The following is a 47,091-nucleotide window of genomic DNA, read 5'->3' on the forward strand; positions in this document are numbered from 1 at the left end:
GCTCGGCGGGCCGCAGCGAGCGGCGCCCCCAGCCCGGCGTGACCAGCAGCCGACCGGCGTCGGCGTCCGCGACCGCGATCCAGAGCCCCAGCCCGCCCCACAGCTCGTGGGGCCGGACCGCGACCCCGCAGGCGACGGCCGCACCTGGCCGCCGCAGCGCCGCCGCCAGCGCCTCGCGATCGAGCGCGCGCTCGTCGGGTGCCTCGAGCGCGACCGTGCCGTCGATCACGACCCGCGTGCGGCGCGCCGCCAGGCTGCCACGCAGCGGCATGAACGCGCAGTCGCTGATCGACCGGCTCTCGAGTCCGCCGTCGCCGTCGGCGACCAGGGCCACCGATCGCTGGACCGCCCGCAGCGCAAGCGGCAGCACCAGCCGTCCGCCCGGGGCCAGCTGCTCGCGCCAGGCGGGCGCGAGGTCGTCGGCCGCGACGGTCAGCTCGATCCGGTCGTAGGGCGCCCCGACCGCCCAGCCGTCGGCCCCGTCGCCGCGGACCACCTCGACCGGGCCGATCCCGGCCGCCGCCAGGTGATCGCGCGCGGCGCGGACCAGATCCTCGTCGATGTCGACCGTGGTCACCCGCCCCGCCGGGCCGGCCAGGATCGCCAGCAGGGCCGCGTTGTAGCCGGTGCCGGCACCGATCTCGAGCACCCGGTGGCCGGGATCGACCGCCAGCTGCTGGAGCATCAGCGCCATCATCCCCGGCTGCGACGAGGAGCTGATCGCCTGGCCGTCGGCGTCCCACTTGGTCGCGATCACCGCGTCGCGGTAGGCGGCGGCCGGGGCGCCCGGCACGAACAGGTGCCGCGGCACGCGAGCGATCGCCGCGGCGACGGCGTCGTCGGACAGGACCCCCTGGCTCCGCAGCCGCTCCACCAGGCCCCGCCGGAGCGTCGCGAGCTCGTCGCCCGCTGGGTGCATCGATCCAGTGTGCATACTGGATGGCCCCCGCGCGAGCCCCCTCGTCGCACCCCCGCGCCCCCGAAGCATTTGCCTGGCCCATGAAGTCATCTACTCGTCGCTCCTCGCCCAACGTCACCCTCGCCGTCCTGGTCCTGGCCGGGATCGTGTTCGCGCTCCTGCAGTCGCTGGTGGCGCCAGCCCTGCCGGACATCCAACGCGAGACCGGCGCGTCGGAGAGCACGGTCAGCTGGATGCTCACCGGCTACCTGCTCAGCGCCTCGGTGCTGACGCCGATCCTCGGGCGACTCGGCGACATCCACGGCAAGGAGCGGGTGCTGCTCGGCGTGCTGATCGCGTTCGGCGTCGGAGCCCTGATCTCGGCGGTCGCCAACTCGATCGGCCTGCTGATCGTCGGGCGGGTCGTCCAGGGGGCCGGCGGCGGGATCTTCCCGCTCGCGTTCGCGATCATCCGCGACGAGTTCCCGCGCCACAAGGTCGCCGCCAGCATCGGCCTGGTCTCCTCGCTGCTGGGCGTCGGCGGCGGGCTCGGCGTCGTGCTCGCCGGCGTGATCGTCGAGCACCTCTCCTACCACTGGCTGTTCTGGATCCCGCTGGTGATGATCGTCGTCGCCGCCTGGGCGACCTGGCGCTACGTCCCGGAGTCGCCCGTGACCGCCCCGGGCAAGATCAGCTGGGTCGGAGCCGGGCTGCTGTCCGCCGGCCTGGCGCTGGTGCTGGTGTCCGTCAGCCAGGCGTCCAGCTGGGGCTGGGGCTCGCCGCGGACGCTCGGGCTGATCGCGCTCGGCCTGGCGGCGCTCGGCCTCTGGATCCGCAGCGAGCTGCGCGTGCGCTATCCGCTCGTCGACATGCGGGTGATGCGGATCCGCGGCGTCTGGACGACCAACGTCGTCGCGCTGCTGGTCGGCGTCGGGATGTACTCCTCGTTCATCCTGATCCCGCAGCTGGTCCAGGAGCCGCGCAGCACCGGCTACGGCTTCGGCGCGTCGGTCACGGCGGCCGGCCTGTTCCTGCTGCCGGCGACGATGGCCCAGCTGGCGATCGGCCCGATGGCCGGCTGGATCGAGCGGCGGTTCGGGTCGAAGTCGGCGCTGCTGGCGGGCACGGTCTTCGGGACCGCCGCTTACCTGATGCTCTGGGTCGCCCACGCCGAGCAGTGGCAGATCTACGTCGCCAGCGGCCTGATGGGCGCCGGCATCGGGCTCGCCTTCGCCGCGATGGCGAACCTGATCGTGACCTCGGTGCCCCAGGACCAGACCGGGATCGCGACCGGCATGAACACGGTCACGCGGACGGTCGGCGGCGCGCTCGGGGCGCAGCTGGCCGGCACCTTCCTGGCCGGCCAGGTGGTCGCGACGACCGGCCTTCCCGCCGAGGACGGCTTCCGGCTCGGATTCGCGATGTGCACCGCCGCGCTGCTCGTGGCGATCGCGATCGGCTCGCTGATCCCGAGCCGGCGCCGCGACGGCGGCGACGCGACGACCGTCCCGGCCGCCGCCCTCGTCGAGACGCGGGCCTGAGCCCGGGCTCAGGCCCGGTCGCCGCCGGCGACCGGCGCCGAGACCTCGTCGAGCCGTCGCAGCTCGTCGTCGGCCAGCCGCAGGCGCGCGCCGTCCAGCAGCGCGTCGAGCTGCTCGACGGTGCGGGCGCTGGCGATCGGCGCGACCACCGTCGGCTGGGCGGCGAGCCAGGCGATCGAGACCGCGGTCACCGAGGTCGCGTGGTTCGCGGCCACCTCGTCGAGCGCGGCCAGCACCGCCCGCCCGCGGTCGTCCAGGTACTCCAGCGCCGACGCCGACCGCGGGCTCTCCCCCGGCGCCGCCGGATCGCGGTACTTGCCGGTCAGGAAGCCCTTGGCGAGCGCCCAGTACGGCAGCACGCCGAGCCCCTCCCGCTCGGCGATCTCGCGCTTGCCCTGCTCGAACTCGGCCCGCTCGACCAGGTTGTAGTGCGGCTGCAGGGCGACCCACTTCGCCAGCCCCTCCCGCTCCTGGATCGCCAGCGCCTCGGCCAGCCGCTCGGCGCTGTAGTTGGAGCCGGCGATGTAGCGCACCTTGCCCTCGCGGACCAGCTGGTCGAACGCCCGCAGCGTCTCCACCAGCGGCGCGGACTCGTCGTCGAAGTGGGCGTAGTAGAGGTCGATGTGGTCGGTGCCCAGCCGCCGCAGGGAGTCCTCGGCGGCCGCGAGCACGTTGTCGCGGCCGAGGCCCGGACGACCCGGGTGCTGCGAGACCTTGGTCGCGATCACGACCTCGTCCCGCGACCGCCCACGCAGCCAGCGGCCGATGATCGCCTCGGACTCGCCGCCCTCGTGCCCCGGCACCCAGGCCGAGTAGGAGTCGGCGGTGTCGACGAAGTTGCCGCCGGCCGCCGCGAAGGCGTCGAGGACCGCGTGCGACTGCCGTTCGTCGGCCGTCCATCCGAACACGTTGCCGCCCAGGTTGAGCGGGAAGACGTCGAGGTCGGTGGTCGCGATCCGGGGCATGCCCCGACGCTAGCAACGGGCTCCGGGGACCCCGTGGGGCCGGGGGCCGCGCCCGCTACCGTGCCCGGGCATGGCCCTCCCCCGCTGCTACGTCGCCAGCCCGCTGGGCTTCTCCGAGACCACCCGCGACTGGTACCGCGACGTGCTGCTGGCGTCGCTGGCCGAGGTGGTGACGCCGGTCGACCCGTGGTCGCTGAGCAGCGCCGACGAGTTCGCTGCCGCGGCCGCCGCCGGCCGGCAGCGCGCGTGGGCGCTCGAGGTCGGCCGCCGCAACGCGCAGGCGATCCGCTCGAGCGCGCTGCTGGTGGCGCACCTGGACGGGCAGGAGCCCGACAGCGGGACCGTCGCCGAGGTCGGCTTCGCCTGCGGGCTCGGGCTGCGCTGCTACGGGATCCGCAGCGACCTGCGGCAGGCCGGCGAGGAGGGCGTGCCACTGAACCTGCAGGTCGCGGCGTTCATCGACGGATCGGGTGGCACGATCGAGCCGTCGACCGCGACGCTGGTGCAGCGGCTGCGCGCCGATCTGGGCTGACCGGGGGCGGCGGGCCGGGGATCGCGCTCAGCGCGACCGCGACCGCGCGCCGCGGTCAGATCGCCGAGGTGGCGAGGTTGATCCCGTAGGCGAGGGTGACCAGGCCCAGAAGGACCCCGACGAAGAGCGACCAGTCGTCCATAGCGCGGAGGATCCTAGACCGCCGGGCGGTCGTGCGTCGGCCGGGCACCGAGATCGGCCCGCCGGACGATCGCCGCGGCCGTCTCCGGCGCCAGCTCGCCGAAGCTCGTGCGCCGCCCGCGACGGTCCTCCAGGACCACCTGCGCCCGTCGCCGCCACGGCCGCGGCCGGCGCACGGCGGCCTGGCGCAGCTCGCCGAAGCGCAGCTCGCGGACGCGGTGGACTGGCGCGTCGTCGAGCAGCCACAGCAGCCGTCGATCGGTCACCGCGAGGATCGTCTGCGGGCTCGCCCAGGTCGCCGCCGGCACCACCAGGCGGACCGCCTCGCCGGGCTCGAGCGCGCGCCGCAGCTCGTGCCCGAGGGCGCGGCGGACGGCGGGCGCGAGCCCCTCGCCGGCAGCGGGAGCGGTCGCGCCCCCGGGCCGCCCGCGCTCGTCCGACGGCGGCGGGCCCGGCACCCGCAGCGCGGCGTAGGCGGCGTTGATCAGGGCCATCCGATCGGCGGCGGCCCGGTCGCCGACGGTGTCGGGGTGCCACTGCTTGGCCAGTCGCCGGAAGGCCGCCGTGACCTCGTCGACGTCCGCCCCCGGGGCGACGCCGAGCACCTCTCGGGGATCGACGCCGGGTCGGCCGTCCACCCGGCAATCGTGGCAGGTCGCGCCCGATCGGTGACCGGACGAAGGGAACGCCGTACGCAGAGCGAAGAGGCGCCCGAGCGGGACGTGCCCGTGTCCGAGCCGTCGCGCCCCGTCGGGGCCGATCGCGGCGGGCGGGGCCGGCGGTCCGCTCGATCCTGCCTCCCACCCACACCCACACATCACATGCTCAAAGAGCTGAAGGACTTCCTGTTCAAGGGCAACCTCGTCGACATCGCGGTCGCCTTCATCCTCGCGACGGCCTTCGGGCTGGTCGTCAAGTCGCTGGTCGACGACATCCTGATGCCGATCATCGCGGCGATCGTCGGCAAGCCGAGCTTCAACGACATCGTCATCGACATCGGTGACGCCAAGATCATGATCGGGACGTTCATCACGCTGGTGATCAACTTCCTGATCATCGGCACGGTGCTGTTCTTCATCGTCAAGGCGATCACCAAGGTGATGAAGAAGGAGGAGGCCGAGGAGGGCCCGTCCGACGAGGTCGCGCTCCTGACCGAGATCCGCGACGCGCTGGCCCACCGCGGCTAGCGCGCTCCGGTCGGGCGATCCGCCGCGGATCGACCGACCGCGACGGCGCGCGGCCGGCGGACCACCGTCCGCCGGCCCGCGTCGCCGTCAGGCCGTCGTTTCGTCGTCCCCGAGCAGCTCGGCCTCGGCGTCGACGTCGTAGAGGTCGGGGTCGTCCCCGCCGCCGTCGGCGGCCGGCTGCTCGGCCTGCTCGCCCCCGGCGACCGCGCGCGGCTGGCGCACGTAGCGCTCCGGCGGCACGTCCCCGAGCAGCCGCAGCACCTGCGGCGTCCGCTCGTCCTCCAGCAGCAGCGCGCCGCCCGGCCAGTACGGCGCCTGGACGTCGGCCGGCGACACCAGCAGCGGCTCGTAGACCCAGCTGCCGCTGTTCCACAGCCACGGCCCGTCCGGGTCCGGGTGCCACGGGCCCAGCGCCTCCTCGGCCGTCAGCGGGCCGAGCCGGTGGACGTGGCCGAAGAGCACGTGGCGGGCCCGCGGCAGCACCCCGAGGTCGCCGCAGACCCGCCGCAGCGCCTCGAGCCCGCCGGCCTCCAGCCGTCGATCGAGCAGATCGGATCCGAGCGGCGCGATCCGCTCGACCCGGGCGCGGGCCCGGGGGTTGTCGCCGCCGGAGATCAGCGCCTTGCCGAGCGCCCGGGCGAGGCCGGTGAACCGCTCGATCCCCTCCTCGAAGGCGTCCGGCAGGTCGCGGACGACCAGCGAGGCCGCGGCCACCGACGTCGTCCGCCCCAGCTCGTAGGCGTCGGCGGGGCCGAGCGCGGACTCGCCGGCCGCGCGCGCGATCCGCGCCAGCGGCGTCGACGCCAGGTGCAGGTCCAGGTAGTGGCCGTGGTGGGCGTAGACGTGCGGTCCGAGCCAGGCGCCGGGGTACTGGACCCGGACCCGCCCGTCGCGCGGGCGCAGCGCGGCGGTGACCTCGGCGAGCGACTCGGTCGCGTCCTGCGGGACCCGCGTCGCGGCTCCCAGCGGCTGCTGGTCCGCCCGCCGCTGGCGCAGCCAGGCCCGCACCAGCAGGTGGTCGTGGTTGCCGGGGACGACGACGATCTCGCCGCCCTCCATCGCCCGCCCGAGCGCGGACAGCACCGGCTCGGCCTCGGCCAGGGCCCCCGCGACGCGCCCCTCCAGCAGCTCGACGACGTCGCCCAGCAGCACCAGCCGGTCGACCCGGCGGACCGCCGCGACGAGCGCCTCGAGCGCCGGCGGCTGCCGCAGCACGTCCCGCAGCCCCCGCGAGCCGAGGTGCAGGTCGGAGATGACCAGCGTGCGCATCCGCGGCGAACCATGCCCGAAACCGACCCGCGCCGCACCCGGCCCGCGCGGCTTCGTCGCGGTGCCCGGGGCCGGCCGCGCCGCCAACCTGACCGATCCGGAGCCGGTCGATCCGCCGCTGCGCGCGTTCCCCCGACCCGCTGCGGGCCGGCGGCGCCTGGTCCTGATCGGCCCTGAGGCCGCCGGAGCCGGCGGCAGGAGGTAGCATCGCCAACCCGATGGCCAAGCAGCAGCAGCGTCAGATCCGGATCGAGCAGCGCGGCGCGTTGGCGGCCATGCAGCAGATGGAGCAGCGCTCCGACGACGACCTCGCGCGGGAGACGAAGAACCGCGCAGCGGCGATGGCGATCCTCGGCAGCCGCGCCGCCGAGCGCTACGACGCCCCGGCCGCGCGCCGCTACTTCCAGCAGGCGCTGGCCGCCGCTCGCCCGCAGGAGCGCCCGCAGATCCGGCGGATGGCCGAGGCCGCCCTGGCGCTCGCCGAGCGACGCTCCGGGGACCTCGCCGCGGCCGCCCAGCGGCTCGGCCAGGAGGCGCCCTCCGGCCGCCAGCTGCTGCTGCTGCGGCTCTCCGGCCTGCTGATCCCGCCGGCCGGGGCCGGCGGACTGGCCCGGGCCCGCGGGATCTTCCTGATCGTCCTGCTGCTGGTGCTGCTCGGCGCGGTCGGCACCGGCCTGGTGGCCCTCGTGGCGCTCCCGTTCGGCGGCCTCGACACCGCTTCGACGATCGTCCTCGGCGTGCTCGTGCTGGTCGCGGTGCTCGTCGGCCTGGTGATGTGGGGCCGGCGGCGACAGCGGGCCGCGCAGGCCAAGCGGGCCGAGCAGGCCCAGCAGACGCGTGAGCCGGTCAACCGCGCCGCGCGCCGCCGCGGCTGATCCCGAGCGGCCGTACGCCAGCTCGCCAGGCCGCGTCCGCGGCCGCGACGGCGGGGCTCGAACCGGCCCGCGCCCCGATTCCTTCCCCCGCTGCGGCCGCCGGCCCGGTAGCCTCGGGTCGTGACGGATCCGCATGGGACTCTCCGGACCGCGCGTCTGATCGTGCGGCCGATGGACGACGCCGACTTCGACGCCCTGCTCCAGGGCCTCCAGGATCCGGACCGTCCGTGGGCCGACGGCTACCCCCTCGACGAGAGCCTCGTCGCCGCCGCCATGGTGCAGGAGCGCCGCCGCGACTCCAGCCCGGGCCGCGATGTCGGTCCCTGGACGCAGTACCAGCTGATCCTCGCCGACGAGGGGGTCGTGGTCGGCGACTTCACGTTCCTCGAGCGGCCCGGCGCCCTCGACCGCGTGGCGCTGATCACCTTCTCGATCGCGCCCCAGCGGCGCGGCAACAAGTACGCCACCGAGGCCGTCCGCGAGATCGTCGCCTGGGCCAAGGGCCGCAGCGACATCCGCGGGCTGCGGGCCGACACCGACCTGGTCAACCCGGCCAGCCACCAGGTGCTGCGCAGCGCCGGCCTGTCGGTCGTCCAGGACGACGGCGACCGCCAGGTCTACGAGCTGCGCTGGGAGCGGCCCGAGCGGATCTCGCGCACGCCGGTCGCGCGCTGAGCCGTCGGGCCGGCGGCCTCAGCCGCGCTTCAGCGTCGCCTTCTCGATCACGACGGTCTGCACCGGCGCGCCGTCGCCGCTCGGGTCGGCCGTGCCGAGCCCGTTGATCCGCTCGGCGACGTCGATGCCCTTGGTCACCTTGCCGGCGATCGCGTAGTCCGGCGGCAGCTGGGCGTCCTCGCCGGTGACGACGAAGAACTGGCTGCCGGAGGTACCGGCCGGCTCCTGCCCGGTCTTGGCCATCGCCACGATCCCGCGGGTGTAGGCCGCGTCCTTCGGGGGCGTCTCCTCAACGCTGTAGCCCGGCCCGCCGCTGCCGTCGCCGGTCGGGTCGCCGCCCTGGATGATCGGCGGCGCCGGCGAGATCCGGTGGAAGGTCAGCCCGTCGTAGAACCTGGCCCGCACCAGCGACGCGACCGAGGCCGCCGTCTTCGGCTGGCGGGCGGTGTCGAGCCGGAAGCTGAAGCTGCCGCAGCTGGTGACGAAGGTGACGGTCCACGTGCCGCTGAGCCGGGCCGGACGCGGCTCGGGCAGGTCCGGCTCCCCGGTCCGCGGCTTCGGGGCCGAGACCTCCTTGCAGCCGGTGTCCGCGTTGACGTCGGACCCGGTCGACGCGGTCGTGTCGGTGGTCGCGGTCGTGGCCGGCTCGGTCGTGCTGCTCGACGACCCCTCGTCGTCGCTGCCGCAGGCGGCGAGACCGGTCGAGAGCGCCATCGCTGCCAGCAGCAGCGGCAGGCGCCCGGCGGTGGACGGGACGATCGTTCGGCGAGCCACGCCGGCGAGGATAGCCGCGCCGACCCCGGTCGGGGCCCGCGCGCCCGTCCGTGGCCGGTCGCACGACGAGCCGCCTCCGGCTCCGGGATGATCGGCGGCGTCGTGTCATCGCGCACCGCCACGCCCGTCCGGTCGCTCGCCCTGCTGGCCAACCCCGCCGCCGGAGGCGGCCGCGCCGGTGACGTCCTGCGGGCCCTGCAGCGGGCGCTGGCCACCCGCGACGCCCCCTTCCGCGCCGTCCTGACGCGCGACGCCGAGCACGTCGCCACGGCCGCGCACGAGGCCGTCGACCGCGGCGACGTCGCGGTCGCGATCGGCGGCGACGGGATGCTCGGCCTGGTCGCCGACGCGCTCTCCGACCGTCCCGGCGCGACCATCGGGATCGTCCCCGGGGGCCGCGGCAACGACTTCGCCCGCTTCCTCGGGCTGCCGGCGGCGGCGGACGCGGCCGCGGCGGTCCTGACCGACGGCGAGCCGGTCGCGATCGACGCCGGCGTGGCGACCCACGCCGACGGCCGCGCCCGGACCTTCCTCTCGATCGCCTCGTGCGGCTTCGACTCCGAGGCCAACCGGATCGCCAACGGCCTGCCGGCCCGGCTCGGCTCGGCCGCCTACGTCTGGGGCCTCGTCGGCGCCCTGGCGCACCTGCGACCGACCCGCTACCGACTGACCCTCGACGGCGAGACGCTGCTCCACGACGGCCTCAGCGTCGCCATCGCCAACGGCGGGACCTACGGCGGCGGGATGCGCCTGGCGCCCGGCGCCTCGATCGCCGACGGGCGCTTCGACGTCGTCCTGATCGGCCACCCCGGCCGCGACCCGGGCCGCTGCGACCGCCGCGACCGGCTGCGGCTGCTGCGGCTGCTGCCGCGGGTCTTCCGGGGCACGCACGTCGACCTGCCGCAGATCCAGGTCCACCGCGCGAGCACGGTCCGGGTCGAGGCCGACCACCCGTACGAGGTCTACGCCGACGGCGACCCGATCGGCGCGCTGCCGATCTCGTTCGAGACCCGCCCGGCGGCGCTGCGGGTGCTGGTCCCGGTCGGTCACCGCTCCCCCGCGCTCGCCCCGTCGCCGACCGGGAGCGTGGCGTGAGCGGCGTCCCGCTCGCGGCCGCGATCGCCGCCGCCCGCTCCGCCGGCCGGGCCGCCCGCGCCTCGGGCCGCGGCGGCACCAGCCTGCCCGGCAAGGTCCTCACGCGCCTGCGCCCGGACGCGATCGCGCGGATGGCGGCGCGGCTGGAGCACGGATCGGCGGTCCTCAGCGCGACCAACGGCAAGACCACCACCGCGGCGCTGGCGGCGTCGATCCTCGAGCGGCACGGCGAGACGCTCGTCCACAACCGCCAGGGCGCCAACATGGCCGGCGGGATCGCCGCGACGCTGCTGGACTCCTGGCGCCGCGGCCGTCCGACCGGCGACCTCGGCCTGTTCGAGGTCGACGAGTTCTGGCTCGGCGGGCTGGTCGAGCAACTGCGCCCGCGCGTGCTGCTGCTCGCCAACCTCTTCCGCGACCAGCTCGACCGCTACGGCGAGCTCGAGGCGATCGCCGACCGCTGGCACGAGCTGGTCGAGGCCTCGGCCGGGCAACCGGACGCGCCGCGGCTGGTGCTCGGCGCCGACGATCCGGCGGTCGCCGACCTCGGTCTCGGCCGCGACGACGTCCTCTACTTCGGCGTCGAGGACACGTCGGTCGCGCTGCCGGCGATCGAGCACGCCGCCGACGCCACGACCTGCCGGGTCTGCGGCTCCTCCTACGTCTACAGCGCGTCGTTCGTCGGCCACCTCGGCCACTACGCCTGCCCCAACTGCGGTCACGCGCGCCCGACGCCGCAGGTGACCGCGGAGCGGATCGTGCTCGAGGGCACGACCGGCGCGCGGCTGACGCTGCGGCTGCCGGACGGCACCGTCGAGGTGCGGCTGCGGCTGCCGGGGCTCTACAACGTCTACAACGCGCTCGCCGCTGCGGCGATGACGTCGGCGCTCGGCGTCCCGGCGGCCACGATCGCGGCGGGCCTGGAGACCACGGCGGCCGCCTTCGGCCGCGCCGAGACGATCGCGATCGACGGTCGCGAGCTGCAGCTGCTGCTGGTCAAGAACCCGGCCGGGGCCAACGAGGTCGCGCGGACGCTGGCGCTGGCGCAGGGCAAGCTGGACCTGCTGGCGATCCTCAACGACCGGATCGCCGACGGACGCGACGTCTCGTGGGTCTGGGACGCCGACCTGGAGCAGCTCGCGCCGCGGGTCCGGCGGGTCACCTGCGCCGGCACCCGGGCGCCGGAGATGGCCGTCCGCTGGAAGTACGCCGGCGTCGCGCCGGAGCGGATCGCGGTCGTGACCGACGGCGTCGGGCAGGCGCTCGACGCCGCGCTCGACCGCGCGCCCGACGGTGCGCCGCTCTACGCGATCCCGACCTACACCGCGATGCTGGAGCTGCGCGAGGAGCTCGTCCGGCGCGGGGCCGCGGAGGGCTCGTTCGCATGACCGATCCGACGACCGTGCCGGCGCCTGCGACCCGCGACCGCGATCTCGACCACGTCCGCTGGCACGACCTGGAGTGCGGCGGCTACGAGGCCGACCGGCTGCTGTGGCGCGAGCTGGCGGCCGAGCGCTGGTCCTCGGGCGCCGGCGGGCGCGTGCTCGACCTCGGCAGCGGCACCGGACGGGTCGCGCTCGACCTGGCCGGGGCCGGCCACCCGACGCTCGGCGTCGACATCGATCCGGTCTTCTGCGCCGAGCTGCGCAGGCGGGCGTCGTTGCGCAGCCTGCCGGCGGGCGCGACGGTCGGCGACGCCCGCGCGCTGTCGCTCGGCGAGCGGTTCGGCCTGGTCCTGGCCCCGATGCAGACGGTCCAGCTGCTCGGCGGCGCCGACGGCCGCGGCCGCTTCCTCGGCCAGATCGCCGGCCTGCTGCGACCCGGCGGGCGGGCGGCGATCGCGCTGGTCGAGGAGGTCGAGCCGTTCGATGCCGCCGACGCCGCCGCGATCGCCCCCGACATGCGCGACCACGACGGCACGGTCTACGCCAGCCGCCCGGTCGGCGTCGACGTCCGCGACGACCGGATCGTCCTCGACCGCGTGCGCGAGATCGTCGAGCCCTCTGGCGAGCGCCACGAGAGCCACGACCGGATCGTCCTCGACCTGCTGAGCGCCGAGCAGCTGGAGGACGAGGCCCGCGCGCTCGGCCTCCAGGTCCATCCGCGGCGCGAGATCGCCGCCACCGACGAGCACGTCGCCAGCCAGGTGGTGATCCTCGGTGCCTGATCTGCCCCCGGTCCCCGAGGCCGTCGCCGCCGGCGAGCGCCCGACCCTGCGGGTGGCGGCGCTCTACCCCGAGCTGCTGAACATCTACGCCGACCGCGGCAACCTGCTGATGCTGGAGCGCCGCTGCGCCTGGCGCGGGATCGGCTTCGCCCTGACCCGGACGACGATCGGCGACGAGCTCGATCCCGACGGCCACGACCTGCTGTACCTGGGCGGCGGCCAGGATCGCGACCAGCGGCTCTGCGCCGAGGACCTCGTGTCGACCAAGCGCGACGCGGTCCACGCGCACGCCGCCCGCGGGGGCGCCGTGCTGGCGGTCTGCGGCGGCTACCAGCTGCTCGGCCACCGCTACGCCCTCGACGCCACCACCGCGCTGCCCGGGGTCGGGTTGCTCGACCTCCACACCGAGCGCGGCGAGGGTCGCCTGATCGGCAACGTCGCGATCGAGGTCGAGCTGCCGGGTGCCGGCGATCCCGGCGAGCGACGCGTCCTGGCCGGGTTCGAGAACCACGGTGGCCGCACGATCCTCGCCGACGCCCAGCCGCCGTTGGGGCGGGTGCTGTCCGGCCACGGCAACACCGGCGCCTCGGGCGCCGAGGGCGCCCGCCGGGGCAACGTGATCGGGACCTACCTGCACGGCCCGCTGCTGCCCAAGAACGCCTGGTTCGCCGACTGGCTGATCGCGACCGCGCTCGAACTGCCCCCCGGCAGCCTGGCCCCGCTGGACGACGCCCTCGAGGACGCCGCCCACGCCGGAGCCCGGAGAGCGGCCGGGGTCTGAGCGCACGTCAGACGCCCGCGACCGACCGGGTCGGTCGCGATCCGATCGGCGCGGGACCGCGAGTCTCACGCAATCCGAGACGCCAACCGTCTCGAATCGCCTCGCCCACCGCCACGATCCGAAACTCCCGAATTCCAGTCAACTTTCATCAGTCGGCGCGGTGACGTCCGCACCCGGCTGCTAGGCTCGCGCCTTCGCGGAGTCGACCACGGCTCCGCGTGGCACCAGGAGCCCGGGATGTCGACACCAGACCAGACCCCGTCCGGCGCCGCCGCAGCCGCGTCCCCGGCCTCGGCGGCCAGCCCCGACCGCGCGCCGGCGCAGCTCGAGTTCGTCGACGTCGTCAAGCGCTACCCGGGAGCGTCCGCCGCCACCATCGAGTCGCTGTCGCTCGACGTGCCGGCCGGCGAGATCCTCGTCCTGGTCGGCCCGTCCGGCTGCGGCAAGACCACCGTGATGCGGATGGTCAACCGGATGATCGAGCCGAGCGGCGGCCAGATCCTGATCGACGGCGAGCCGAACACCACCCGGCCGGCGGCCGAGCTGCGACGCGACATCGGCTACGTGATCCAGCAGACCGGGCTCTTCCCGCACCGGACGATCGCCGAGAACGTCGCCACCGTCCCCAAGCTGCTCGGCTGGCCGAAGGCCCGGATCGCCGACCGCACCGCCGAGCTGCTCGAGCTGGTCGGGCTCGACCCGGAGTTCGCCGGCCGCTACCCGGCGCAGCTCTCCGGCGGCCAGCGGCAGCGGGTCGGGGTCGCCCGCGCGCTCGCGGTCGACCCGCCGCTGATGCTGATGGACGAGCCGTTCGGGGCGATCGACCCGATCACCCGCGAGCGGCTCCAGAACGAGTTCCTGCGCCTGCAGGAGACGCTCAAGCGCACGATCGTCTTCGTCACCCACGACATCGACGAGGCGATCAAGATGGGCGACCGGATCGCCGTCATGCGCCCCGGCGGCCATCTGGCCCAGTACGCCACCCCGGCCGAGCTGCTGCTCTCCCCCGCCGACGAGTTCGTCGAGCAGTTCGTCGGCGCCGACCGCGCGCTCAAGCGGCTGGCGCTCGGCCGCGTCCGCGACCTGCGGCTCGAGGAGACCGTCCGCGTCCGCTACGGCGATCCGACCGCCTGGGTCCGCGAGCAGCTGCGCACCTCGCAGGTCCCCTACCCGCTGGTGGTCGACGCCGACGGCCGGCCGCTGGCCTGGCTCGACGACGACGACCTGCGGGGCGAGCGGGTCGTCGAGGGCGTCGGATCGGCGGTCGCCACCGTCGAGCGCGACGACATCCTGCGCGACGCCTTCAGCGACGTGCTGGCCCACCGCGTCCAGTTCGCCGCGGTCGTCGACGGCCACGGCGCGGTGATCGGCATCCTCTCCAGCGACGCCGTCGCCCGCGAGCTGGCCCCCGGGCCGGCGCCGGTCGAGCCGGTCGAGGCCGGCGCGGGCCCGGGGACGGGATCGTGAGCGGCGCCCTCGGTTCGATCCCGCTGCTCGCGCAGGGCGGCGAGGGGTTCGTCCGCAACCGCGAGAGCGGCTCCGGCGCCTCGTGCGTCTCGGACGACGGCGTCTGCCCAGCCTGGATCGTCGACCACTTCGACCGCTACATGGAGCCGCTCGGCCGCCACGTGCTGCTGACCGTGGTCGCGCTGGCGATCGGCTTCTCGATCTCGTTCACGCTCGCGCTGCTGGCCCACCGCCGCCGCTGGCTGATCGCCCCGGTCGTGCAGCTGACGGGGATCCTCTACACGATCCCGAGCCTGGCGCTGTTCTTCCTGCTGCTGCCGATCACCGGGCGCGGGTTCCTGACGGCCGAGATCGCGCTCGTCTCCTACACGCTGCTGATCATCTTCCGCAACGTCGTGACCGGGCTCGACGGGGTTCCCTCCGACGTCGTCGACGCCGCCCGCGGGATGGGCCTGAACGACCGCCAGGTGCTCTGGCGGGTCGAGATCCCGCTCGCCCTGCCGGAGATCGCCGCCGGCCTGCGGATCGCCGCCACGACCACGGTCGGCCTCGCGTCGCTGGCGTTCTTCGCCGGCGCCGGCGGGCTCGGCGACCCGATCTACGCCGACCTCAACTTCAAGAGCAACGTGCTGGTCGCCGGCGGGCTCTGCGTGCTGCTGGCGATCGCGCTCGACCTGCTGGTGCTGGCCGTCCAACGGCTGCTGACGCCGTGGACCCGGGCGGTGCCGGCATGAGCACCCCGCTGGCGATCCTGGGCATCTTCGGCGACGCGATCGACTTCATCTTCAACGCCCGCGAGGCGCGGACCGGCGGCGCCGAGGTCGGCGGCCTCGGCGAGTTCGCCTCGCTGACCGGCAAGCACCTGCTGGTGACCGTCGCGGCCGTCGGGCTGGCGTCGCTGGTCGCGCTGCCGCTCGGGCTGTACCTGGGCCACAAGCGCCGCGGCGGCTTCCTCGCCGTGTCGGTCAGCAACGTCGGACGGGCGGTCCCGAGCCTGGTCCTGATCGCGCTCTTCATCGCCTTCCTCGGGGTCGGCTTCGCCAACGTGGCGCTGGCCCTGGCGCTGCTGGCGATCCCGCCGATCCTGACCAACGCCTACGTCGGGGTCACCCAGGTCGACCGCGACGTGATCGACGCCGCCGTCGGCCAGGGCCTGACGGACGGCCAGGTCATGCGCCAGATCGAGCTGCCGCTGGCGCTGCCGCTGATCTTCGGCGGCCTGCGGACCTCGGTCGTCAACGTGATCGCGACGGCGACGATCGCCCCGATCGCCGGCGTCGTCACGCTCGGCGACCCGATCATCAGCCAGAGCGTCTACGGCGACGCCGGCAAGCTCGCGGCGGCGATCGTCGTCGCGCTGCTGGCCGTCGTCGCCGAGGTCGGCCTCGGCGCCGCCCAGCGCGCCGTCACCCCTGCGCCCCTGCGCGGCACGCCCGGGGCCACCCGGCGTGGGCGCTTCTTCGTCAAAACGGCCGGAAAGGGCCTCAGCACCTCATGAAGCAACGACATCTGCGACTGCTCCTCGTCCTCGCGCTCGTGGCCCTCGCGGCCGTCGGGCTGACGGCGTGCGGCAGCGACGACAGCAAGAGCGACAGCACCTCCACGGCCGACGGCGCGTCGACCGAGACGACGACCACCGCCAGCGACGCCGGCGGCGCGATCGTCAGCAACGCCGCCAACGGCAAGGTCACGCTGACGATCGGCTCGAAGAACTTCACCGAGCAGAAGGTGCTCGGCGAGATCTACGCCCAGGCGCTGCAGGCGGCCGGCTACACGGTCAAGAAGCAGCTCAACCTCGGCGACGAGCAGACGGCGCTGAAGACCCTCAAGCAGGGCGACATCGACGCCTACCCGGAGTACACCGGCACCGCGCTGCTGTCGTTCTTCGGCGTCAAGACCGACGCCCTGCCGCACGATCCGGCCGCGGCCTACGACGAGGTCAAGGCCGACTTCGCCAAGCAGGACCTGGTCGCGCTGCCGCCGACCCCGTTCACCTCGTCCAACGAGGTCGCCGTCACGCAGGCGACCGCCGCCAAGTACGGGTTGAAGAACATCTCCGACCTGGCCAAGGTCGCCGACCAGCTGACGCTCTACGGCAGCCCCGAGTGCCGTCAGCGGCTCGACTGCCTGCTCGGCCTGCAGAAGACCTACGGGCTGAAGTTCAAGAAGTTCGTCCCGGTCGACCTGAGCCAGCGCAGCAAGGTGCTGAGCGGCGGCCAGGCCGACGTGTCGATCGTCTTCACGACCGATCCGCAGAACAAGCGCGACAAGTTCGTGCTGCTGAAGGACGACAAGGGCATGTTCCCGCCGTACAACTCGACGCTGGTGGTCCGCAAGGCCAGCTTCGACAAGGCCGGCCCCGACCTGGCGACGACGATCGAGGCGGTCAACGCCAAGCTCGACGCGGCGGTCGTGCAGGAGCTGAACGCCCGCATCGACCTCGACAAGGAGACGCCGGAGCAGGCCGCCGGCGAGTACCTGAAGCAGTTCGGCTTCGTCAAGTAGCGCCGCCGCGCGCCGGCGGTGATCGCCGTCGGAGCGAAGCGCGCGCGAACCGTCGACGGGCCGCCCACGGGCGGCCCGTCTGCGTCCGCCGCCGCGCCCTCAGGCCGGCGGGCCGGCGGGCCGGCGGTGGCAGATCGCCGGACGCAGCCCGTCGGGCGCTCCGGGGGTGGGAACGTCACCCACCAACCTCGGGAACCGCACCGAGTGACGTTCTCCGCCACTGATGGCGGCAAGCGGCACCAGGTGGGCCGAGGACCATCGGTGGGTGACGTTTGCCCACCCGCCGGTCGGCCCGTCAAGCGCCGTACGCAGCGCTGGACCCAGGATCTCAGCGCCCGGTCGACCCGAAGCCGCCGTCGCCGCGCGCCGTCTCGCCCAGCTCGTCGACCTCGACGGCGACCGGCAGCGCCACCGGGAGCACCAGCAGCTGTGCGATCCGCTCCCCGGAGGAGGCGATGAACGGCTGCTCGCGGTCGCTGTTGAGCAGCAGCACCCGCAGCTCGCCGCGGTACCCGGCGTCGATCGTCCCCGGGGCGTTGACCAGCGAGATCCCGTGGCGCGCGGCGAGCCCCGACCGCGGCACGACCAGGCCCACATGGCCCTCGGGGATCGCCACCGCCAGGCCGGTCGGCACCATCGCCCGGTCTCCCGGCTCGAGGTGGATCGGCTCCAGGCAGCAGAGGTCGAGGCCCGCGTCGCCGGGATGCTGGCGGAGCGGGATCACCGCCGCCGGATCGAGGCGGCGGAAGGCGATCGTCGACACGCCGCTGGACTCGCTCACGGCGCCCAGGATCGCAGACCGCCCGGCGCCGGCCCGCGCCGCGCTCAGGCCTCGGCGCCGGCCGGATGTACCCGGAACTCGTCGTAGCGCGCCACCAGCTGCCGCGGCAGGCGGGCGCGCACCAGCACGCCGTCGGCGCGGTGCTCCTGCTCGAGGTCCCCGGCCAGCTCGTGCAGCTCGGCGAGCGTCGACCCGGCCGGGTAGGGCACCAGCAGCTCGACCGGGCGCAGGGTCGACTCGAACTCGCGCTCCATCCGCCCCGCCAGCTGGCCGAGGCCCTCGCCGGCGGCCGCGGCCACCTGCACGGCGTCGGGGAAGCGGACGGCCAGCTCCTCGCGGCGCGCGTCGTCGATCAGGTCGCACTTGTTGAGCACCACCACCGGCGCGATGCCGCCGCCGACCCCGACGCCGCCGTCGAGGGCGCCGATCTCGGTCAGCACGCCGTTGACGGCGGTCATCACCGAGGTGATCTGCTCGTCGGACTGGCTGGCGTCGACGACGTGCAGCAGCAGGTCCGCGATCACCGTCTCCTCGAGCGTCGCGCCGAACGCCTCGACGAGGTGGTGCGGGAGCTTGCGGATGAAGCCGACGGTGTCGGTCAGCAGGTAGGTGCGGCCGTTCCAGCGCAGCGTGCGGGTGGTCGGGTCGAGCGTGTGGAAGAGCCGGTCCTGGACGCCGACCTCGGACCCGGTGAGCGCGTTCAGCAGCGTCGACTTGCCGGCGTTGGTGTAGCCGACCAGGGCCACGTTGGGGACGTGCGAGGAGCGCGCCCGCTCGGCCCGCATCACCGCGCGGGTGCCCTTGACGTCCTCCAGCCGGCGCCGGAGCTTGGTGATCCGGTCGCGGGCCAGCCGGCGGTCGGTCTCGATCTGCGTCTCGCCCGGTCCACGGGTGCCGACGCCGCCGACGCCGAGGCGGTCCAGGTGGCTCCAGAGGCCACGCATGCGCGCCAGGTTGTACTGCAGCTGGGCGAGCTCGACCTGGAGCTTGCCCTCGGCGCTGTGGGCGTGGACCGCGAAGATGTCGAGGATCAGCGCGGTGCGATCCAGGACCGGGATCCCGAGCTTGCCCTCGAGGTTGCGCTCCTGCCGGGGCGAGAGCTCGTCGTCGGTCACGACCAGGGTCGCGTCGAGCTCGGCGGCGCGGGCCTTGATCTCCTCGAGCTTGCCCTCGCCGACGTAGGTGTTCGGGTGCGGCTCGTCGCGGTGCTGGACCATCTGGTCGACGACCTCGACCTCGGCCGTCCGCAGCAGCTCGCGCAGCTCGACCAGGTCGTCGCCCTCGGGCAGCACGCCGACGACCAGCGCCCGCTGGTCTGCCGCGGCCCGCTGCTGGTCCAGGTCGTGCGGATGGGTGGTCTGGGACTGGCCTCGCTGGCGTTTGGTCACTGCCGTCCAGTCTACGCCTGACCGAGCGGCAGCTCGAACGGCCGTCCGCGGCCGGCCCCCGGCCCGCCGATAGGCTCGACCCGTGACCTCGCTCGCCGACCGCCTGGCCGCCTCGACCCTGCAGCTCGTCGACTGCCCGTCGGAGTCGCGCCACGAGGAGCCGGCGATCGCGCTCGCCCAGGCGCTGCTGTTCGAGGCCGGCGTCGAGACCCACGACGCCCACGACACCTGCCTGACCGCCGGCACGACCGTCCGCGGCGAGCGGCCGCTGATCCTGCTCGCCGGCCACCTCGACACGGTCCCCGAGCAGGGCAACCGGCCCGGCCGGATCGCCGACGGCGTCGTCCACGGGCTCGGCGCCTGCGACATGAAGGGCGCCTGCGCGGTGATGCTCGAGCTGCTGCGCGACGGCGTCCACCAGCGGCCCGACCGGGCCTGCGACCTGGGCGTGGTGCTCTTCGGCCGCGAGGAGCTGCCGTTCCGCGAGACCGCCCTGACCCCGCTGCTGGAGCGCGAGCCGGCGCTGCGAGACGCCGACCTGGTGGTCGTGATGGAGCCGACCGCGAACGGCGTCCAGGGCGGCTGCCTGGGGAACCTGAACGCGACCTGGAGCTTCCACGGGACCGCGGCCCACAGCGCCCGGCCGTGGCTCGGCTCCAACGCGATCCACCGCGCCGCGGCGGGGATCGCGCACCTGGCCCAGGTGCCGGTCCACCGCCACGAGTTCCACGGGCTGACCTACGCCGAGTGCGTGTCGGTCACGCGGATCGCCGGCGGCGTCGCCGACAACGTCGTCCCCGACCGCGCCGAGGCCCACGTCAACTACCGCTACCCGCCCGGGATCCCGCCGGAGGCCGCCGAGTCGCAGCTGCGAGCCTGGTGCTCGGCGACCGACAGCGAGCTGACGATCGTCGGCAACGCCCCGTCGGGCGCGGTCACGATCGACGGGCCGCTGGCGCAGGCGCTGATCGCCCGCAGCGGTCGCGACGTGACCCCCAAGCAGGCGTGGACCCCGGTCGCCGAGTTCGGCCTGGCGGGCACCCCGGCAATCAACTACGGGCCGGGCGATCCGGCCTTCGCCCACAAGCGCGACGAGCAGGTCGCGGTGGCCGCGCTGGTCGAGAGCTACGAGACGCTGGCCGCGCTCGTCGCCACCGGCAGCTGAGAGTCCGGCCGTCGGCGTTCGTGACGCGTTGCCGCCAACCAGGCGCATAGGCGCTCGCGACGGCCTTGCGCGAGAGTGACGAACTCGGCGAGAGTGTTCACCGGAGGGCCACATCCGATGGGCAGGAGCAAGCGCAGCATGGGTCACGATGCCTGACGTCCACGATCCCGACGAGGCCGAGCGGCTGGAGGCCGAGCACCACGACGCCTACCACAGCCGCCGGGAGTTCCTGGAGCGGACGGCCGCCGCGGCCGGGCTCGCCGGGATGGGCCTCGCCCTGAGCCCCGACACGGTCCTCGCCGAGGCGACCCGGGCAACCACGCGCGCGCTGCCGAGCGCTCGCAACCTGCCGATCGACACCTTCGTCGTGCTGATGATGGAGAACCGGTCGTTCGACCACTACCTCGGCTGGCTGCCGGGCGCCGACGGCCGCCAGGCCGGCCTGACCTTCCGCGACAAGCAGGGCAAGGTCCACGCGACCCACCGCCTGGCCCCCGACTTCCAGGGGCTTGCGTACCTCGACCCGGACCACTCCTGGGAGGGCGGTCGCAAGCAGCTCGACGGCGGCCGCAACGACGGCTTCCTGCAGGCCGACAGCGACGTCTTCTCGATCGGCTACTACACGAAGGCCGATCTGCCCTTCATCCCCCACGTCGCCCAGGCGTTCACGGCCTACGACCGCTTCTTCTGCTCGCTGCTGGCGTCGACGTACCCCAATCGGTACTACATGCACAGCGCCCAGTCCTACGGGCGCCGCGACAACGCGTTTCCGTTCCTGAAGGCCGACTCGCCGCTCGGCCTGCCCGACTCGACGATCTTCAACGCGCTGGCGCAGAAGGGCATCAGCAGCCGCTACTTCTACTCCGACATCCCGGTCGCGGCGCTCTGGGGCGTCCCCGGCCTGGCCCGCTCGGGAGCGATGCAGGAGTACTACGAGCGCTGCGCCGCGGGGACGCTGCCGGCGGTCTCGTTCGTCGACCCGTCGTTCAACGGCGAGGAGGCGGGGACCTCGGGCGACGAGCACCCGCACGGCGACGTCCGCGTCGGCCAGGCGTTCATGTCCGACGTCGTCCACGCCTTCCTGAAGTCGCCGCAGTACAAGCGCGGCGCGCTGTTCATCGTCTACGACGAGTGGGGCGGCTTCTTCGACCACGTCCGCCCGCCGCGCGTGCCCGACGTCCGCGCCAGCCGCGACGTCGCCAGCGACTTCGGCCAGATGGGCTTCCGGATCCCGGCCGTCGCCGTCTCGCCCTGGGCCCGCCGCGGCCACGTCGACCACGGGGTCTACGGATTCGAGTCGATCCTGAAGCTGATCCGCTACCGCTACGGCCTTGCGCCGCTGACCCGCCGCGACCAGTTCGCCCGCAACATCGGGCTCTCGTTCGACTTCGCGCACGCGCCGAAGCTCGAGCCGCCGCCGCTTCCGACGCCCCGCCGGATCATGCGCGGGGCTCCGATCGGCGCCCGGCCTGCCGCGACCGACCGCCAGGCCCGGCTGCGCGACGGCGGCAACGCGCCGCCGGCCCCGGAGCGCGCCAAGCCGCACGACCTGGCCGAGCTCTACACCTCGGGCTACCTCGACCGGCTCGGCTTCGACTACCGGCCGGCGACGCCGGCGCGGATGTTCAGCCATCCGTCCTCGATGGGGCTGCGGCCGTGACCGCCCGCTTCGGCTCCGTCCCGGGGCGACGGACGCGACCGATCGGTCGCGCCGCGCTGGTCCCCGCGGTCGCGGGCCTGCTGCTCGCCACCGCCGGACCGGCGGCCGCCGACGACTTCGACCCAATCGCGCTCCGGGTCCAGGCGCCGGCGCTCGCCCGCGCCGATCGGCCGCTGTCGGTGACGGTCACGGTGACCGCCGACCCGGGCAGCCTGACCTCTGCCGACGGGCCGCTGCGGATGCGGGTCAAGCTCGCGCCCCGCTGCGGCGGCAGCTTCGCCGGGACCGACGGGCCGGTGGCGATCGACCGCCGGCTGGCGCCGCAGCCTGACGCGACCCGCGCCTACCGCGCCACCGCCAGCGGCGACGTCACCCCGTCCGCGGCCGGCGACCAGTCGGTGTGCGCATTCCTCGAGGCCGAGGCCGACCAGCGGCAGTACGCCGCCGACGTCGACACCACCGTCGACGTGTCGCAGACCTGCACCAGCGCGGCCCAGAAGCTCGAGCGCGACCGGCGGGCGCTGTCCACGTCGCGCAAGCAGCTGAAGCGCGTCCGCAAGCAGGCCGCGCACGCCAAGCGCCGGGCGACGAAGCAGCGGCTCCAGCGCCGCGTGCGGGCCACCCGCAGGACGGTCCTGCGCCGCCAGCGAGCCGTCCGCCGCGACGAGCCCGCCGCCGCCAGGGCCTGCCCCGGTGTGACGCTCTAGGAGCAGCGCCGGGGCTCCGCGTGGGCCGCCGCGCGAGCCGATCGCGGTAGCGTCCCGGCGCGATGGCCTCCGCCTCCTCGCGCAACCCGCTCCTGCGTCGCTCCGGCACCTATCCGTTCGCGCGCCTGACCCAGGCGCGGCGTCAGGCGGAGGCCGCCGCCGGGACCACCCTGCCGCTCGTCGACCTGGGGGCCGGCGAGCCGCGCGAGCCGACCCCGGAGCTCATCCGCCGGGCGCTGATCGAGGCGGTCGAGGCCGAGACCGTGTCGAGCTACCCCCTGGCCGAGGGACTGCCGGAGCTGCGCGCCGCCGTCGCCGGCTGGGTCGGGCGACGGTTCGGCACGACCCTCGACCCCGACCGGCACGTGCTGCCGACGCTCGGCTCGAAGGAGCTGGTCTTCAGCCTCCCCCAGGTGCTCGTCGACGTCGCCGGCGGCCGCGACCTGGTCGGCGTGCCGCAGCCCGGCTACCCCGTCTACGAGCGCGGCGCCCGCTTCGCCGGCGCCGAGGTCGTGGAGCTGCCGCTGCTCGCCGAGCACGGCTTCCTGCCCGATCTCGAGGCGATCAGCGACGAGCAGTGGTCGCGGCTGGCGCTGCTGTGGGTCAACTACCCGAACAACCCGACCGCCGCCGTGGCCACCCGCGAGTGGTACGCGCTGGCAGCCGCCCGCTGCCGTCGCCACGGCGTCGTCCTGGCCAGCGACGAGGCATACAGCGAGCTGTGGTTCGAGGGCGACGCTCCCGACTCGGCCGTGCAGATCGCGGCGTCCGGCGACGGCCTCGGCGGCGTGCTGGTCGTCAACACGCTCTCCAAGCGCTCGTCGATGCCCGGCTACCGCTCGGGCTTCGCGGCCGGCGACGCCGACCTGATCGCCGCGCTCAAGCGCTTCCGCCCGAGCGTCGGCGTCGCGCCCCAGCGGTTCGTCCAGCAGGCGGCGGTCGCGGCCTGGGGCGACGAGCAGCACGTGATCGAGGTCCGCGAGCGCTACCGGGCGAAGCTCGCCGCCCTCCGTCCCGGGCTCGAGGCGCTCGGCCTGCGCGACGCGGGCGGCCCCGGCTCGTTCTTCCGCTGGCTGGCGCTGCCGACCGGCTGGGAGCGCGCGTCGTGGGCGCAGGACGCCCTGGCCGATCCGGAGACCAGCGCCCTGGTCTCCGTCCTGACCGACGGCGACCCCGGGGACCGCGGCAGCGCGGCGTTCGCGGCCGGACTGCTGCGGGCCGGGCTCGTCGTCGCGCCGGGCGCGTTCTTCGGGCCCGCCGGCGAGGGCTACGTGCGGGTCGCGCTGGTCCCGACGCTCGAGGACTGCGCGATCGCGGCCGAGCGGCTGATCGCCCTCTCCGACGACATCTGACCCACGCGATCGTCCGCGCCGGCCGTCGCGTCCCGGTCGCCGAACGACCGGAACGTCGCAGCGGCCGCGGCGTCTCGGCGTGCGGCCACCGACGGCCGCCGCCTTTCGGTCGCTGAGCGACCGGAACGTCGCACCCGCCACGCCGCCCGCGCGGCGCCGTTCTTCTAGGCTCAGTCGCGTGAGCGATCAGCAGCAGACCGCAGGCGCCTGGGGCATCGGACTGGCCACCGTCGCCGAGGCCGACGGCCGGGTCCTGGACACCTTCTTCCCGTCGCCGGCGCTGGGGATCGACGCCGAGACCGTCGCCCGCGCCGGCCACGGCGGCGGGACCGGCAGCAGCGAGGTCTCCTTCGCCCGCGCCACCGAGACCGCCGGTGGCGCCGTGGCCGCCGCGATCGGCAGCGATCCGGGCCGTGGCGTGCGCACGATCGCCGTCGTGACCGTGATCGAGGACCTGGCGGCGGCGCCGGTCGACGCCCACGACGTCTACCTGCGCCTGCACCTGCTGTCGCACCGGCTGGTCGCCCCCCACGGGCTCTCGCTCGACGGCCAGTTCGGGCTGCTCTCCAACGTCGTCTGGACCTCGCAGGGGCCGGTGCCGGTCGAGGGCTTCGAGCAGACCCGGCTGCGGCTGCGGGCCGAGGGCCGTCCGGTCGCCGTGACGTCGATCGACAAGTTCCCGCGGATGACCGACTACGTCGTGCCGAGCGGCGTCCGGATCGGCGACGCCGACCGCGTCCGGCTCGGGGCCCATCTGGCCGAGGGCACGACCGTCATGCACGAGGGCTTCGTCAACTTCAACGCCGGCACGCTCGGCGCCTCGATGGTCGAGGGCCGGATCAGCGCCGGGGTCGTCGTCGGCGACGGGACCGACGTCGGCGGCGGCGCCTCGATCATGGGCACGCTCTCCGGCGGTGGCAAGGAGGTCATCTCGCTCGGCGAGAAGTGCCTGCTCGGCGCCAACGCCGGGATCGGGATCTCGCTCGGCGACGGCTGCGTGGTCGAGGCCGGCCTCTACGTCACCGGCGGCACCGTCGTCACGCTGCCCGACGGCCACGTCGTCAAGGCCCGCGACCTGTCGGGCCAGGACGGCCTGCTCTTCCGCCGCAACAGCACGACCGGCGCCGTCGAGGCCCGGCCGCGCAGCGGCGACTGGGGCGGCCTCAACGCCAGCCTGCACGCCAACGACTGACCTTCGGGACGTCGTACGTCCCAGATCGGCGGCGGCGCTCAGGCGGCCTCGGCCAGCGCCGCGAGCAGCTCGTCGCTGGCGTCGGCCACGTAGACCGGCACCGCCCAGCCGGTCAGATCGACATGCAGGTCCTCGGTCACGTCGACAACCAGCTCGCCGCCGTCCAGCTCGACGGTGACGCTCTCGCGGTCGCTCTGCGATCCGCCCCCGCCGCCCGCCAACACGTAGGCGACCGCGGCGCCCGACGCCCCCGTCCCGGAGGACATCGTCTCGCCGACCCCGCGCTCGAAGATCCGGGCGCGGATCCGCCCCGGCGCCAGCTCGCTGTACCACGAGACGTTGGTGCGGTTCGGGAACGACGCGTGGCGCTCGATCGCCGGGCCGATCGCCGGCAGGTCGAGCGCGTCCAGCTCCGCCCGGTCGGCGACCGCGATCGAGCACTGCGGGTTGCCGACCTTGACGTGCTGGAACGACCAGCGCAGGCCGTCGACCGCCTCGATCGTGCCGCGACCGTCGTCCGGACCCGACGGGAAGTCGTCGCTGACCAGGCGCGCCCGGCCCATGTCGACCCGGCAGGTCGTGTCGGAGAGGATCGTCGGGCGGATCTCGCCGGCGACCGTGGTGATCGAGAACTGGCTGCGATCGGTCCAGCCGCGGCGGACGAGGTACATGATCGCCTCGCGCGCGCCGTTGCCGGACAGCTCCGCCTCGGACCCGTCCGGGTTGAGGATCCGCAGGTCGGCGATCGATCCCGGATCGGTCGGCGGGGACAGCTCCAGGACGCCGTCGCCGCCGGGGCCGACGTGCGGGTCGCAGAGCATCCGGGCGCGGGCGGCGGTCAGCTCGAACGGCAGGCGCTCTCTCTCGACGATCAGGTAGTCGTTGCCGAGGGCCTGCCACTTCTCGAACCGCATCGGCGGGAGTCTACGCGGGGATATCGGACACCAGCCCGCGCCGCGCCGCCCTCAGCCCTCCAGCAGCGGCGCGACGATCCGCGCGGCGACCAGGTCGAGATCGGGGTCGTCGGTCAGGTCGACCACCTCGACCCCGGGCAGCTTGCGCATCCAGGTCAGCTGGCGCTTGACGTAGCGGCGGGTGTCGCGTCGCATCCGGTCCTCGTCGCCGTCGAGCAGGGGCTCGAACCCGTGGGCCTTGCGCGCGGTCGCCGAGACCCCGGCCGCGACCGCGGCACGGACCTCGTCGGCGGCCCCGGCCGCGAGCATCGCGTCGATCCGCAGGTCGATCCGGGCGCGCAGCTGGTCGCGGTCGCGGACCAGCCCGACCAGTCGGGTCGGGTAACGGACGTCGTCGGTCCAGAGCCGGTTCGGCGCGTCGGGGTCGGGCTCGTGCAGCTCCCCCAGCTCGTGCAGCTCGAGCGTCCGCACCAACCGCGAGCGGTCGGCGGGGGCGATCCGCGCGGCCGCCCACGGCGCGACCGCGGCCAGGCGAGCGTGCAGCGCCCGCGGTCCGTCGGCGGCCAGCTCGGCCTCGAGCCGGGCGCGGATCTCGGGCGGGGCCGGCGGTCGCAGCGCGAGCTCGGTCAGCGCCGCCCGCAGGTAGAGCCCGGTGCCGCCGACCACCACCGGCGTCCGCCCGGCCGCCAGGGCGCGGTCGATCTCCTCGTGCGCCATCCCCGCGAAGCGCCCGGCGGAGCACGTCTCCGAGATCGGCAGCACGCTCACCAGCCGGTGCTCCAGCTCGTCCTGGTCGAGGGCGTCGCGGGCCCCGGTCAGCGTCTCGATCCCGCGGTAGACCTGCATCGCATCGGCCGAGATCGCCAGCGGATCGTGTCCGGCGGCCCGCAGCGCGCGGCCGACCGCGACCGCGACGGCCGTCTTGCCGACCGCCGTCGGGCCGAACAGCGCGACGATCCGGGGACGAACGGGGGCCTCCATCGACCGCGAGTATGGTGAATCGGATGCCCGTCGTCGTCGCCACCGGCTACTCGTCCGCGGTCGATCCCGAGACCGGGGTCGCGCTCGCGGCCCGCCAGGCGCAGGTCGGTCTCGGCGGCGCGAGCTGCGATCTGGCGATCGTCTTCGTCTCCGGCGACCACGTGACGGAGGTCGACGCCGTGATGGCGACGATCCACGAGGTCCTCGCCCCGGACGAGCTGGTCGGCTGCTCGAGCGGCGGGCTGATCGCCGGCGGCCAGGAGCACGAGCACGGCACCGGAGTCGCGATCTGGGCGATCTCCGTCGACGAGGGCCGCGCCGACGTCTTCGAGCTGCGGACCCGGCCGGTCGAGGACGGCCTGGCGCTGCTGGGGATGCCCGATCCGGACGCCGGCACCAGCTCGGCGATCATCCTGCTCGCCGACGCCTCGCGGCTGCCGCTCGAGGGGACCCTGCGGGCCTTCGAGGAGCACCTGCCCGGCGTGCCGCTGATCGGCGGGGTGCCGTCGATGGTCCCGCCCGACGGCCGCCCGCTGCTGCACGACCGCGGCGCGACCGACGCGGCCGCGATCGGGATCCGCTTCTCCGGGGTCGAGGTGCTGCCGTGCGTGTCGCAGGGCGCGCGTCCGATCGGCCCGGAGCTGGCGGTGACCGCCGGCGAGGGCGGCGTGATCCAGGAGCTGGCCGGGCGTCCGGCGATCGAGGCCCTGCGCGAGACGGTCGACGGCCTCGGCGCCGAGGACCAGGCGCGGATCCGCCACGGGCTGCTGCTCGGCCTGGTCGTGGGACCCGGGCGACCGGAGTACGGTGCCGGCGACTTCGTCGTCCGCGGGCTCGCCGGCGCCGATCCGGAGGCAGGCGCGGTCGTGGTCGGCGCCCCGGTCGAGGTCGGCCAGATCGCCCAGCTGCACGTCCGCGACCCCGAGACGGCGACCCGCGACCTGGAGGACGCCCTGCGCCTGCGCCGCGCCGCGGCCGGCTCCGGTCAGGTCGCCGGCGCGCTCGCCTTCACCTGCAACGGCCGCGGTCACGACATGTTCGGCCACGACCACCACGACGCCGACGCGATCCAGCGCGAGCTCGGCCCGCTGCCGCTCGCCGGGATGTTCTCCGCCGGCGAGATCGGCCCGGTCGGCGGCCGCCCGTTCGTGCACGGCTTCACGGCGACCGTCGCGGTCTTCCTCGCCTAGTCCGCGGTGGCGTCATCTCGCCGCGCCGGTTCCGCGGCGGCGTCAGCTCGCTGCGCCGAGCGCCGGCTCCTGACGCCACCTGTCCGGTGCCGCGGTCGGCTGACGCCACGCGGTCGGTGCCGCGGCATCTACCGGCCAGTAGGGTTTCGCCCATGCAGCTCGCCGGCCGGACCGTCCTGATCACCGGAGCCACGGGTGGCCTGGGCCATGCGATCGCCCGGGCGCTGGCGCGCGAGGGCGCGACCCTGGTCCTGACCGGCCGTCGCGCGGAGGTTTTGCAGCCGCTGGCCGACGAGCTGGGCGCGGTCGCCGTCTCGGCCGACCTGTCCTCGCGCGAGGACGTCGAGCGGCTGGCGGCCGACCACGGCGAGGTCGACGTCGTCGTCCACAACGCCGCGCTGCCGGGCAGCGGGCCGCTCGACGACTACGCGCTCGAGGACGCCGACCGGGTGCTCGAGGTCAACCTGCGGGCGCCGATCGCGCTGACCCGGCTGCTGCTGCCGGCGATGAAGCGGCGCGGGTCCGGCCATCACGTCTACGTCTCCTCGATGTCGGCCAAGGTCCCGACCGCCGACGCCTCGCTCTACGCCGGGACCAAGCTCGGGCTGCGCGGCTTCGCCCAGGCCCTGCGACCGGAGCTGAAGCCGGCCGGGATCGGCGTCAGCGTCGTCTTCCCGGGCTTCATCCGCGACGCCGGCATGTTCGCCGACACCAAGGTCGAGCTGCCGCGCGGCGTCGGCACCAACACGCCCGAGGACGTCGCGACCGCGGTCGTGCGAGCGATCGTCCGCAACAAGGGCGAGGTCGACGTCGCCCCGGTCGGGGTGCGGGCCAGCGGCCTGCTGAACGCGCTCTTCCCCGGCCTGCCCGGACGGCTCTCGGGCAAGCTCGGCGGCGAGCGGGTCGGGACGGAGATGGCCCAGGCGCAGCGCGTCAAGCGCTGAGCCGCCGGTCAGCCGGCGAGCGTCGCCAGCAGCGACATCTCGCCGCTGAGCGTCTGCGACGTGGCGCCGGTGATCTGGACCGGGACGGTCTCCCCCGGCTGCCCGAAGCCGACGAAGTTGACGACCTTGTTGTGGCTGGTGCGGCCGCGCAGCTTGTCGGGGTCGGTCCGCGACTCGCCCTCGATCAGCACCTCGAGGGTCCGGCCGACGAACCGCTGGGTCCGCTCGCGGGCGTGGTGCTGGACCCGCTCGACCAGCCGCTCCATCCGCTCGACCTTGACCGGATGCGGCACGAAGTCGTCGACCAACTCGGCCGCCTCGGTCCCCCGGCGCGGCGAGAAGACGAAGGTGAAGGCGCCATCGAACGCGACCGCGTCGACGACCTCGAGCGTCTCCTCGAACTCCGCCTCGGTCTCGCCCGGGAAGCCGACGATGATGTCGGTCGTGATCGCGATGTCCGGGCACTGCTCGCGGATCATCGCCACCCGGTCGAGGTAGCGCTGCTTGTCGTACGTGCGGCGCATCCGCTTGAGGATCCGGCTGGATCCGGCCTGCAGCGGCAGGTGGATGTGCTGGCAGACCTCGGGCAGCGCGGCGTGGACCGCGACGACGTCCTCGCGGATGTCCTTCGGATGCGGTGAGGTGTAGCGGATCCGCTCGATGCCGTCGACGGCCGCGACCGCGGTCAGCAGCTCGGCGAAGGTCCGCGGACGGGTGCCGGCGGTCGGGCGCTTGGCCGCCTCGCTGAAGGCCAGCAGCGCCTCGGGCAGCGGCTCGGTCGTGCGCAGGTCGCGGCCGTAGGCGTTGACGTTCTGCCCCAGCAGCGTGACCTCGCGAACGCCGTCGGCGGCGAGCGCGCGGACCTCGTCGAGCAGCTGCTCGAACGGCCGCGACGACTCGCGCCCGCGGGTCGAGGGCACGATGCAGTAGGAGCACTTGAGGTTGCAGCCGACGGCGATCTGGACCCACGCCTGGAAGCTGCGATCGCGCTTGGTCGGCAGGTGGGCGGGGAAGCCCTCGAACTCGAAGTAGCCCTGGGCCGACAGCGAGTCGGCCGTCAGGAACTCGGCGAGCTTGTTGATCTGGCCCGGCCCGAAGGCGACGTCGACGAACGGGAAGCGCGCGAAGACCTCGTCCTTGACCGACTGCGCCCAGCAGCCCCCGACGCCGACGACGACGCCGGGCCGCTCCTTCTTCATCCGCTTCGCGTGCCCCAGGTGGGCGAGGAACCGCGAGTCGGCCGACTCGCGGATCGAGCAGGTGTTGAAGAGGATCAGATCGGCGTCCTCGGCCGTCTCGGCGGCCCCGTAGCCCAGCGATTCGAGCATCCCGCGCATCCGCTCGGAGTCGTGCTCGTTCATCTGGCACCCGAAGGTGGTGACGTGGTAGCGCTTCGGCGTATCGGAGGAGGCCATGTCGGACACCAAGGGTAGACCGCGTCAGGCGATCGCGGCCGAGCCCTAGGATCGGGCCATGAGCCGGATCTTCACGACCAGCTTCGCCTCGGTCTATCCCCTCTACCTGGCGAAGGTGGAGCGGAAGGGTCGCTCGAAGGCCGAGCTGGATCAGGTGATCCTGTGGCTGACCGGCTTCGACGAGGCCGCGTTGCACCGCCACCTCGCGGCCGGCACGACGTTCGAGGACCTCTTCGCCGACGCGCGCCTCAACCCGGGCGCCTCGTCGATCACCGGCGTGGTGTGCGGAGTCCGCGTCGAGGACGTCGACGATCCGCTGATGCAGAAGATCCGCTACCTGGACAAGCTGGTCGACGAGCTCGCCAAGGGAAAGGCGATGGAGAAGATCCTGCGCGGAGCGCCGCAGGGCTAGTCGGCGGCGGCTCCCCCGTCGGCGGCCGGCGGAGGCGGCGTCCCCGCCACCGCACGCCGCCAGCCGTCGCCGTCCTCAGCGGATCGTGATCCGCGCCGACCGCGCGCCAGTGACCTTGCGGCCGGTGCGGCGCAGCGTCCAGGTCCCGTTGAGCTTCGTGCCGGACAGGACCTTGACCCGCAGCGTGCGACGACGGATCGTGCCGACGCCGGCGACCTTGCCGGTCCGTCGCGACCGCAGCTCGACCGCGAGCGTCGCGGCGGAGCCGAACGGCGCGCGCCGCAGCGTGACCGTGCGCAGCTTGGCGCTCTTGCCGGCCTTGCCGTCCGCGCCCTTCGGACCGGCCGGGCCGGCGGGCCCCATCGCTCCGGCCGGGCCGGCGGGACCCTGCGGGCCGGGCGTGCCGCCGCCGCTGCCCGGCTCCGTCTGGAGCGTCAGGCTGAAGCTGCCGAAGGTGTTGGGCGTCCGGTCCGGGCCGCTGCCCGGTCCGAAGCCGCCGTAGATGTCGGTCACCACGGTCGGCGCCAGGTTCCCGATCGTCGTCGTGCCGTCGGCGTTGGTCGTCGTCGTGGCGTTCGCGACGTCGAGCGAGAACAGCGCCGTCGAGCGGTCGTACGGGACCGTCAGGCCGGCGGTGCCGCCGTACTTGGTGCCCGACGCGTAGAGCTTGGCCGTCGCGCTGCCGTCGAAGACCACGACCGGGTTCTCGATCGAGAGCGTGTAGTCGAAGCCGATCTGCGGCGCGATGTTCGTCGAGCGGCCCTGCAGGCGGCCGATCAGCCCCACGGTCCCGGTCTTCGTGGCCGCGTCGTAGGTGCCCGCGACCGCGGGGAAGTTCCACCGCACCGGCGTGCCCTGAGCCAGAGCCGGGTCGACGACGTCGCCCCACGAGGCGCCCGTCGAGATCAAGGTCATGTTCTGCGAGCCCGGCGTCGCGTTACGGGTCATGTAGCCCGCGAACGTCCGGTCGGTGTTGGCGGGCGCGGCCGTTGAGTAGACCTTGACCGTCGACCAGGCCAGGTTGCCGCCGAGCACGCGCTCGGGTGCGGCCGTGGCCGAGGTGGCGCCGACCAGGCCGAGGGCGACGATGGCGATCGGCGCGGCGATCCGGCGAGATGGGATGGCGAGGGGCATGCGAGTTCTCCTTCGAGCGTGTTGAGCCGTCGGGCGCGCACGGCGAGGCCGCGCGGGCCACGCATCCCGACGACGCCCGGCTGCGAACCGCGCACCGACGTACGGGCACCCTAACATTCAGGCCGTTCGGCTGCCCTAATGAACGGCGCTTCGGCTTGCGTCTGCGGCCAGCGACCGCGGTCACGGCCGGCCCGGGGAGTGGCCCCGCCGGTCGTGGTCGGCCCTGAACAATCCCAGTCCGCCGCCATGAACCATGTCATCACCGCCTACGGCACCCCCCATGTCTCCTGACCACGAATCGCCTGACGAAATCGCGGCCTTCGCTGCCGACTACGTCCGCCGCGAGTTCGACAGCCTCCGCGAGTGGTTCGTTCGCGACGGCGTCACGATGCTCGACGTCCACGCCGAACCGGTCGCCGACCGGGAGTCGTGGGACCTCGTGATCGTCCTCCGACGCGACGGCGTCGACGGCAACCGCCAACTCCGCTTCGACCTCGCCCGTCGCCTCGGCAGCGCCTCGGACCCGAGCGAGATCGCGCGCGACGTCATGCAGTGGATGGGCGAATGGTCACCCGTGCGGTTCGAGGCGCTGCGGCGGGCGCCCTAGCCGCCCCGCGCTCCCCCGCCCTCAGCGCGCGAAGTCGCTGGCGCGGGACTCGCGGATCACCGTGACCTTGATCTGGCCCGGGTACTCCAGCTCGTCCTCGATCTCGCGCGCGATGCTGCGGGCCAGGAGCGTCATCTGGTCGTCGTCGACCGCCTCGGGCAGCACGATGATCCGGACCTCGCGACCGGCCTGCATCGCGTAGACGCGATCGACGCCCTGGTGGCGGGCCGCGATCGACTCGAGGTCTCGGAGCCGGCGGACGTAGAGCTCGAGCGACTCGCCGCGAGCGCCCGGGCGCGCCCCGGAGAGCGCGTCGGCGGCCTGCACGATCACCGCCTCGACCGTCTGCGGGTCGACCTCGTTGTGGTGTGCCTCCATCGCGTGCGCAACCGCCTCGGCCTCGCCGTGACGACGGGCCAGCTGGCCGCCGACGAGCGCGTGCGGGCCCTCGACCTCGTGGCTGACCGCCTTGCCGATGTCGTGCAGCAGCGCCGCCCGCCGGGCCGTCGCCGCGTCGGCGCCGAGCTCGTGGGCCAGCAGCCCCGCGAGGATCGCGCACTCGACCGAGTGCGCGAGCACGTTCTGACCGTAGCTGGTCCGGAACCGCAGCTTGCCGAGCACCTGGACCAGATCCGGGTGGATGCCCTGGACGTCGGCCTCGAGCACGGCCGCCTCGCCCGATTCCTGGATCGCCTCCTCGAGCTCGGCCTTGGCCGCGAAGTAGGCCTCCTCGATCTTGGCGGGGTGGATCCGCCCGTCCTCCATCAGCGCCTCGAGCGTCCGCCGGGCGACCTCACGGCGGACCCCGTCGAACGACGACAGGACGACCGCTCCGGGGGTGTCGTCGATGATGAAGTTGACCCCGGTCAGGTGCTCGAGCGCGCGGATGTTGCGGCCCTCCCGGCCGATGATCCGCCCCTTCATGTCGTCGCCGGGCAGCTTGACCACGGAGACGGTGGTCTCGGCCGCGTGGCCGGCGGCGTAGCGCTGCATGGCGGTCGAGAGGATCGAGCGCACCCGGCGCTCGGCCTCACGGCGGGTCTGCTCCTCGACCCGGCGAACGACGCGCGCCTCCTCGTGGCGGGTCTGCTCCTCGACCCGGCGCAGCAGCTCGGCCTTGGCCGCGCTCGCCGACAGGCCCGAGGTCCGCTCCAGCGCCTGCTCGATCTGGTCCTCGCGTCGTCGCAGCTCCGAGGTCAATGTCGCCAGATCGGCCGCCTGGTGGTCGATCCGCCGCTCGCGCTCGCCGAGCGCCTCGGCCCGGTCGCTCAGCTCGCGGTCGCGACGGTCGAGCTGCCGCTCGCGTCCGGTGAGATCCTGCTCCCGCTGGTCGGCGACCGCCGTCGGCGCGGACGCCGAGCGGCCACGAGCGACGATCGATGCGATCACGATCGCTGCGGCCAGCAGCGCTGCGGCGAGGACGAACTCCATCTGCCGTGAATCTACCCGTCGCCGCGCTCGTCGCAGCGACGTTCGTAGGTCCGCACGGCATCGTAGGCCGTCTCCAGCGGGAACCCGCGGGTCGCCAGCAGTCGCAGGGCGCGGCCGCGCCCACGGTCGTCGGCGAGCGGCGCTCCGCCGAGGCGGCGCTCCAGCGTCTCGACCGCGAGGTCCGGCTCGCGTCGCGCATCCGGGTCGCCGGCCAGCGCCGCCTCGACCAGCGGCTCGTCGATCCCCATCCGCCGCAGGCCGGCGGCGATCCGCAGCCGGCCCCAGCCGTCGACGCGCCGGCGGTCCTCGACGTAGCGCTGGGCGTAGCGGCGGTCGTCGAGGTAGCCGAGGTCGTGCAGCTCGGCCAGCGCACGCTCGATCGAGGGGCCGCCGACGCTCCGCCGCTCCAGGTGGCGACGGACCTCGGCGACGGTCCGGTCGCGCTTGGCGAGATGGCGGTAGGCCAGCTCGAGCGCGTGGTGGACTCGCTCCTCGGCACTGCCCGCCGCGGTCAGCGGCGGGCTGGTGGCCGGGTCGGCGGTCGACCCGGCGGGTGGGGCGTCCGGCTCGCTCACGCGGCCGCGACGGCGGGCTCCTCAGCGGGGGCATCGGGTGCGACGACCGGCGCCTGGGTGCCCTTGGGCACCAGCTCGAGCTTCTCGTAGATCCGCCGCTCGATCTCGTTGGCGATCTCGGGATTGGCGTTCAGGTGCGCCTTGGCGTTGGTCCGGCCCTGAGCCAGCCGCTCGCCGTCGAAGCTGAAGAACGAACCCGACTTCTGGACGATGTCGTGCTCGATCCCGAGATCGATCAGGCAGCCGGCGGTCGAGATGCCCTTGCCGAACTCGATGTCGAACTCGGCCTGCTTGAAGGGCGGAGCGACCTTGTTCTTGACGACCTTGACCCGGACCCGGTTGGCGACCGCGTCGGTGCCTTCCTTGATCGTCTCGATCCGCCGGATGTCGAGGCGCTGCGAGCTGTAGAACTTCAGCGCACGACCGCCCGGCTGCGTCTCCGGCGAGCCGAACATCACGCCGACCTTCTCGCGGATCTGGTTCGTGAAGATGCACATCGTGCCGGTCCGGTTCAGGTTGCCGGTCAGCTTGCGCATCGCCTGGCTCATCATCCGGGCCTGGAGGCCGACCGTCGTATCGCCCATCTGGCCCTCGAGCTCGGCCCGCGGCGTCAGCGCGGCGACCGAGTCGACCGCGACGATGTCGACGGCGCCTGAGCGCACCAGCATGTCGGCGATCTCGAGCGCCTGCTCGCCGTAGTCGGGCTGCGAGACCAGCAGCTCGTCGACGTCGAGCCCGATCGCCTTGGCGTAGACCGGGTCCATCGCGTGCTCGGCGTCGATGAAGGCGCAGACGCCGCCGCGCTTCTGCGCCTCGGCGAGGATGTGGTAGACGAGCGTCGTCTTGCCGGACGACTCCGGGCCGAAGATCTCGATGATCCGCCCCTTCGGGACGCCGCCGATGCCGAGCGCGATGTCCAGCGACAGCGAGCCGGTCGGGATCGCCTCGACCTGGCCGATGGCGCCCTCGTCGCCCATCCGCATCACGGTGCCCTTGCCGAACTGTCGCTCGATCTGCTGCAGGGCGCCCTGGAGCGCTGCATCGCGCGCCTTGGCGGTCGTATCGGGATCCTTGGCCATGTCGAACGTCACCTCATGCTGGGAAGCGGTACTTGATCATCCGCCCTCCGTCGGACGGAACCCAACCGTACGTATGTTCGTATGCCACGTGGGTGCCGGACCGTGCCGATCCTGCACCGGATTCGCGACGATCCGCCGCCCCCTCCGGGGACGCCGCAGTCGGACCCGGGAGGGGGCGAACGTCACTCGGCGACGCCTGCCGCGCAGGTGGAAGACGTTGACCGCCGATAGCGGCGGACAACGTCACGCACCTCCGTCCCAGGGGACCTGCGAGTGACGTTCACCGCTCGCCCCGTCCTCCCGACCACGCCCACCGCCGCCGAGCCGCAGGCCACCGCGCCCCGTCCTCCCGACCACGCCCACCGCCGCCGAGCCACCAAGCCCGGCCCACCCCAACCCTCAGCCCGCGTCGGTCTCGCCGCGCAGCAGCCGCCGCAGCAGGTGCAGCGCCGCCGTCGTCGTCCGGTCGCGGATCGCGAACCGGTCGCCGGGGATCCGCACGTGGCGCACCAGCGACGCGCCGTCGCGGGCCGCCACCGCCAGGAAGATCGTCCCGACCGGCTTCGCCTCGCTGCCGCCGCCCGGTCCCGCGATCCCGGTCGTCGCGACCGCCACGTCGGCCCCGATCCGGTCGAGCGCCCCGACCGCCATCGCCTGCGCGACCGGCGCCGAGACCGCGCCGTGCTCGGCCAGCAGCGCGCCGTCGACCCCGAGCGCCCGCCGCTTGACCTCGTCGGCATAGGCCACGACGCCGCCGGCCATCACCTCGGACGACCCGGCGCGATCGGTCAGCCGTCCCGCCACCAGCCCGCCGGTGCAGGACTCCGCGGTCGCGACCGTCCAGCCGCGCTCGCGCAGCAGGTCGAAGACCAGCTCGTCGATCGTCCGCCCGTCCTGCGAGAAGACCAGCTCGCCGTGGCGCTCCGCGACGAAGGCCGCGAACGACTCGGCGACGGCGGCCCGCGCGGGCGCCCAGCGGTTGACGATCTCGAGCTCGCCGCGGTGGGCGCAGGTCGTGACCTCGATCGCGTCGAGCTCGATCCCCGCCGCGCGGGCCTCGCGCATCGTGTCGGCCAGCTGCGCCTCGGGCAGGCCGTAGACGCGCAGGATCTGCTCGCCGCGGACCTCGGCGCCGGGGATCGCCGCCTGGAAGGCGTCGACCGCGATCGCCGTCCGCCACATCGGCTGCAGCTCGCGCGGGGGGCCCGGCAGCACCAGCACCGTCGGACCGGACGTCCCGTCCGCCGGCGGCACGATCAGGCCCGGCGCGGTCCCGACCGGCTCGAGCACCGTCGCGCCGACGGGGACCAGCGCCTGCTTGCGGTTGGCCGCCCGCAGGGCCGCCGGATCGGTGTGGCCCCAGCGCTTGGCGAGCGGCTCGATGATCGCCCAGATCCGGCCCTCCAGCGCCTCGTCGAGCTCCATCGGCCGGCCGGCGAAGTCGGCGACGACGGCGGCCGTCAGGTCGTCCTCCGTCGGGCCCAGGCCACCCGAGGTCACGACCAGGTCGATGCCGCTCGCGCGGGCGTGGTCGAGCGCCGCCCAGAGGTCCTCCGGGCGATCGCCGACGACCGTGGTCGAGACGTGGTCGACCCCGACCGCTCCCAGCTGCTGGGCCAGCCACGGCCCGTTGCGGTCGCTGACCCAGCCGCCGAGGACCTCGGTGCCCGTGACGACGATGGCTGCGCGCGGGATGCTCACGCGCAGGAGGGTCGGCTGCCCGCCGCGAGCCGCTTGCTGGACTTGCGCGTGATCTCGTAGGCGACGACGCCGTCGCTGCCGGCCTTGAGGTTGCGGCGCTTGCCGCCGACCGTCACGCGGGCGTCGGCGCTGCTGAGCGCGACCTTGAAGCGCTTGGAGCGCAGCAGCCCCGTCCGCCGGCCGGCCTGCAGCTGGCGGCCGTCCACGACCCGCTTGCCCTGGGCGTCGACGACGCAGACGAAGACCGGCGAGCCGGGCCCGGCCTCGATCCGCAGCGGCACGACCAGTCGCGCCGCGGCCCGCTGCTCGCGCTGCTTGCGACGCTGCTCCTGCTGCTTCTTCCTGCTGGCCGCCGCCGCGGCGTCGGTCGTGGTCGCATCGGTGGTCGTCGTCGCGGACGGCTTGCCCTCGTCCTTCGAGAACTGGAAGACCGCGAACAGCGCGACGCCGACGAACACGAGCAGGAGCAGGAGCGGCACCCAGTTGGTCCGCTTCGGCGGTCCGAAGGCCCCGCCACCGCCGCGGCGGCTCGCGCGGCGAACGCCGACGCCGGAGCCCTCGAACGGCTCGTGCCGGAACTTGTACTCCTCGACCAGCAGCTTGGCGTCGAGTCCGAGCGCCTCCGCGTAGGTGCGCAGGAAGCTCTTCACGAAGGTCGAGCCTGGGAGCAGGCTCCACTCCTCGTTCTCGAGCGCGCGCAGGTACTTGGCCCGGATCTTCGTCCGAGCCTCGACCTCGGCGATGTCGATCCCGGCGCGCATCCGGGCCTCGCGCAGGGTGGCACCGATCTCCGCCATTCGACCGGAAGGCTACTGGCCAGGGCCCGCGGAGCTGGGTGCGGCCCTGCAGCGACCGGTGCGCCGACGCGGCTGGACGCCGCACACCAGCGCCGCCGCGGCCCGTCGGTCAGCGACCGGGCGTCAGCGCCGTGTGCTCGCCGGTGCGGTCGTCCGCGGTGTCCTCGCCGGTCGGCGGCGGGTGCGGCCCGTCCAGGTCGCCGCCGCCGTCGGAGGCGACGGCGTCCCCGCCGCCACCGCGCAGCTGCGCGAGGATCTTCGGCAGGTCCATCGGCGAGACCAGGACCTGGCGCGCCTTCGAGCCCTCGAAGCCGGACACGATCCCGCGCCGCTCCATCATGTCGACCAGCCGGCCGGCGCGGGTGTAGCCGACGCGCAGCCGGCGCTGCAGGCCCGAGGTCGACGCGGCGCCCATCTCGACCACCAGCTCGATCGCGTCGGCCAGCAGCGGATCGGTGTCGGCGTCGAGGTCGTCCTCGCCGCCGTCGGTCGCGTCGACGTCCTCGGCGGCCTCGAGCAGGTCCTCCCGCATCTCGGCCTCGCCCTGCTGCGCCCAGTGGGCGGTCAGCTCGGCGATCTCGGCCTCGTCGATGTAGGCGCCCTGGATCCGGGTCAGGCGCGAGCTGCCGACCGGGTTGAAGAGCATGTCGCCGCGGCCGAGCAGCGACTCGGCGCCGTTCTGGTCGAGGATCACGCGCGAGTCGGTCTGCGAGGAGACCGAGAAGGCGATCCGCGACGGGACGTTGGCCTTGATCATGCCGGTGATGACGTCCACGCGCGGGGACTGCGTGGCCAGCACCAGGTGGATGCCGACGGCACGCGCCTTCTGGGCGATCCGGATGATCGCGTCCTCGACGTCGGCCGGCGCGACCATCATCAGGTCGGCCAGCTCGTCGATCACGCAGAGGATGTACGGCAGCGGCTCGTCGCCCTCCTCGACCCGGACCTTGTTGAGCTCGATCAGGTTGCGGGTCTTCTTGACGCTCATCACGCCGTAGCGCCACTCCATCTCGCGCACGAGGTTCTGGAGCGCGTTGGCGGCCATCTTCGGGCTCGTGATCACCGGCGTCAGCAGGTGCGGGACCGCCTCGTAGTGGTTCAGCTCGACCTGCTTGGGGTCGACCAGCACCAGCCGCACGTCGTCGGGCGTGGCGTGCAGCAGGATCGAGCTGAGCATCGCGTTGACGCAGCCCGACTTGCCGGCGCCGGTGGTGCCGGCGACCAGCATGTGCGGCATCTTGGCCAGGTCGGCGTAGACCGGCGCGCCCGAGACGTCCTTGCCGAGCCAGACCGTCAGCGGGCTCGCGTCGCCGGGCGGGTCGCCGTAGACGTCGCCGAGGTGGACGATCCGGCGGCGCTTGTTCGGGACCTCGACGCCGACCGCGGTCTTCCCGGGGACCGGGGCCAGGATCCGGATGTCGGTGGCCGCCAGCGCGTACGCCAGGTCGTCCTTCAGCTGGGCGACCTTCGACATCTTGATCCCGGGCGCGAGCCGCAGCTCGTAGCGGGTGATGTGCGGGCCGGCGACGGTGTTGATCACCTTCGCGTCGACCTTGAAGTGCGCCAGCGCCTCGACCAGGGCGTCGGCCGTCTCCGCCTGGCCGGCGGTGTCGGGGCGCAGCTGGTCGGCGGCGGAGACCTTCAGCAGCCCGGGGTCCGGCAGCACGTAGCCGTCCTCCGGAGCATCGTGGTCGCCGCCCATCGGCTGGCGCTCGCGCAGCTCCTGGAGGGTCGGGCGCTCGCCGTCCGCGGTCGCGGGCTCGTCGGCGGCGGGACGGACGCGGGCGACCCGCGTCGGCGGCTCGACCGGGGGCGGGACGACGACCGTGAAGTCCTCCTCGTGCTCGGGCTCCTCGACCGGCTCCGGAGCCTCGTCGACGGGCTCGGCGACCGGCAGGTCGAGGCGCGTCTCGCCCTCCTCGCCGAAGAGGTCGGGGTAGCGGCGGGCGCCGTCCAGCTCGGTCCGGCCGCCCCCGCGCGAGGCGGTGATCTCCTCGCCGGTCGCGGGCTCGGCGGCCCCCCGGCGGCGGCGCACGCGCGGCGCGCTCTCGTCCTCGGGAGCCAGGTCGGCCTCGGCGACGCGCTTCGGGCGCGGCGGGACCGGGCCCTCGCCGGTCCTCGGCTCCGGCGGCGCGGCCCGCCGGCGGGGCGTGACCGGGATCTCCAGCTCCTCGTCGTCGGCGTCGCGACGGCCGACCGCCCGGCTCTCGCCGGTCATGCCGCTCGGCACGCGCCGCAGGGCGGTGGTCGTCTGCCGCAGCCCCTCGCCCGTGCGGGACACCATCGACGCGATCGAGGCGCCGGTCAGCAGCAGGACGCCGGCCAGCAGCGCCGTCACGCCGATCACGTGGGCGCCGATGCTGCCGAGCAGGCTGCTGATCCCCCAGTAGAGCGCGTCGCCGATCACGCCGCCGCGGGGGCGGACGATCTCGGCGCTCCACAGCTCGCTGCCGTGGCGCGCGCCGCCGCCGAGCCCGAAGGTCCCGCTGGCGAACAGCAGCATCAGCGCCAGCAGCAGCAGGACGGCGCCGGAGCGGAACGGGCGCAGCGCGGGCAGCAGCGGTCGCAGGATCAGCAGCAGGCCGGTGGCCGCGACCGCCGGCGGCGCCAGGTACGCGACCTGGCCGAAGACGCTCCGCAGGCCGCCGACGAGGCCGTCGCCGATCGCGCCGCCCCACGAGCCCAGGTACATCAGGAAGACGAGGAAGACCGAGAGCGCCAGCAGGCCGAGCCCGATCTGGTCGAACTGGCGCTGCTCGAGCGAGCGCCAGGCCGGCAGCGAGCCGCCCTTGCCCGCGCGCGGGCGTGCGGCCGCCTTGGAGCGCCCGCCGGCTGCGGCGCGCTTCTTCGGCTTGGCCGCCTTCGACGCGGTCCGGGCAGGGGTACGGGTGCGGCTCATGCTCACCCGCTCGATTCACCGCTGGGCGGAGCGTTCCTCCCTGGCCCCGCGTCGGCGCTGCCGCAGGGCCGCGAACCCACCAAGGACCAACCATCCGTCCATCGACTGGACGGCGTACGGCGGACACTCGGCGGCTCCCGTCGATCCACCGAAGGTCGAGTACCGATTCCGATGACGTCGCTCCCCCACCGCCTGCTCCTGCTCCTCGCCACCGCCGCGATCGCGCTGGTGGCCGCGACGGGCGCCAGCGCCGACGCCCGGCAGACGCTCAAGCGGGTCGCCAACCAGGAGTGTCCCGGCGCCAACCTGGTGCCGGACGCGTCGAACCTGTCGGTGGTCCTCGACGCCACCAGCTGCCTGATCGATCGCGAGCGGGCCCGCTCCGGCGTCGCCGGGCTCAGCCGTCGGTCGGTGCTGCGGCGGATGGCCTCGGGCTACGCGCGGCAGATGGTCCAGGAGGGCTTCTTCGGGCACGTCACGCCCGCCGGCGCCAGCTTCGGCCAGCGGATCGCCGTGTCCGGCTACCCGCCCCGCCGGGGGGCGTGGCGGGCCGGCGAGAACCTGGCGTGGGGCACGGGCCCGATGGCGACGCCGCGCGACGTCGTGCGGCGCTGGCTGGCCTCGCCGCCGCACCGCCGCAACCTGCTCGACCGGCGCTTCCGCGAGACCGGGATCGGGATCGCGCTCGGCACCCCCGGCACCGATTCGCGCGGCCGGCCGAGCGCCACCTACGTCCAGGAGCTCGGCGCCCGCGGCTGACGCCCGCCGGCCCGCGGCTCAGCGGGGGTAGGCGGCCGGCACCCCGCCGTCGACGTTGAGGACGTTGCCGGTCGACTTGCCCGACCGCGCCGGGCTGGCGAAGTGGAGGGTCGCGGCGGCGATGTCCTCGGGCAGGATCAGGACCTTGAGCGTGTTGCGCTGGCGGTAGTGCTCCTCCAGCTGGTCGGGATCGAGGCCGTAGCTGGCGGCTCGCTCCTGGCGCCAGCTGCCCTGCCAGATCTTCGATCCGCGCAGGACCGCGTCCGGGTTGACGGTGTTGACGCGGATCCCGTCTCCCCCGCCCTCCTCGGCCAGGCACCGCGCCAGGTGCAGCTCCGCCGCCTTGGCCGAGCTGTAGGCCGACGCGTTCTTGCCCGCCACCAGCGCGTTCTTCGACGCCACGAAGACGATCGAGCCGCCGAGGCCCTGCTCGCGCAGGACCCGGAACGCCTCGCGCGCGACCAGGAAGTAGCCGGTCCCGAGGATCCGGTGGTTGCGCTCCCACTCCTCCAGCGTCGTCTCCTCGATCGACGAGCTGGACGCGATCCCGGCGTTCGAGACCACGACGTCGACCCCGCCGAAGCGGCGGACCGCGTCGCGGTAGGCGGCCGCGACGGCATCCTCGCTGGTGACGTCGCCGCCGACCCCCAGGCCGTCGCCGCCGACCGCCTGCTGGGCGCCCTCGGCGTCGAGGTCGAAGCCGACGACGACCGCTCCCGCCTCGGCCAGCGTCGCGCTGATCGCGCGGCCGATGCCGCCGGCGGCGCCGGTCACGAACGCGACCTTGCCCTGCAGCTCGCCCGGCGCCGGCGCCAGCGACAGCTTGTACAGCTCGAGCGGCCAGTACTCGACGGCGAAGCTCTCGGCGTCGCTCAGCGAGACGAACCCGCCGAGCGCGTCGGCCCCGGCCATCACCTCGATCGCCCGGTGATACAGGTCGCGCGAGAGCGCCGCGTGCTTGGCCGTCGGTCCGACGCCGACCAGGCCGACGTGCTGGATCAGCACCACCCGCGGGTCGGGGTCGGACGGCTGGACCGGTCCCTCCTGGCCCGGCATCCGCACCAGCGGGTCGTCGCCGAACCGCTCGACGTAGGCCAGGTAGTCGGCGCGGTAGGCCGCCGCCCGCTCGCGGACCCGGCCGGCCAGCACCGACGCGTCCTCGACGGCGGGGTCGAACGGGACCCACAGCGGCAGCCGCTTGGTGTGGACCAGGTGGTCGGGGCAGGCGGCGCCGACCGTCACCAGCTCGGGCGCGCGGGCCGACGACACCAGCTCCAGGGCCGCCGGCGAGTCGTCGACCAGCAGCAGCTTCGCCCGCTCGCTGGAGACCGCGCCCCGCAGCGCCGGCAGCACCGCGTCGAGGACCGCGGTCCGGCCCTCCTCGTCGAGCACGGCCGCGCTGGCCGCCGGCCCGCCGAAGCGCGGACCGGCCGCCCGCCCGTTGACGAACGCGACTGCCTCGTTGATGACCGAGATCGTCCGCCGGTACGCCTCCTCAGCGCTGTCGCCCCAGACGACGAGGCCGTGCTTGGCCAGCACCACCAGCTCCGCCTCGGGGTGCTCGCGAACCGCGTCGCCGACCTGCTTGGCCAGCGCGAACCCCGGCCGGACGTAGGGGATCCAGAGCGCGCGGTCGCCGAACAGCTCGCCGATCAGCCGCTCGCCGTCGGCCGCCCCGGCCAGCACGTTGATCCCGTCCGGGTGGGTGTGGTGGACGTGGTCGGCGGGGATGAACGCGTGCAGCAGCGTCTCGATCGACCCGCGCGGCATCGCCGGGTCGAGCATCGAGCGGCCAACGTGGTCGACCATCTGCTCGTCGCTCATCCCGTCGCGCTCGACCAGCGGCGTCAGCTCGTCGAGCCGCAGGCCGGTGAACGACGCCTCGGTCATCGTCGCCAGGTCGGAGCCGGAGCCCTTGACCCACATCGCGCGGACCTCGCGGCCGGTGTGGTCGCGGACCGTGCCCTTGGCGGACGTGTTGCCGCCGCCGACGTTGGCGACCGCCCGGTTGGCGCCCAGCAGGTGCGACGCCAGCAGGACCTGGCCGAGCGGCGTGTCCGCGCCGGCGACGTCGGCGATGGACGCGGGCCAGAGGTCCTCGGCCGGGTGGACCAGGGGGACGGTGGTGCTCATCGGGGATCCTCGTGCCGGGACGGGCGGGTCGTGGTGGTGCTCGGGACCGTCGGGTCGACCGAGCCGGTGATGCGCAGGAAGCGGCCGTAGAGGTCGTCGGCGGCGGCCCGGTCGCGACCGGGCTCGTGGACGACCGGCGCCGCGGAGGCGCGCGCCAGCGCGCGCAGCTCGGCCGCGGACGACAGCTCGCCGGCGGCCCGCAGCTGGACGAGCACGTTGCCGGTGGCGGTCGCCTCGACCGGCCCGGCGAGCACGGTGCGGCCGGTCAGCTCGGCGGTCAGCCGGCAGAGCAACTCGTTGCGGACGCCGCCGCCGACGACGTGGACGGTGCGGATCTCGCGCCCGGTCGCCGCCTCCAGCTCGCCGAGCACCCAGCGGTAGCGCAGCGCCAGCGAGACGTAGACGCTCCGCGCCAGCTCGGCGCGACCGACCGGCGGCGCCTGCCCGCCGCGGCGGCAGGCCGCGGCGATCCGCTCCGGCAGGTCGCCGTCGGGCGCCAGGAACGACGGGTCGTCGGGGTCGATCAGCGGAACGCCGGGCTCGGCGGTCTCGGCCAGCGCCTGGATCTCGGGCGCGCTCAGGCCCCAGGCGCGGCCCAGCTCCTGCTCCAGCCACAGGCCCATGACGTTGCGCAGCAGCCGGATCGTGCCCTCGACCCCGCGCTCGTTGGTCAGGTTCGCGTCGCGGGCGGCGTCGCTCAGGACCGGCGCGTCCAGCTCGACGCCGAGCAGCGACCAGGTGCCGCTGGAGAGGATCGCCGCGTGCTCGTCGGCGACCGGCGCCGCGACGAACGCGGACGCGGTGTCGTGCGATCCGACCGCGTGGACGGCGCCGTCGCCGAGCCCGAGCGCGGGCCGCAGGCGCCCGATCGTGGTGCCCGGCTCGACGACCGGGCCGAACAGCCGCTCCGGCAGCTCGAGCCCCTCCAGCAGCGTCCGGGACCAGCGGCCGCTGCGCGCGTCGAGCAGCCCGGTCGAGGACGCGTTGGTCGCCTCGTTGACCAGCTCGCCGCCGAGCCAGTGCGCGAGCAGGTCGGGGATCATCGCCAGCCGGCTGGCGTGCTCGAAGGCGACGGAGCCGCGCTCGGCCTCGAGCTGGAAGACGGTGTTGATCGGCAGCGTCTGGATGCCGCTGATCGCGTACTGCGCCTCGCGGCCGACGCGCGCGAACGAGCGCTCGACCATCCCGGCGGTGCGCTGGTCGCGGTAGTGGAACGGCAGCCCGAGCAGCCGCCCGGCGCCGTCCAGCAGCCCGTAGTCGACCGCCCAGGTGTCGACGCCGACGCCGGCCAGGGTGCCCGCCCGCGCCAGCCCGTCGAGCGCGCGGCCGAACAGGTGCAGCAGGTCCCAGTGGCGCCCGTCGGGCAGGTCGACCGGCCGGTTGGCGAATCGCGCCGTCTCGCTCAGCGTCAGCCGCTCGCCGTCGAAGCGGCCGGCCAGGACGCGGCCGGACGAGGCGCCGAAGTCGATCGCCCCGTAGGTCGGCAGCCGGCGATCGCTCGCCCGACTCACGACGCCGCTCCACCGACGAGGTGGACGGCGACGCCGTGGCTCTCCAGCTCGGCGACGCGGTCGTCGGCGTCGCCGGCCAGGAAGAGGTCGCTCGTTGCGCCCAGGGGAGCGATCACGCTGAGGCCGCGGCGGTCGAGCTTGGCCGCCTCGACCATCACCGCGGCGCGGGTGGCGCGCTCGATCATCGCGTGCTTGACCTCGGCCTCCAGCGGGTCGGCGTCGGTCAGGGCGCCGTCCGGCGCGATCCCCTTGACCGAGAGGAAGGCGCGGTCGGTCCAGTGCCGGCGCAGCGCGTCGACGGCCAGCGGTCCGACCATCGAGTGGGCGATCCGGCGCAGCTGGCCGCCGGCGACGACCAGGTCGATCGTCCCGCGGCCGCTGGAGGCGATCAGCTCGGCGATCGGCAGGGCGTTGGTGACGACGGTGATCGTGCGACCGCCGCGCACCAGCTCCTGCGCCAGGTGGTAGGCGGTCGTCGAGGAGTCGAGGAACAGCGACTCGCCGTCCTCGATCGTGGCCGCGGCCGCCCTCGCGAGGGCGCGCTTGGCGCCGGTCGCCGTGGCCAGCCGGGTCGAGAACGAGTCCTCGTGGCCGCTGGCGCCGGGCAGCACGGCGCCGCCGTGCGTGCGGCGGGCGAGGCCCTGGCGCTCCAGCTCGCCGAGGTCGCGCCGAGCGGTCATCGGCGAGACGCCGAACCGCTCCTCGATCTCGCCGATCGTCACGGCGCGCGCCGTCTGCAGCAGCTCCGCGATCTCCTCGCGCCGGCCCTCGGCCAGCCGCGGCCGCGGCGATGCGCCGGTCGATCCGTCTGGGGTCATCGCTGGCTGCCTCCTCGATCGATGTCGTCCACGAGCACCACCACCAGCGTCCGCGGGCCGTGGACGCCCTCGACCCGCTGCAGCTCGATGTCGCTGGTCGCCGACGGGCCGGACACGAGGGTCAGCGGCCCGGCGGATCGCGCGGGCGGCGGGATCGCCGCGAAGGCGTCGGCGACGTCGGCGACGACGTCGGCGGCCCGGACGACGCAGAGGTGCCGGTCGGGCACCAGCGTCAGCCGCCGCGGGCCCTGGTCGGCCGCGTGGTCGAGGACGATCGTCCCCGTGCGGGCGATCGCCAGCCGCGACCCGGTCACGACGGCGTCGAGCGCGTCCAGCGCGTCCAGGTCGAGCGCGTTGCCGGCGACCGCCGGACGCGACGGCCGCCAGCGCTCGGCCAGCCCGTCGGCGATCGCGACCCGGTCCGCGCCGAGCCGGTCGAGGGCGGCGTCGAGCGCCGCCGCGACCTCGTCGTCGGCGACGCGCAGGACCTCGGCGCGGTAGTCGGCGACCGTGGCGGCGAAGCGATCGGCCGCCGCGATCCCGCGATCGGCCGGTGCGACGGCGGCCTCCGCGATCGGCGGACCGCTCGCGGGCTCGGCCTCCAGCGCCCGCCGGATCCGGCTCAGGATCAGCTCGCGCGCGGCGCTCACGGGGCGCCCCCGGGCCGCGACGGC

At 74.4% G+C, this 47,091-nt stretch carries 45 protein-coding genes; 24 read left to right on the top strand and 21 right to left on the bottom strand.

The genetic code is table 11. The features are described from left to right. On the bottom strand, positions 1–919 hold a 919-nt coding region (locus PAI11_RS05590; RefSeq protein ID WP_050897123.1), incomplete at its 3' end, for a methyltransferase domain-containing protein. Between the two features lie 80 nt (positions 920–999). Here PAI11_RS05590 and PAI11_RS05595 point away from each other — a divergent pair. Next, positions 1,000–2,439 (top strand): MFS transporter, encoded by a 1,440-nt coding sequence (locus PAI11_RS05595; protein WP_007571776.1) that lies wholly within the window; start codon positions 1,000–1,002, stop codon positions 2,437–2,439. A gap of 8 nt (positions 2,440–2,447) precedes the next feature. On the opposite strand, the gene PAI11_RS05600 is transcribed toward PAI11_RS05595, so the two are convergent. Further along, the gene (locus PAI11_RS05600; RefSeq protein WP_007571778.1) at positions 2,448–3,404 is read right to left on the bottom strand and encodes an aldo/keto reductase; all 957 of its coding nucleotides are present in this window, start codon (positions 3,402–3,404) and stop codon (positions 2,448–2,450) included. 70 nt (positions 3,405–3,474) lie between these two features. Between PAI11_RS05600 and PAI11_RS05605 the strand changes: the two genes are divergently transcribed. Continuing rightward, positions 3,475–3,936 carry a nucleoside 2-deoxyribosyltransferase gene (locus PAI11_RS05605; protein WP_007571780.1) on the top strand — a complete coding sequence of 154 codons (462 nt, stop codon included), beginning with the start codon at positions 3,475–3,477 and terminating at the stop codon, positions 3,934–3,936. A gap of 155 nt (positions 3,937–4,091) precedes the next feature. On the opposite strand, the gene PAI11_RS23970 is transcribed toward PAI11_RS05605, so the two are convergent. Beyond that, the gene (locus PAI11_RS23970) at positions 4,092–4,715 is read right to left on the bottom strand and encodes a J domain-containing protein (protein ID WP_050897124.1); all 624 of its coding nucleotides are present in this window, start codon (positions 4,713–4,715) and stop codon (positions 4,092–4,094) included. 183 nt (positions 4,716–4,898) lie between these two features. Here PAI11_RS23970 and mscL point away from each other — a divergent pair, with 183 nt between their 5' ends. Further along, positions 4,899–5,264, top strand: coding sequence for a large conductance mechanosensitive channel protein MscL (gene mscL / locus PAI11_RS05615; protein WP_040598566.1), 366 nt, complete (start codon positions 4,899–4,901; stop codon positions 5,262–5,264). Positions 5,265–5,351: 87 nt separating this feature from the next. Here the strand turns inward: mscL and PAI11_RS05620 are convergent, their stop codons facing one another. After that, a complete protein-coding gene (locus PAI11_RS05620; RefSeq protein WP_007571786.1) occupies positions 5,352–6,533 on the bottom strand; it encodes a metallophosphoesterase in 1,182 nt (393 codons plus the stop codon). On the opposite strand from PAI11_RS05620, the gene PAI11_RS26170 reads away from it, so the two are divergent. From PAI11_RS26170 to PAI11_RS05630, 3 genes are all read left to right on the top strand, one after another. After that, positions 6,517–6,738 (top strand): hypothetical protein, encoded by a 222-nt coding sequence (locus tag PAI11_RS26170; protein WP_138974124.1) that lies wholly within the window; start codon positions 6,517–6,519, stop codon positions 6,736–6,738. The genes PAI11_RS05620 and PAI11_RS26170 overlap by 17 nt on opposite strands. A gap of 13 nt (positions 6,739–6,751) precedes the next feature. Next, positions 6,752–7,408: a hypothetical protein gene (locus PAI11_RS05625; protein WP_007571789.1), complete on the top strand. Its 657-nt coding sequence runs from the start codon at positions 6,752–6,754 to the stop codon at positions 7,406–7,408. A 162-nt stretch (positions 7,409–7,570) separates the two neighbouring features. After that, positions 7,571–8,083: a GNAT family N-acetyltransferase gene (locus PAI11_RS05630; RefSeq protein ID WP_280109758.1), complete on the top strand. Its 513-nt coding sequence runs from the start codon at positions 7,571–7,573 to the stop codon at positions 8,081–8,083. Positions 8,084–8,101: 18 nt separating this feature from the next. Here the strand turns inward: PAI11_RS05630 and PAI11_RS23975 are convergent, their stop codons facing one another. Further along, complete coding sequence (locus PAI11_RS23975; RefSeq protein WP_007571793.1) at positions 8,102–8,857, bottom strand: peptidylprolyl isomerase; 756 nt, start codon at positions 8,855–8,857, stop codon at positions 8,102–8,104. Between the two features lie 102 nt (positions 8,858–8,959). Here PAI11_RS23975 and PAI11_RS05640 point away from each other — a divergent pair, with 102 nt between their 5' ends. From PAI11_RS05640 to PAI11_RS05675, 8 genes are all read left to right on the top strand, one after another. After that, positions 8,960–9,952: a diacylglycerol/lipid kinase family protein gene (locus tag PAI11_RS05640; protein ID WP_007571795.1), complete on the top strand. Its 993-nt coding sequence runs from the start codon at positions 8,960–8,962 to the stop codon at positions 9,950–9,952. Next, entirely contained in the window at positions 9,949–11,340 is a 1,392-nt protein-coding gene (locus PAI11_RS05645) for a MurT ligase domain-containing protein (RefSeq protein WP_007571797.1), read from the top strand. The genes PAI11_RS05640 and PAI11_RS05645 overlap by 4 nt, the downstream gene beginning before the upstream one ends. Continuing rightward, complete coding sequence (locus PAI11_RS27755) at positions 11,337–12,119, top strand: class I SAM-dependent methyltransferase (protein ID WP_007571799.1); 783 nt, start codon at positions 11,337–11,339, stop codon at positions 12,117–12,119. The genes PAI11_RS05645 and PAI11_RS27755 overlap by 4 nt, the downstream gene beginning before the upstream one ends. Next, positions 12,112–12,900: a type 1 glutamine amidotransferase gene (locus tag PAI11_RS05655; RefSeq protein ID WP_007571802.1), complete on the top strand. Its 789-nt coding sequence runs from the start codon at positions 12,112–12,114 to the stop codon at positions 12,898–12,900. Before PAI11_RS27755 ends, PAI11_RS05655 begins: the two co-directional genes overlap by 8 nt. Positions 12,901–13,137: 237 nt before the next feature. Next, positions 13,138–14,367 (top strand): ABC transporter ATP-binding protein, encoded by a 1,230-nt coding sequence (locus PAI11_RS05660; protein ID WP_007571804.1) that lies wholly within the window; start codon positions 13,138–13,140, stop codon positions 14,365–14,367. After that, positions 14,364–15,101 carry an ABC transporter permease gene (locus PAI11_RS05665; RefSeq protein WP_244406513.1) on the top strand — a complete coding sequence of 246 codons (738 nt, stop codon included), beginning with the start codon at positions 14,364–14,366 and terminating at the stop codon, positions 15,099–15,101. Before PAI11_RS05660 ends, PAI11_RS05665 begins: the two co-directional genes overlap by 4 nt. After that, entirely contained in the window at positions 15,098–15,865 is a 768-nt protein-coding gene (locus tag PAI11_RS05670) for an ABC transporter permease (RefSeq protein ID WP_081488281.1), read from the top strand. Before PAI11_RS05665 ends, PAI11_RS05670 begins: the two co-directional genes overlap by 4 nt. Then, positions 15,862–16,872, top strand: a complete 1,011-nt coding sequence (locus PAI11_RS05675) for a glycine betaine ABC transporter substrate-binding protein (RefSeq protein WP_007571807.1) — start codon at positions 15,862–15,864, stop codon at positions 16,870–16,872. The genes PAI11_RS05670 and PAI11_RS05675 overlap by 4 nt, the downstream gene beginning before the upstream one ends. Before the next feature lie 328 nt (positions 16,873–17,200). Here the strand turns inward: PAI11_RS05675 and dut are convergent, their stop codons facing one another. After that, positions 17,201–17,653 carry a dUTP diphosphatase gene (gene dut, locus PAI11_RS05680; protein WP_007571809.1) on the bottom strand — a complete coding sequence of 151 codons (453 nt, stop codon included), beginning with the start codon at positions 17,651–17,653 and terminating at the stop codon, positions 17,201–17,203. 44 nt (positions 17,654–17,697) lie between these two features. Next, a complete protein-coding gene (hflX, locus tag PAI11_RS05685) occupies positions 17,698–19,041 on the bottom strand; it encodes a GTPase HflX (RefSeq protein WP_007571811.1) in 1,344 nt (447 codons plus the stop codon). 82 nt (positions 19,042–19,123) lie between these two features. On the opposite strand from hflX, the gene dapE reads away from it, so the two are divergent. The 5 genes from dapE to dapD all read left to right on the top strand — a co-directional run bounded on the left by dapE (position 19,124) and on the right by dapD (position 25,117). After that, positions 19,124–20,206: a succinyl-diaminopimelate desuccinylase gene (gene dapE, locus PAI11_RS05690; RefSeq protein WP_007571814.1), complete on the top strand. Its 1,083-nt coding sequence runs from the start codon at positions 19,124–19,126 to the stop codon at positions 20,204–20,206. 148 nt (positions 20,207–20,354) lie between these two features. After that, on the top strand, positions 20,355–21,866 hold the full coding sequence (locus tag PAI11_RS05695) for an alkaline phosphatase family protein (RefSeq protein WP_007571816.1): 1,512 nt from the start codon (positions 20,355–20,357) through the stop codon (positions 21,864–21,866). Further along, positions 21,863–22,573, top strand: coding sequence for a hypothetical protein (locus PAI11_RS05700; protein WP_007571818.1), 711 nt, complete (start codon positions 21,863–21,865; stop codon positions 22,571–22,573). Before PAI11_RS05695 ends, PAI11_RS05700 begins: the two co-directional genes overlap by 4 nt. A gap of 62 nt (positions 22,574–22,635) precedes the next feature. Further along, positions 22,636–23,925, top strand: coding sequence for a pyridoxal phosphate-dependent aminotransferase (locus tag PAI11_RS05705; protein ID WP_007571820.1), 1,290 nt, complete (start codon positions 22,636–22,638; stop codon positions 23,923–23,925). Positions 23,926–24,103: 178 nt separating this feature from the next. Further along, the gene (gene dapD / locus PAI11_RS05710; protein ID WP_007571822.1) at positions 24,104–25,117 is read left to right on the top strand and encodes a 2,3,4,5-tetrahydropyridine-2,6-dicarboxylate N-succinyltransferase; all 1,014 of its coding nucleotides are present in this window, start codon (positions 24,104–24,106) and stop codon (positions 25,115–25,117) included. Between the two features lie 38 nt (positions 25,118–25,155). Here the strand turns inward: dapD and dapF are convergent, their stop codons facing one another. Together dapF and miaA are read right to left on the bottom strand one after the other, a co-directional pair. Then, the gene (gene dapF / locus PAI11_RS05715; protein ID WP_007571824.1) at positions 25,156–26,031 is read right to left on the bottom strand and encodes a diaminopimelate epimerase; all 876 of its coding nucleotides are present in this window, start codon (positions 26,029–26,031) and stop codon (positions 25,156–25,158) included. A 51-nt stretch (positions 26,032–26,082) separates the two neighbouring features. Then, positions 26,083–27,012 (bottom strand): tRNA (adenosine(37)-N6)-dimethylallyltransferase MiaA, encoded by a 930-nt coding sequence (miaA, locus tag PAI11_RS05720; protein ID WP_007571826.1) that lies wholly within the window; start codon positions 27,010–27,012, stop codon positions 26,083–26,085. 23 nt (positions 27,013–27,035) lie between these two features. Between miaA and PAI11_RS05725 the strand changes: the two genes are divergently transcribed. Both PAI11_RS05725 and PAI11_RS05730 read left to right on the top strand, forming a co-directional pair. After that, positions 27,036–28,202, top strand: a complete 1,167-nt coding sequence (locus PAI11_RS05725) for an FIST signal transduction protein (RefSeq protein WP_007571828.1) — start codon at positions 27,036–27,038, stop codon at positions 28,200–28,202. Between the two features lie 152 nt (positions 28,203–28,354). Further along, on the top strand, positions 28,355–29,146 hold the full coding sequence (locus tag PAI11_RS05730) for an SDR family NAD(P)-dependent oxidoreductase (RefSeq protein WP_007571831.1): 792 nt from the start codon (positions 28,355–28,357) through the stop codon (positions 29,144–29,146). Between the two features lie 8 nt (positions 29,147–29,154). Here PAI11_RS05730 and miaB read toward each other — a convergent pair whose 3' ends face one another. Further along, positions 29,155–30,561, bottom strand: a complete 1,407-nt coding sequence (miaB, locus tag PAI11_RS05735; RefSeq protein ID WP_007571833.1) for a tRNA (N6-isopentenyl adenosine(37)-C2)-methylthiotransferase MiaB — start codon at positions 30,559–30,561, stop codon at positions 29,155–29,157. 58 nt (positions 30,562–30,619) lie between these two features. Between miaB and PAI11_RS05740 the strand changes: the two genes are divergently transcribed. Then, a complete protein-coding gene (locus PAI11_RS05740) occupies positions 30,620–30,973 on the top strand; it encodes a DUF2200 domain-containing protein (RefSeq protein WP_007571835.1) in 354 nt (117 codons plus the stop codon). Between the two features lie 75 nt (positions 30,974–31,048). Here PAI11_RS05740 and PAI11_RS05745 read toward each other — a convergent pair whose 3' ends face one another. Beyond that, positions 31,049–32,107 (bottom strand): hypothetical protein, encoded by a 1,059-nt coding sequence (locus tag PAI11_RS05745; RefSeq protein ID WP_007571837.1) that lies wholly within the window; start codon positions 32,105–32,107, stop codon positions 31,049–31,051. A 280-nt stretch (positions 32,108–32,387) separates the two neighbouring features. Here PAI11_RS05745 and PAI11_RS05750 point away from each other — a divergent pair, with 280 nt between their 5' ends. After that, the gene (locus tag PAI11_RS05750; RefSeq protein ID WP_007571839.1) at positions 32,388–32,714 is read left to right on the top strand and encodes a hypothetical protein; all 327 of its coding nucleotides are present in this window, start codon (positions 32,388–32,390) and stop codon (positions 32,712–32,714) included. Between the two features lie 21 nt (positions 32,715–32,735). Here PAI11_RS05750 and rny read toward each other — a convergent pair whose 3' ends face one another. The 6 genes from rny to PAI11_RS05780 all read right to left on the bottom strand — a co-directional run bounded on the left by rny (position 32,736) and on the right by PAI11_RS05780 (position 41,196). Continuing rightward, positions 32,736–34,145 carry a ribonuclease Y gene (gene rny, locus PAI11_RS05755; RefSeq protein ID WP_007571841.1) on the bottom strand — a complete coding sequence of 470 codons (1,410 nt, stop codon included), beginning with the start codon at positions 34,143–34,145 and terminating at the stop codon, positions 32,736–32,738. An 11-nt stretch (positions 34,146–34,156) separates the two neighbouring features. Beyond that, entirely contained in the window at positions 34,157–34,720 is a 564-nt protein-coding gene (locus tag PAI11_RS23985) for a regulatory protein RecX (protein ID WP_007571843.1), read from the bottom strand. Beyond that, positions 34,717–35,799 carry a recombinase RecA gene (gene recA / locus PAI11_RS05765; RefSeq protein WP_040598591.1) on the bottom strand — a complete coding sequence of 361 codons (1,083 nt, stop codon included), beginning with the start codon at positions 35,797–35,799 and terminating at the stop codon, positions 34,717–34,719. Before recA ends, PAI11_RS23985 begins: the two co-directional genes overlap by 4 nt. A 399-nt stretch (positions 35,800–36,198) precedes the next feature. Further along, a complete protein-coding gene (locus PAI11_RS05770) occupies positions 36,199–37,500 on the bottom strand; it encodes a competence/damage-inducible protein A (protein ID WP_007571847.1) in 1,302 nt (433 codons plus the stop codon). Next, positions 37,497–38,297: a helix-turn-helix domain-containing protein gene (locus PAI11_RS23990; protein ID WP_007571848.1), complete on the bottom strand. Its 801-nt coding sequence runs from the start codon at positions 38,295–38,297 to the stop codon at positions 37,497–37,499. The genes PAI11_RS05770 and PAI11_RS23990 overlap by 4 nt, the downstream gene beginning before the upstream one ends. A 109-nt stretch (positions 38,298–38,406) precedes the next feature. Next, the gene (locus PAI11_RS05780; RefSeq protein ID WP_007571850.1) at positions 38,407–41,196 is read right to left on the bottom strand and encodes an FtsK/SpoIIIE family DNA translocase; all 2,790 of its coding nucleotides are present in this window, start codon (positions 41,194–41,196) and stop codon (positions 38,407–38,409) included. A gap of 171 nt (positions 41,197–41,367) precedes the next feature. Here PAI11_RS05780 and PAI11_RS23995 point away from each other — a divergent pair, with 171 nt between their 5' ends. Continuing rightward, entirely contained in the window at positions 41,368–41,955 is a 588-nt protein-coding gene (locus tag PAI11_RS23995; RefSeq protein WP_007571852.1) for a CAP domain-containing protein, read from the top strand. 18 nt (positions 41,956–41,973) lie between these two features. On the opposite strand, the gene rhaD is transcribed toward PAI11_RS23995, so the two are convergent. From rhaD to PAI11_RS05805, 4 genes are all read right to left on the bottom strand, one after another. Beyond that, positions 41,974–44,088, bottom strand: a complete 2,115-nt coding sequence (gene rhaD / locus PAI11_RS05790; RefSeq protein ID WP_007571855.1) for a bifunctional rhamnulose-1-phosphate aldolase/short-chain dehydrogenase — start codon at positions 44,086–44,088, stop codon at positions 41,974–41,976. Next, positions 44,085–45,599 (bottom strand): rhamnulokinase, encoded by a 1,515-nt coding sequence (locus PAI11_RS05795; protein ID WP_007571856.1) that lies wholly within the window; start codon positions 45,597–45,599, stop codon positions 44,085–44,087. Before PAI11_RS05795 ends, rhaD begins: the two co-directional genes overlap by 4 nt. Further along, complete coding sequence (locus tag PAI11_RS05800) at positions 45,596–46,417, bottom strand: DeoR/GlpR family DNA-binding transcription regulator (protein ID WP_007571858.1); 822 nt, start codon at positions 46,415–46,417, stop codon at positions 45,596–45,598. The genes PAI11_RS05795 and PAI11_RS05800 overlap by 4 nt, the downstream gene beginning before the upstream one ends. Beyond that, a partial coding sequence (locus PAI11_RS05805; protein WP_244406514.1) for a LutC/YkgG family protein occupies positions 46,414–47,091 on the bottom strand: 678 nt, incomplete at its 5' end. The genes PAI11_RS05800 and PAI11_RS05805, both read right to left, overlap by 4 nt.

Origin of the sequence: Patulibacter medicamentivorans (genome assembly GCF_000240225.1) — a bacterium.
GTDB lineage: Bacteria > Actinomycetota > Thermoleophilia > Solirubrobacterales > Solirubrobacteraceae > Patulibacter > Patulibacter medicamentivorans.

What these genes read in the sequence shown, in the direction of transcription:
- PAI11_RS05695 (WP_007571816.1), top strand. Translation starts at nt 20,355, where the DNA reads ATGCCTGACGTCCACGATCCCGACGAGGCCGAGCGGCTGGAGGCCGAG.
- PAI11_RS26170 (WP_138974124.1), top strand. Translation starts at nt 6,517, where the DNA reads ATGACCAGCGTGCGCATCCGCGGCGAACCATGCCCGAAACCGACCCGC.
- PAI11_RS05620 (WP_007571786.1), bottom strand. Translation starts at nt 6,533, where the DNA reads ATGCGCACGCTGGTCATCTCCGACCTGCACCTCGGCTCGCGGGGGCTG.
- PAI11_RS23990 (WP_007571848.1), bottom strand. Translation starts at nt 38,297, where the DNA reads ATGGCGGAGATCGGTGCCACCCTGCGCGAGGCCCGGATGCGCGCCGGG.
- PAI11_RS05740 (WP_007571835.1), top strand. Translation starts at nt 30,620, where the DNA reads ATGAGCCGGATCTTCACGACCAGCTTCGCCTCGGTCTATCCCCTCTAC.
- PAI11_RS05670 (WP_081488281.1), top strand. Translation starts at nt 15,098, where the DNA reads ATGAGCACCCCGCTGGCGATCCTGGGCATCTTCGGCGACGCGATCGAC.
- PAI11_RS23995 (WP_007571852.1), top strand. Translation starts at nt 41,368, where the DNA reads ATGACGTCGCTCCCCCACCGCCTGCTCCTGCTCCTCGCCACCGCCGCG.
- PAI11_RS05600 (WP_007571778.1), bottom strand. Translation starts at nt 3,404, where the DNA reads ATGCCCCGGATCGCGACCACCGACCTCGACGTCTTCCCGCTCAACCTG.
- PAI11_RS05660 (WP_007571804.1), top strand. Translation starts at nt 13,138, where the DNA reads ATGTCGACACCAGACCAGACCCCGTCCGGCGCCGCCGCAGCCGCGTCC.
- PAI11_RS05625 (WP_007571789.1), top strand. Translation starts at nt 6,752, where the DNA reads ATGGCCAAGCAGCAGCAGCGTCAGATCCGGATCGAGCAGCGCGGCGCG.
- PAI11_RS05780 (WP_007571850.1), bottom strand. Translation starts at nt 41,196, where the DNA reads ATGAGCCGCACCCGTACCCCTGCCCGGACCGCGTCGAAGGCGGCCAAG.
- PAI11_RS05705 (WP_007571820.1), top strand. Translation starts at nt 22,636, where the DNA reads ATGGCCTCCGCCTCCTCGCGCAACCCGCTCCTGCGTCGCTCCGGCACC.
- PAI11_RS05730 (WP_007571831.1), top strand. Translation starts at nt 28,355, where the DNA reads ATGCAGCTCGCCGGCCGGACCGTCCTGATCACCGGAGCCACGGGTGGC.
- PAI11_RS05595 (WP_007571776.1), top strand. Translation starts at nt 1,000, where the DNA reads ATGAAGTCATCTACTCGTCGCTCCTCGCCCAACGTCACCCTCGCCGTC.
- miaA (WP_007571826.1), bottom strand. Translation starts at nt 27,012, where the DNA reads ATGGAGGCCCCCGTTCGTCCCCGGATCGTCGCGCTGTTCGGCCCGACG.
- PAI11_RS05675 (WP_007571807.1), top strand. Translation starts at nt 15,862, where the DNA reads ATGAAGCAACGACATCTGCGACTGCTCCTCGTCCTCGCGCTCGTGGCC.
- miaB (WP_007571833.1), bottom strand. Translation starts at nt 30,561, where the DNA reads ATGGCCTCCTCCGATACGCCGAAGCGCTACCACGTCACCACCTTCGGG.
- PAI11_RS05745 (WP_007571837.1), bottom strand. Translation starts at nt 32,107, where the DNA reads ATGCCCCTCGCCATCCCATCTCGCCGGATCGCCGCGCCGATCGCCATC.
- recA (WP_040598591.1), bottom strand. Translation starts at nt 35,799, where the DNA reads ATGGCCAAGGATCCCGATACGACCGCCAAGGCGCGCGATGCAGCGCTC.
- rny (WP_007571841.1), bottom strand. Translation starts at nt 34,145, where the DNA reads ATGGAGTTCGTCCTCGCCGCAGCGCTGCTGGCCGCAGCGATCGTGATC.
- dapF (WP_007571824.1), bottom strand. Translation starts at nt 26,031, where the DNA reads ATGCGGTTCGAGAAGTGGCAGGCCCTCGGCAACGACTACCTGATCGTC.
- mscL (WP_040598566.1), top strand. Translation starts at nt 4,899, where the DNA reads ATGCTCAAAGAGCTGAAGGACTTCCTGTTCAAGGGCAACCTCGTCGAC.
- PAI11_RS05750 (WP_007571839.1), top strand. Translation starts at nt 32,388, where the DNA reads ATGTCTCCTGACCACGAATCGCCTGACGAAATCGCGGCCTTCGCTGCC.
- PAI11_RS05605 (WP_007571780.1), top strand. Translation starts at nt 3,475, where the DNA reads ATGGCCCTCCCCCGCTGCTACGTCGCCAGCCCGCTGGGCTTCTCCGAG.
- PAI11_RS27755 (WP_007571799.1), top strand. Translation starts at nt 11,337, where the DNA reads ATGACCGATCCGACGACCGTGCCGGCGCCTGCGACCCGCGACCGCGAT.
- PAI11_RS05800 (WP_007571858.1), bottom strand. Translation starts at nt 46,417, where the DNA reads ATGACCCCAGACGGATCGACCGGCGCATCGCCGCGGCCGCGGCTGGCC.
- PAI11_RS05725 (WP_007571828.1), top strand. Translation starts at nt 27,036, where the DNA reads ATGCCCGTCGTCGTCGCCACCGGCTACTCGTCCGCGGTCGATCCCGAG.
- rhaD (WP_007571855.1), bottom strand. Translation starts at nt 44,088, where the DNA reads ATGAGCACCACCGTCCCCCTGGTCCACCCGGCCGAGGACCTCTGGCCC.